Source organism: Pseudomonas sp. Sample_22 (assembly GCF_004307635.1).
Classification (GTDB): Bacteria; Pseudomonadota; Gammaproteobacteria; order Pseudomonadales; family Pseudomonadaceae; genus Aquipseudomonas.
Genome location: NZ_RCNY01000074.1, coordinates 56,315 through 102,602, shown reverse-complemented (window position 1 = coordinate 102,602; position 46,288 = coordinate 56,315). Strand labels below are relative to the sequence as shown.

Sequence of the window (46,288 nt, the reverse complement as noted above, 5' to 3'; positions counted from 1 at the left end):
CTCTCAATCGACCCCGGCGGCAGCGCATTTTCGGGGCCGGCACCTGCGTTCATTTCCGTAGACGGCGGCATTCCGCCCTTGTCGACGGGCGCGTCGTTGCCGGCATACACCGACACAGAATCCAGCGACAACAACCCGGCTACCGTCACCGCAGTCAATGTTGACCTGTTCATGACGAATCTCCTCAGAAAGTTGCTTACCTGATTTCTGGCAGCAGCCACTTTTCAAGGGTGCCGCTCAATCGACGAGCGGCTATGTGGCGTAGGAACATTAACTGGGTTCGCCCGAATTATCCTTGCCGGCAATGTCCGGGTCTTTGGGGATGGCCTCAACATCCGTGCGCTTCACATCTTCGTTGGGAACTTGCTCGATCCCGGCATCCTCGTCGGGTGGGCGCTGGTCACGGCTCAGGGGATCGGTCGGTGAAGGCAGCGGATACTCCGGGGTGTCGTCGATGTCGGAATCTTTCGGGTCAGGGATCATGGTGCACCTCGCAAAGAGCCTGAAATGCAGGCTCTGAACGTTTGAGATATCCACAAGGCCCCGGGTTCTATCTGCAAGACAACCGGTCACCGCCGCAGTGGCGCGCAATCAATCCTCTTCCCCGTCTTCATCCTCATCTTCAAACTCGAGGTTTCCGACGTCGCCGGCGTCATCGGAGTCGTTCAGCGGTACGGTCGCATCGTCCATCAGGGAACCAGGGTCTTCGTTGCCGGGGTCGTTGATAAAGGGCAAACCGCTCGGGCCTTTCTCTTCATTGCCTTCGGTTTCGGGAGTCATGGCGAACCTCAATTGTGCAGGGGTGTATGAAGTTCGAGGCGACTGACTGCCAAAACGTTCCTGAGGTATAGCCAGAAATGAAAAACCCGGCGCTTGGCCGGGTTCTTACATTGATAGCCGCTGTATCAATGATTTTTGTGTTTGTTCTTGTGCTTGTTCTTGTGTTTATGTCCGCCGCCAGAATGGGAGCTGTCGTTGCCATCCCCCAGATTGTTACCAACGGCGCCTCCAGCTGCACCGCCCAGGCCTGCGCCGATGGTAGAACCCGTCCTGCCGCCAAGGCTGTTGCCGATTACCGAGCCACTTGCCGAACCAAGACCACCACCAATCGCTGCTTCCGTCCGGCTACCTTTTTCCGCGCCAACCGCACTACCGGCCGCGCCGCCCACACCGGCACCAATCGCGGCCCCGGTGCTGCCACCCATCTGACCACCGACTACGTTGCCCAGTGCACCGCCAAGTCCACCACCTACCGCTGCCGTACCGTCACCGGCCGCCAACGCCGCTTGAGAGAGGAACAATCCAAAAACAATCGCGGGCAACTTCATACGTAGAGCACTCAGGCTTACAACTGCATCGCCTTTGGTTTTCGGGTTCATGGCACGCCTCATTCTTCGGGGGTATGCAAGATTGGAGGGATTACACCGAGAAACGTTCAATAACCAAAAAGCCCGGCATTAGGCCGGGCTCTTTCGAAGCATCATTTGTGATCAGTGACGCTTGTGACCCTTGGCCAGGTTGCTGCCTACGCCGCCGCCCAGAGCGCCACCCAGGCCTGCACCGATGGTCGAACCGGTCTTGCCGCCCAAGCTGTTGCCGATCACCGAACCACCGGCAGCACCCACGCCACCGCCGATGGCAGCGCTGGTACGGTGGCCTTTTTTAGCCGCAACCGCACTGCCTGCTGCGCCTGCAACACCAGCACCAATGGCTGCACCAGTGCTGCCGCCCATGCTCTGGCCTACGACGTTACCCAGCGCACCGCCCAAACCGCCACCGATGGCGGCAGTGCCGTCACCAGCCATTGCACCTTGAGCAACCAGAAGACCCAGAACCAGAGCAGGCAGTGTGAAACGCATGACAAAAACCTCAAAAATAGGGGTGTATACGAAAGGGGCGAGATTGAATGCTTTAGAGGAGAAAATGTCCAGACATGCGCGCGCTCAACCTCGTTATTAGCGACGGTTGGACAGCATTTTTCGGAAAGGTTTTATGACAGGCAAAAAAAAGCCCGCTGGGGAACGGGCAGGGTGTTGCTTCTAACGGATGAGTTGAGCCTACGTAGGTCCTTGTGAAAACTTTGTGAAAAAAAACCGGGTTAAAAAAACATTCACACAATGTCACCCGCATAAAAAACCCCGCTCGATGACGGGGTCTGCTCAATGTCCATTATTTCCTGGTCGGCGCCGAAACCCTGGGCAGGAATTTGCCCTTCAGCACCCGACAAGCCCGGGTCTTGATCTTGTCTACCTCGGTCTGGTCCTCACCAAAGCTGGCTACATACTGCGTCTGGCCGCACTGTACATAGTTGTTGATCGGATACTCTGCGCCGTCGTCTTCAATATACGGATCAGCCATCTCTTCACCCCTCTGCTCAAAAGCGGGATCGACACCGGCAAGCCCAATTGCCTGAAAAAATATCGATCACCAAGGATTTTGAGACTAGCCGGTCATTACTGGACTTGCCGTTCAGATCGTAGCGCGCCCGACGAGTGGCCAAATGCCAATCACCGAAGCTTGACCGCCGTACCCGTGACAAAAACCACCACCATCCCACCCTTCCCGGCCGGCATGCTGATTTCATAATCGAGCCCCACCACCGCATCCGCCTGCAGCGCCCGCGCCCGCTCCTTGATCTCTTCAGTGGCCTGGATGCGCGCTTCTTTCAATGCGCGCTCCAGCGTCTGCGAGCGCCCACCAAAGATATCCCGCATCCCGGCAAACATATCGCGAATCACGTTGACGCCCTGCACCGACTCGGCACTGACGATATCGAGGTAAGCAGTGATTTGCCGACCTTCGATGGAATGGGTGGTAGTGGTGATCATTGGGGTTCCTGTTTATTCAAATATTGAAGCGCATGCACGCTGCGCGACATGAATGCTGCGTCGCCAACTCTGATCGGGAGCGTATGACAGACGTGGAATCAGAGGAGCTTGACCAACACCACAGTTACCGTCGCCACTGTGCCAATCAGCCCTGTAGCGACCGCAACCGGGTACCAGAAAGTTTCTCGGGTCATCTTGCCAGCCTCAGCATTCAACTTGCGCTGCTGCGCCATCAGCTTGACGATCTCCACATGAATTTTTTCCAGCTCTGCCTGCTTCATGGTGAGTTCCGGCATAGCGTGCGCGTATCCGTCCTGATGAAGGGGCAAGCCAGGTTGCGCTGCCCTTTGATTCATCTTGTACCCTAACCAAGGCACAAAACGAATCCCCTGCGGGAATGCCTTTATCAACAGCTGAATCTATCCAGGCGTCTAAATACACGGATCTCCAACGCACCGTCCTACACGTCGATCCAACGTCCTACACCAAATTCAGAAGCACCTTCATTTCTACTTTGGAAAATCAACCACCAGAAACAACAAAACCCCTGGTTTCTTTCGAAACCAGGGGTTTTGCTTACATCGAATTTGGCGGTGAAGGAGAGATTCGAACTCTCGATACAGTTTCCTGTATACACACTTTCCAGGCGTGCTCCTTAAGCCACTCGGACACTTCACCGTATCTCTTCAAACATGTTCTGTCTGTCGAGGCGCGCTAATGTAGTCGAAAGCATTTCTGATGGCAAACATTTTTTTCAGAATTTTCATGCGGTTAACGCAGTTGCCCGATTGCGATCGCTCAAAGACATGGCAAACCGGCCAATCTCCGGCTTCGCGCCCACCTCTATATAGAGGGGAATGCGCGGCAGGTGCGGCGAGCTACGCTTGCCGGGCGGGTAAAGGGTGACTGGTGGGTCAGTCACGGTGCTTTACCTGGCCGGTGGCGGTGAGTAACGTCTGCCCTACTTTACTGAAAGGAATAGCGTCATGAGTGAGTTGATTTCCTACCATCTCGAAGACGGTATCGCGACCCTGACCTTGAGCAATGGCAAGGTCAATGCCATCTCCCCGGACGTGATTGCCGCCTTCAACGCTGCGCTGGATCAGGCGGTGACTGATCGCGCGGTGGTGATCATTACCGGGCAGCCAGGGATTTTGTCCGGTGGCTATGACTTGAAGGTGATGACGTCCGGCCCTAAAGAAGCCGTGGCATTGGTGACGTCCGGCTCGACGCTGGCCCGCCGCCTGTTGTCGCATCCGTTCCCGGTAATCGTGGCCTGCCCTGGGCATGCCGTGGCCAAAGGTGCGTTCCTGCTGTTGTCCGCCGACTACCGCATCGGTGTCGAAGGCCCGTTCAGCATCGGTCTGAACGAAGTGCAGATCGGCATGACCATGCACCATGCGGGCATCGAGATTGCTCGTGATCGCCTGGGCAAAGCGGCGCTGCAACGTTCGGTGGTCAACGGTGAAATGTTCAATCCGCAAACCGCTGTGGATGCCGGGTTCCTCGACGTGGTGGTAGCAGCCGAAGAGCTCCAAGGCGCTGCGCTGGCGGCGGCTCGTCAGTTGAAGAAGATCAACATGACGGCCCACAAGAACACCAAGTTGAAGGTTCGCAAATCGTTGCTGGAGGCTCTGGACAACGCCATCATCCAGGACCAGGAGCATTTGGGTTAAGCCCGGCTCCGCGTCAGCGAAAAGCCCGACCGTCGTGTCGGGCTTTTTCATTCAGGCATCTACGAAAAGCAGGTAACCGCTCTAGAACAAGTCTCACCCAAGATTCAGAAACATGTACTCAAACATCGGCCAACTTCCGACTCTATAGCCGCAATTGCCGAAAACAGTGCACATCCGTACACTGCGCCACCTTTTGTCCCGGTGGGCCTGAAAATGCTGTTTGTTTTACGTATGTCATTGATGGGCCTGCACTTTGTTGTAGCGGGTGTGCTGGGCGTCATTCTCGGCCTGTGTCGTCCGTTCAATCCGGACAACAGCCGCCTGTGCGCACGCCTTTATGCGTGGCCGGCGATGTGTATTTTGCGTTTGCGGGTGAAGGCCGAAGTCGGGCCGTTGATGGATAAACCCGACAGTTGCGTGATCATTGCCAACCACCAGTCCAACTACGACCTGTTCGTTTTCGGCAACGTAGTCCCCCGCCGCACCGTGTGCATCGGCAAGAAGAGTCTGAAGTGGGTCCCGTTGTTCGGTCAGTTGTTCTGGCTGGCCGGTAACGTTTTGATCGACCGTGGCAATGCGCAGAAGGCCCGCCAGTCGATGTTGACCACCACCCACACCCTGCAAAACGAAGACACCTCGATCTGGGTGTTCCCGGAAGGCACGCGCAATCTGGGCGAAGCGTTGCTGCCGTTCAAGAAAGGCGCGTTCCAGATGGCCATTGCCGCGGGAGTGCCGATCGTGCCGGTGTGTGTCAGTAGCTACGTCAAGCACATGCGATTGAACCGCTGGCGCAGTGGGAAAATTCTGATCCGTTCGTTGCCAGCGATTCCCACCGCGGGCTTAAGCCTTGATGACATGCCGATGCTGATGGCCCAGTGTCGTGAACAGATGCGCGAATGCATCGATTCGATGGACCGGCAACTGCAATCGGCCTGAAAAGAAACCCGCCCTGTGCGGGTTTTCTTTTGCCGGTGAACTGTGCAGATTTCACTGACTCTCAAGCAGCAGACAAGGCTAAGCTGAACATGCCTGCCACGGCCATTTGCCAATTGAAAGCTGCCAAGAAGAAGTGAACCAAGACCATGGGTAGAGTTGTTGCTGCTGCGGTTTATAGCGCGGGTAAAAAGGTCACCAATATTACCCTCGACGAAGGCGCGGCCTGGGCTGCAAAGCCTGGTCACTTTGTCTGGATCGGCCTTGAAGAGCCGAACGAAGAGGAACTGTACAACCTGCAACGCCAGTTCAACCTGCACGAACTGGCCATCGAAGACGCCCTGGAAAAACACAGTCGCCCGAAACTGGAAACGTTCGGCGATGCGCTCTTCATCGTCACGTACTCTCCGATTATGGAAGACGGCAAACTCAAGTTCATCGAGACCCACATTTTTGCCGGCAATGGTTACATCATCACTGCGCGTAACGGTCATTCGGCGTCCTACGCCTACGTCCGACAGCGTTGTGAAGCGCGCCCGCTGTTACTGGAGCACGGGGAAGATTTCGTCCTCTACGCCATCCTCGATTTCGTGATTGAAAACTACCAGCCGATGGGCGAAGCGATTCACGCCAGGATCGATGAGCTGGAACGCAACGTCATGTGTGGCTCGTTGAATGAACGTGACATCCAGAATCTTCACAGCCTGCGCCGCGATGTGCTGCGCCTGCGCCGTTATGCGGCGCCCATGGTGGAGATCGGCGAGGAACTGCAAAAACTGAACTTTCCCTTTATCGACAAGAACATGCGCCCGTATTTCCGCGATGTGCAGATTCATGTAACCCGGCAGTTGGAAGACCTGACGACCCTGGCGGATATCGCCAGCCAGACCATCGAAGTTGGGGTGCTGCTGGAGGCGTCGCGCCAAAGTGTGGTGCAGCGCAAATTCGCTGCATGGGCGGCGATCCTGGCGTTCCCGACCGCGGTGGCGGGGATCTACGGGATGAACTTTCAGAACATGCCCGAACTGACCTGGCATTACGGTTACTTCGGTGTGCTGGGGTTTATTGCGGTGGGTTGCGTGGGTTTATGGACGAGTTTCAAGAAGTCGGGTTGGCTTTGAATTCTCGGCGAATGCTTCGCACTCGGTCGCAAGCAAGCCTCGCTCGCACAGGTATTGCAATAGTCCTGCGCAAGCGAGGTATTAACTGATTAAACGGTTTCTGGCTTGTGCGCCACAAAACGCATCATCCACTCGGCTACCGTGGTGCCGTGGTGCTCGCTGTCCAGGCTCGCGATACCTTTCGAATACACCTGCTCGCCCAGCGCTTGCTGACGGATCTCCAGCAAGGCGCGGGAATAGTCGTGAATGAATTCTGGATGGCCCTGGAAGCACAGCACCTGATCGTTGATGTGGTACGCGGCAAACGGGCAGAAATCGCTGGATGCAATCACCGTGGCGTTTTCCGGCAATGAGGTGACCTGGTCCTGATGGCTGATCAACAGGGTCAACTCTTCACGCACCGGGTTCAGCCACGGCGCCTTGGCAGCAAGCTTGTATTTGTGCGTGCCGACGCCCCAGCCCTGGCTCGCGCGTTCGCTCTTGCCGCCGAGCAACAAGGCCAGCAACTGGTGGCCGAAACACACGCCCAACAGTTTGTCGCCGCGCTTGTAGCGGGTCAGCAGATAGTCCTTGAGGGTTTGAATCCATGGGTCGGTGCCGAAGGAATCGGCCTTGCTGCCGGTGACCAGGTAAGCGTCGAAGGTCAGGTCATCACTCGGGTATTCACCCTGCACCACGTTGTAGATCGTGAAATCGGCGGCAATCGGTTGCTGCGAAAACAGGCGCTTGAACATCTGCCCGTAGCCCTGATACTGGTCGACCAATTCTGGACGCAGGTTGTCGGTTTCCAGAATGCAGATGCGTAACGACATAAAAAATACCTGACACGTGATGGGAATAATGCACACCCCAGAGCCTGCCTTGAAACACGGTATCAAGGCAAGCCCTTCGGTGCGTCACCTGTCCCTTAGAACGCCTCCCCTTTGGCAGCCTTTTCCAGCAGTAGCGCCGGTGGTGCGAAGCGCTGGCCGTATTGCCCGGCCAGGTATTGGGCACGCGCGACGAAATCGTTGATCCCGTACTGGTTGATAAACTGCAGCGCACCACCGGTCCAGGGGGCAAAACCGATACCGAAGATCGATCCAACGTTGGCATCGGCCGTCGAGGTCAGCACACCTTCCTCCACGCAGCGTACGGTTTCGATGGCTTGAACGAACAGCAGGCGATCGCGTACGTCCTTCGGTGAAATCTGTCCCTCGGCCTTCTCGAAACGGGTTCTCAATTCCGGCCAAAGATGTTTTTGGCCACCGGCTGGATACTCGTAAAAACCGCCCCCGGCGGCCTTGCCCGGCCGCTTGTATTCGTTGAGCAACAAGTCAATCACGGCGAACGCCGGGTGCTCGATCAGCGGTTTCCCTTCTGCCTGAAGGTCTTTGGCGGTTTGCTGGCGGATATGGTTCATCAAGCTGAGTGAAACTTCGTCAGAGATCGCCAGAGGACCGACAGGCATGCCGGCCTTGCGCGCTTCGGTCTCGATCATCGGCGCGCTGACGCCTTCGCCGAGCATGGCGATGCCTTCGTTGGTAAAGGTGCCGAACACCCGCGAAGTGAAGAAACCACGACTGTCGTTGACCACAATCGGGGTCTTTTTGATTTGCAGGACGAAATCGAAGCCGCGCGCCAGTGTTTCGTCGCTGGTGTTGGCGCCCTTGATGATCTCCACCAAGGGCATTTTTTCCACGGGACTGAAGAAATGCAGACCGATGAACTTGCTCTGGTCCGGCACCGCGGTGGCGAGACCACTGATCGGCAGGGTCGAGGTATTGGAGGCGATCACCGCGTCCGTGCCGACGACTTTCTGCGCGGCCAACGAGACCTTGGCTTTCAACTCTCGATCTTCAAACACCGCTTCGATGATCAGGTCGCAGCCCGCCAGGTCGGCATCGTTTTCCGTGGGATGAATGCGCGCCAGCACAGTTTCACGTTGCTCGACGCTCATCTGCCCGCGCGCCACTTTTTTGTCCAGCAGCGCGGCCGAGTGCGCCTTGCCCTTCTCGGCAGCCGCAAGGTTGAGATCCTTGAGCACCACGTCGATACCCGCCGATGCACTGACGAACGCGATACCCGCGCCCATCATGCCCGCACCCAGCACGCCGACCTTGCGGGTGGCATAAGGCGCAAAACCTTGAGGCCGGGAACCGCCGGCATTGATTTCGTTAAGTTGGAACCAGAAAGTGCCGATCAGGTTTTTCGACACTTGGCCGGTGGTCAGTTCGGTGAAATAACGGGTTTCGATCAGGTGCGCGGTATCGAAATCCACCTGTGCACCCTCGACTGCCGCACAGAGGATTTTTTCGGGAGCGGGCATCGTGCCCTGGGTTTTGCTGCGCAGGATCGACGGAGCAATCGCCAGCATCTGCGCGACCTTGGGGTTGGACGGCGTGCCACCGGGAATCTGATAGCCCTTCACATCCCAACGTTGCACCGCGCCGGGATTGGCAAGAATCCACGCCCGCGCCTTGGCCAGCAGTTCGTTGTGGTCCGCTGCCAGTTCATCGATCAATCCCGCCAGCAACGCCTGCTGTGGCCGGACTTTTTTACCTTCGAGCAAGTACGGCAAGGCTTTTTCCAGGCCGAGCATGCGCACCATGCGCACCACCCCGCCACCGCCCGGCAACAGACCCAGGGTCACTTCCGGCAGGCCGAGCTGCACCGACGGATTGTCCAGCGCTACCCGGTGATGGCAGGCCAGGCAGATTTCCCAGCCACCGCCGAGTGCCGCGCCGTTGATGGCGGCGACCACCGGTTTACCGAGGGTCTCCAGGGTGCGCAGCTGGCCTTTGAGGGTCAGCACCATGTCGTAAAAGGCTTTGGCTTCGGGTTTGCCGACCTTGATCAGCTCATTGAGGTCACCGCCGGCGAAGAAGGTTTTTTTCGCCGACGTGATGATCACGCCAGCGATGTTGTTTTTGTCGCTGACCAGGCGGGCGACGCAGTCTGCCATGGCTTCGCGGTACACCGCGTTCATGGTGTTGGCGCTCTGGCCCGGCATGTCGATGGTCAGGACGACGATCTGGTCCTGGCCCTTTTCGTAACGAATGGCTTGGCTCATAAACAGGTTCCTTGAAGGCGAGGCTCAGAGGCGTTCGATGATGGTGGCAATGCCCATGCCGCCGCCGACACACAGGGTCGCGAGGCCATAACGCTGACGCCGCACCTCCAGTTCATCGAGCAAGGTGCCGAGGATCGCGCAACCGGTAGCGCCCAGCGGATGGCCCATGGCGATGGAGCCGCCGTTGACGTTGACCTTTTGCGGGTCGACGGCCATGTCCTTGATGAACTTCAACACCACGGAGGCAAAAGCCTCGTTGACCTCGAACAGGTCGATGTCTTCTACCCGCAACCCGGCCTTGGCCAACGCCTTGCGCGTCGCTGGCGCGGGGCCGGTGAGCATGATGGTCGGGTCAGTGCTGGTGACCGCCGTGGCGACGATCCGCGCCCGGGGTTGCAAGCCGAGCGCCCGGCCCTTGGCTTCGGAACCGATCAACATCAATGCCGCACCATCGACAATTCCCGAACTGTTGCCCGGGGTGTGGACATGGTTGATCCGCTCCACATGGCTGTAGACCCGCAGCGCCGTGGCGTCGAAGCCCATCTGCCCGATCATTTCGAAGCTCGGCTTGAGCTTGGCCAGCCCTTCCAGGGTCGATTCGGCACGGATGAATTCATCATGATCAAGCAGGATGATGCCGTTCTGATCCTGCACTGGCACCAGCGATTTGTTGAACGAGCCATCGGCCCGCGCTCGCGCGGCTTTCTGTTGCGAGTGCAGTGCGTAGTCATCGACGTCCTCACGACTGAACCCTTCCAGGGTGGCAATCAGGTCGGCGCCCACGCCTTGCGGCGTGAAATGGCTGTGCAGGTTGGTGGCAGGGTCCAATGCCCATGCCCCACCGTCGCTGCCCATCGGCACTCGCGACATCGACTCGACGCCGCCAACGACCACCAGGTCTTCAAACCCGGAGCGCACTTTCATCGCCCCCAGGTTCACCGCCTCCAGTCCGGACGCGCAGAATCGATTGATCTGCACACCGGCTACGCTGACGTCCCAATCCGCCACTTGCGCGGCGGTTTTGGCGATATCGGAGCCTTGATCGCCGATCGGCGTCACGCAGCCAAGGACCACGTCATCGACCTGACTGGTATCCAGGGCCGTTCGCTGTTGCAGCGCCGTGAGCAATCCTGCGACCAGGTTCACCGGTTTCACGCTGTGCAGGGCGCCGTCGGCCTTGCCTTTACCACGGGGCGTGCGTAATGCGTCGAAAATCAAAGCTTGGGTCATGACGTCCTCGAAGCGCGATGCAGATGGGGAAAACACAGCTGCCACTCTTGGCCCAGGGCGCGATGGTTTCAATGACCGCAACGCTCACAGAAGTTGACGGTCACGCTCAGACGGACGGTCATCCCTGGCTCGGTGAACCGGTGCAGGACGCGCAGGTGTCTAGCAAAAGGCCGCCCAAGAAGCTGGCAATAGGCCTCATGCCGTTTTGATAGCGATTTTCGAGAACACCATACTAAATGGATCTAAACCAAGTGTGACGCGGGCTCTAAGGTGAAGGTGTACGAAGTTGTCGTCGGGTTTTGCCGAGGCGCTCGTGCTACAGGAAGTGCATCGCGCTGCCGTCATGGAGATATGCAGGCAGGCATCAGGAAATAACAATAAAGGCGGTCAAGCCATGTTCAAACAATCGAAAGTTCGTCAAGCCGGGCTCATTCTTTTCGCCACCACGCTGTTGTTAATCGTGCCGAACCTGACGAAGGTGATCGGCTGAATCAAGCGCCAGAGTTAATTATCGCCACATAAAAATGTGACTGGCTCGCTACCCGGGCCAGCGTGGCTGTGCCAACCTTTGGGGCACTTCCACGACATGGACGGCGATCCTTTGAAAACGCTCATTCTGTTCGGGGCTTTGCTGCTCAGCACGCCCTCGTATGCCGCACAGCTCAACCTGGAGCTGGGCGCGGTTGGCCGCACCTGGCAAACCGAGGAGTTGCTCAAGCATCCTCAGATCCAGACCATTACCATCGCCAATGACGTTTCCTACAAGCGCGACATGAGCTATCGCGCCGTGCCCTTGGCCGCCTTGTTGACCGGTATCAAGCCTGACGATCACCTGCAAGCCGTGGCGCTTGACGGTTTTGCCGCTGAACTGGCGGCTGCGCCCCTGCTCAACAGCGAGGGAGCTCGCGCCTGGCTGGCAATTGAAGACCCCGCCAAACCCTGGCCGCCACTTTCCGAAGGCAAGCACAGCGCCGGGCCGTTTTATCTGGTCTGGACCGATCCGCGGGCGGGCAATATCAGCCCGGAACAATGGCCGTTCGAAGTCGCCAGCATCAAGCGCCTGGCCCCGGTGGCCGAGCGCTTCCCTGCCCTGCTGCCGGACCCTGCCTTAAAGGCCGACGATCCGGTCAACAAGGGTTTTGCGTTGTTCCAGAAAAACTGCCTGGCCTGCCATCGGTTGAACGGTGCCGGGGATGCGCAGTTCGGACCGGACCTGAACATTCCGTACAACCCCACCGAATATTTCGGCGCTGACTTCCTCAAGCGCTACATCCGCGATCCGCAGAGCTTGCGCCAGTGGCCGCAGGCAAAAATGCCGGGGTTTTCGGCCGAGGTTTTGCCGGATGAGGATCTGCAGATGTTGGTGGGGTATTTGAAGCATATGACAGGGCGTAAGGTTAAGCCCTGACATGCATTTCTGTGGAAGCCAGCCTGCAGGCGATCGCCGCGGGCAAGCCCCACAGTGATTTGTGGTGCCACAGATTTCGCGACCGACTTCACACCCTGTGGGAGCTGGCTTGCCAGCGATGGCGAACTGCCGGTTACTGAAATAGTGTCTGAACCACCGCAATCGCGGGCAAGCCCGCTCCCACAGGGTTCTGCGGTGTCCTGGCTTACTGTTGTTGCACGGAAATCACTGGCGCAGGCGTTGGGGTAACCAGGACCTTGGCATGCATCTGCTCACACCCGCCGCCCCGACGCATGCCGCGAACCGGGCAGGCATCCAGGTAATCAAGGCCCACCGCCAGTTTCAGGTGACGTTCGGGGCGCGCCAGTTGGTTGGTCACGTCGAAGCTGTACCAGGCGTCATCGAGCCAGGCTTCAGCCCAGGCGTGACTGGCCAGGTGCTCGCTGTTTTCGCTGTACAGATAACCCGACACATACCGCGCCGGAATGCCCAGGCTGCGGGCGCAGGCAAGGAATGCGTGAGTGTGGTCCTGGCACACGCCTGAACGCCCGGCGAAGGCTTGTGCGGCGCTGGTGTCCACTTCGGTAGCGCCCGGCGTGTAGGTCATGTGCTGGTTCAGGCCATGCATCAAGTCGATCAGTGCCGTACGGTCCCGACGTTGCTTGCACTCTTTTTCGGCAAACGCACGCATTGCCGCGTCAGCCTCGGTCAAGCGGGTAAAGCGCAGGAACGGCAGCGCCGACTGGCTCTCGTGCTCGGCTTCGCGCAGTTCGTCGATGTCGACCTGGCCCCGGGCGCCGATAATGATCGCCTCATGGGGTTCGTCCATGGTCAGTACGTGCAGGATGTTGCCGAACGGATCGAGTTGCGCACGCACCGGGCGCGGCAGGTCGAGCTGCCAACTGAGCACGTGCTGGCGCTCGCTGTCGTGGGGTGTCAGTCGCAGGTACTGGATGCTCGCCCGCACCTGATCTTCGTAGTGATAGGTGGTCTCGTGGCTTATGGAAAGTCTCATGCAGCCTCCAGGTAGGAACTGTGAATCGCGTTGCCCAACTGGCGCACCAGCGGGATGAACTCGGTCAGCCAGGCGTGCAGGCCTTCGTCGAGAATTTCGGTGATGCCGGTGTAACGAAGCCTCGCGTCGATTTCCGCCGCCAGACGTTGCGCGGGCCGGCCGTTAGCCCCTGGTAGCTGGGCGAGAATCTGGTCGATCTCCTCGGTGCAGGCACGCAGGGAGCGTGGGACATCCGCCCGCAATAACAGTAATTCGGCGACATGCCGCGCACCGGGAGCGTCACGGTAGATTTCGGTGTAGGCCTCGAAGGACGACAGTGCCCGCAGCAGCGCACTCCACTGGTAATAGGCGTGAGCCGTGCCGTCGCTGACCGCTTCGGCCTGATCGCCGGCCATTTCGTAACGGGCGTCGAGCAGGCGCAACGTGTTGTCGGCCCTTTCGATAAAGGTGCCCAGGCGAATGAAGCGAAAGGCGTCGTTACGCATGATGGTGCCGTAGGACGCACCTCGGAACAGGTGGGAACGCTCCTTGATCCACTCGCAGAAACGGCTCATGCCGTAGCGGCTGAGGCCTTGTTCGGCGATCCCGCGAATTTCCAGCCAGGTGGCGTTGATGTTTTCCCACATGTCGGCGGTGATTCGCCCACGCACCGCATGGGCACTGGCCCGTGCGGCGCCGAGACAACTGTAAATGCTGGCCGGGTTGGCTGCGTCCAGGGCGAAGAAATGCAGCAACCGCTCGGCGTGCAATTCGCCGTGGCGTTCGAGGTAATCGTCCAGCGTGCCGGTAATCAGCAGCGGCATGGCCAGTTCGTGCAAACCGTTGCCACGGCCATCCTGTGGCATCAGTGACAACGAGTAACTGATGTCGAGCATCCGCGCGAGGTTTTCCGCGCGCTCCAGGTAACGCGACATCCAATACAAATCCGAGGCAGTTCTACTTAACATGACAGGCTTCCTTCAATCCTCGACCACCCAGGTGTCCTTGGTTCCGCCACCCTGGGAGGAATTCACCACCAGGGAGCCTTCACGCAGGGCGACACGGGTCAAACCGCCGGGCACGACCCGGGTTTCACGGCCTGACAATACAAACGGCCGCAAATCGATATGGCGCGGTGCGATACCGTTTTCGACAAAGGTCGGACAGGTCGACAGCGACAGCGTCGGTTGCGCGATATACGCGTGGGGCTTGGCGATGATGCGCGCGCGGAAGGCTTCGATTTCCGCAGCCGTCGCCGCCGGCCCCACCAGCATTCCGTAACCGCCGGAGCCTTGGGTTTCCTTGACCACCAGTTCTGGAAGATTGGCCAGCACGTGGGAAAGTTCAGAAGGATTACGGCACTGCCACGTAGGAACGTTCTTGAGGATCGGCTCTTCATCCAGATAGAAACGGATCATGTCGGTGACAAACGGATACACCGATTTGTCGTCCGCCACCCCCGTGCCGATGGCGTTGGCCAACACGACGTTGCCGGAACGGTAAGACGACAGCAGCCCCGGCACACCGAGCATCGAATCCGGATTGAACGCCAGCGGATCGAGGAACGCATCGTCCAGGCGACGGTAGATCACGTCGACGGCTTTGGGGCCGTCGGTGGTGCGCATGTAGACCTTGTCGTCGCGCACGAACAAGTCCGCGCCCTCCACCAGCTCAACGCCCATTTCCCGTGCCAGGAACGCATGTTCAAAGAATGCGCTGTTGAAGCGCCCCGGCGTCAGGACGACCACGCTCGGGTTGTCGATCGGGCTGGAGCTTTTCAGGGTGTCGAGCAACAGGTTCGGGTAGTGGTCGATGGGGGCGATGCGTTGTGCCGCGAACAGTTCGGGGAACAGACGCATCATCATCTTGCGGTCTTCAAGCATGTAGCTGACGCCGCTCGGTGTCCGCAGGTTGTCCTCAAGCACGTAGTACGTGCCGTCACCGTCGCGCACCAGATCGACACCGGAAATGTGCGAATAGATATCGCGATGCAAATCCAGCCCCTGCATCGCCAACTGGTATTGCTCGTTGGCCAGCACCTGTTCGGCTGGAATGATCCCGGCCTTGATGATGCGTTGCTCGTGGTAGAGATCGGCGAGGAACATGTTCAACGCCTTGACCCGCTGAATGCAGCCGCGCTCGACAACGCGCCACTCACTGGCAGGGATGCTGCGGGGGATGGTGTCGAAGGGAATCAGGCGCTCTGTCCCCTGCTCATCACCGTAGAGCGTGAAAGTAATCCCGGCGCGATGAAATAACAGATCGGCCTCGCGTCGCCGTTGCGCCAAAAGCTCGTCAGGCGTTTCGGCCAGCCAACGGGCAAACTCCCGATAATGCGGACGGACCTGGCCGCCGGCATCGTACATCTCATCAAAATAGGTGCGGATCATGCCGTACTCCTTGTCACCCGGACATGCAGGCCTTCGCAAGGCCCGTGCCATCGGCATAAACGCTTTGATTTCAATCGGTTGGATTATCAACGCGGATTCGCCGCACCAATCCTGTGCGGCAAACGCCCCAACCTGATCGCCCCCGCTTCATTGCAAGGCGCTGTTGTCGCCTATCACCAGCATAGTCAGAGTTGATTTCACTGCCCGGTTAACGCTGGGGATAATCCGCTCATTCGCTGAAAAGCTGACTCAACTTCCCTTTAGCCGCCCTTTTTGGGCGGTTTTTTTTGCCTGTTCGAAATGTTGTGAATCAAATACGCGATCAAAAACGAAAACGGCCAACCCAAAGGTCAGCCGTTATTGATGCTTGTTACTGTTCATAAGGTTATGCGAGTCGCCCTCGTACCTCCTGCTTGACACCCCAGCCCTCAATGATGCCGCCCAAGGGCTCGACCACCGCTTCGAAACCCTGTTCGAAATCGCCGATGTCATCGTAGGTGGCGTACATCACTTTGCTCAGTTCGAGCGCCCATGCGCCATCGTCGCGCACACTGATCTGCGCATTCAGGCATTCACCATGATGGAACTGTCGTGCCGCCCTGCGTGCCCGCTCCTCGTCCGGGAAAATGGCGTAGAACTCGATGGGGTGGAACCGTGAAAAATCAAAACCGCCTTCTTTCATGCGGCGCAACACGCTGCTGCTGATGTCTTCTTGATAGGCTGTGCTCATGAAACGTCCTCCTGAAACTGATGGATAGACTTTCCGTACTCCCTGACGCGCGCAACCCGATGGTGCGAACGCTTCGGCAACCGATGTGCCGACGGGAAACAAGCATGGAGCTGACAAGACCAGACCTTAGCGATCCATTCGCTGATCTCGCTTGCAGATTAGCCCCAAGATAGAGCCGCTGCCAAGGCCTGGTTGCGAATGTGACAGGAAGTGTTCAGTTTGGCGTGATGCCGAGGATTTGAATGCTGTTCTGGGTTTTCAGGCTTTTGACGCCCGCATCGGCGGTTCGCCCTTCCAGATCGTTCAGATCCAGTTCAGCGGCGACGGGAAGGAGTCGTTCCTTGATGAGTTTGGCGGCCTGCTCATGGCTTGGGCATTCCTCGCACTCGAAGACTTCGTCGATTGTTTCACCATGATCATCCACGAAAGTGACTTTCCACTTGGACATCGGAGCCTCCTCGATCAAACCCGCAAATGGGCTTACACCTATCTCGACCTGGGTAGCTGGCTAATCGTTCCGCTGGATCAATTACAGTTCAAGACGCAGAAGCGCGCCTGCTCGCGAAAGTGGTTTTTCAGACAGCCATTGAGCGCTGATAGTCCGCTATCGCGAGCGGGTTCGTTCCGACAAGGTTGGCACGTCTGCCTGAGATCAGGTCAGATCCGTACATTCCCCCGCGGCCCGGCAATCGCCCAGATGATCAGGCCCAAAACCGGCAGCAACAGGATCAACAGCACCCAGAGGACTTTCGCCCCCGTTCCGGCGCCACTTTTCAGCACGTTGATGATTGCCCAGATATCCAGGGCAAGAATGATCAGGCCAACCAGACTGTTGAAGGTGGAACCCATAGTGACGCTCCCGAAGAGTGATCTGCCCCCTTAGGATAGCCGGCCATGGCCAGGGTTCCCTTTTATTGAAAGCCTTACCGCCTCAGACGTGGATGGCGACTTTCAACGCTTCGAGGGATGGCGCCGCCGCAATGCCGACTTCGGCGCACAGCTCCAGCACCCGCGGCAGGTCATTGCCGTAGACCAGCACGACCTGCAACTCGTCATCGAGCAATTGGCTGAAGTTCATCAGTGTGTAACCGCCGTTTTCCTTGTTCAGGCTGCTCATCTGCACCTGGATGCGATTGAGCGCAGTCAGCGCTTCGGTCTTGGCCAACTGCTTGGGCTTGAGGTTGAAATCGACCCCCGGACCGAACGAAGCGACTATCTGTGCGAACAGATCCATGTAGGTGTCGGCCTGGAACAGCACGGTTTCGGGCAGGCTGCCGACAACCACCCATTCACCCAACGGGATCGGGAAGGTGTCGTCGTAGTTGATGTCCGGGTTGGCCGTCAGAAAACCTTGAGGATCCGCGTAAGCCTGGGCCGCTTCGTCAGCGACTTTGTGGATTTCGTCATCACCCATGCACCCGGAGCTGATTTTGCTGATGAGTTCGACGAGTGCGGCTTTCATGGGGTAAATCCTGTAGCGAGGGAATTTTGAGGGCGCGAAGGATACCGCAGGTTAACCCCAAAAAACGAAAAGATCGCAGCCTACGGCAGCACCCTTCAAGGTACACGCATTCCCTGTCAGAGCCGCCGAAGGCTGCGATCTTTTTGAGGCAATCAGCCCAGCAGTTTTTCCAGCTGCGCGATGGTATCGGTAGCGCCCATTGTCCTGGCGGCATCCAACGCGGTAATGCCATTGGCATCCTTGGCTTTGGCGTCAGCACCTTTGCTGATCAGGTAATCGACGACTTCGACGCGGTTGAACATCGCAGCCATCATCAGCGCCGTCCGGCCGTCGAATGACGAACCTTCCACCTGCGCGCCGCCTTCAACCAACGCCTTGATCACCGCCAGGTCACCCTTGAACGCGGCGCCGGCAATCGGGCTCTGGCCGTTGTCATTGCGGATTTCCGGATCGGCCTTGTGTTCCAGCAACACTTTCACCGTGTCCACATGGCCGTGATACGCGGCCAGCATCAGTAATGTGTCGCCCTTGTGGTTGCGCAGGTTGGGCGGCAGGCCCTTGCTCAGCAGCGCAGCCATCATGGCCGCATCGCCCTCGCGCGCTTTGTTGAATACCTGTTCGGCAAACTCGGCAGCTTCTTCGGGGGTCATCTGGCGGCTTTTGTCGGACATCGGGCACTCCATTGTGTCATTCGTAAAAGCCGACAGTTTCCCGAGCAGCCCCGACACTGTCACTTCTTTTTTCTGATGCGCACCTATAGCCACATTCAATGGCGCCGTTTTCAATAACGGTGTTTGCCACCCTGAATGTCCGACAGCACTTGCCCGGTGACCTGCACGTAAGTGTCGGTACCAGGCAGCCAGGCGTAGATCGGGTCATCGCCGGTTTTGCCCGGATCGAAGGCTTCGTCCTTGAGCCGGGTCTTCTGGTACTTGAACGTCCCGGTGGTCTCCATTTTGACTTTCACCCGCAAGAACAACGGCACCGCATAGCTCGGCATCTGCTGACGGGCAAAGGCCAGCAGTTCGCTGAAATCCAGCGTCGCCAAAGATTCCGCTGGCGTAATGGCTGCCATGCCGGCGCGACCGTTGGTGTTGCGGATTTCCACGCCATAAGCCACCGCTTCGGAAATATGCGGGTACTGCAGGAGGATGTTCTCGACCTCGGTAGTGGAGACGTTCTCGCCCTTCCAGCGATAAGTGTCGCCCAACCGATCGACAAACTGGGCATGCCCAAAGCCAATGTTGCGCAGAAGGTCACCGGTGTTGAAGTATCGGTCGCCTTTCTCGAAGACATCGCAGAGGACGACTTTCTCGGTTTTCTGCGGATCGGTGTAACCGTCCAGCGGCGCCTTGTCGTCGATTTTGGCCAACAACAAGCCTTGCTCGCCTTTACCGACCTTGCGCATGAAACCATTGACGCCACGGATTGGCGCCCCGCTGTCGTGGTCATACGCCGCCAACTCCCACGCCATCAGGGAAAAACCCACGGTGTTGTCGAAATTCAGAATGTTGGTGAAACCGATATTACCGTCGCTGGCGGCATACAGCTCGCAAATGTGATCCACCGCAAAACGACTCTTGAAGTCGGCCCATGCACCGGGGCGCAGGCCATTGCCGATCATTTTCCTGACCCCGTGTTTGCCATCGTCGGCACTGGGCGGTTGATCGACCAGGTAACGGCACAATTCGCCCACGTAACCGATGGTCGTCGCCCGGTACTTGTGCACATCGCTCCAGAACTGGCTGGCACTGAACTTGCGGCGGATGGCGAATCCCGAGGCGCCGCTGACTGCAGAGCCCCAACACACACATAATCCGGTGGCGTGATACAGCGGCAAGGTGCAATAGACGACATCCTCGGGCCGCATATCCAGTGCAATCATCCCGAAGCTGGCGCAGCTGCGCATCCAGCGCCCGTGCTTGAACACACCGGCCTTGGGCAAACCCGTGGTTCCGGAGGTGTAGATGTAGAAACAAGGGTCATCGAAAAAAACCTGCTGGCTGCTTGCCGGATTTTCACTGTTGGCGTCGATGCTGGCGGTCATCAGATTGATGAATCCGAGCGGGGCAATTCCCGGATGGCTCCAGGTGTCCTGATCGGCGACAAACCAGGTGCGCGACGCATCGATCGACAGTTTCTCGCGCACTGCCAAAAACGCCGGGACCAACTCCTCGCCGACAACGATGGCAGCCGGCGTCACCAGGTTCACGCTGTGCACCAGGGTGTCGCGGGTTTGTGAGGTATTGAGCAGCGCCGAAATGGCACCAACCTTGGCCACTGCCAAAATTGTCACCAGCAGCTCCGGGCGGTTCTCGATGAACAGCGCCACCACGTCGCCCTTGCCGATGCCTTGGTCGATCAAATGATGGGCAATGCGATTGGCCCACTGATTGACCTGCGCATAAGTCAGCGAAACGTCGCCGTGCAGCAATGCCGGGCCATCAGGATTACGCAGGGTGGCTTGCTCGAAACTCCACCCCAGGCCACACGGTTGGGTCGGATCCTTGACGTTGGCTACCTTCATCCCCTTCACCACGCGTGGAATGGCTTTGGCGATGGCAGGCAGCTTGCGGAGCATCATGCTCCAGGTGATCGTGTCGCTTGATGTGCGGCTCATGGCTGCTCCCGTTCGATCTTTTTATTGTCGGGCGGCGTTGATTGAGCCCGAAAATACGTCAACGGTTCTTGAGCTGTACACGCGGTTTTTGAAATGTTTTGTATCTGCGATCTTGATCCGCGATCTTGATCTGCGATCCGCGATGTCGACCGCAACGGTTCCGGGAAATGCAGGAGCGCATGCCTGCCCAATGGTTCAATCCAATTGCCGAGAAACCCGCAAAATGCAGGATGCACGATGGCTATTCATGCAATTTGCAAGGAAGTGAAAATCCATGCTTTTGATAAGCTATTGATTTATATAAGATTTTTATAAAACAGGATACTGGCACAATCACTGCAACTCTCTCCCCACGCTTGCCATTCAAGAGCTAACGGAGCTGATAGACATGAGCCTGATCCAAGAAAAATTTTCGTCTTTGTTCTCCAACTTCGAAGTCACCACCCAAGCGCGACCTGACGGTGGAATCCTGCTGACCCTGCGTGGCGACGGCCGAGAATTCAAACGCTCGATTTCCTACCAGCAATTGCACAATGGCGATCAACTGTCGTGGGTCATCAGCGCGATTCGCCGCGACCTTGCCGAACAGGCCAGCGAACTGCCGCAAATCTCGATGTTGCAGAGCCAGCAGCGATTTGCACTGCCGACTTATCATTCGCTGTAAACGCTCAAAGCGCTGAAAAATTGTGGGAGCCAGCAGACTGGCTCCCACAGGTTTTTTGTCAGTCTTCCAAACGCGGAAACTGGCCGGCAATATCGTCGCCGGTGAAGTTGGCCTCACAGCCTTGCGGGTTATTGAACAGGCGGATCGCCACGAGATGCGGGTGCTCCCCCCTATCGAACCAGTGCCGGGTACCGGCCGGCACGCAAATCAGGTCGTTCTTCTCGCAGAACACGGCATAGACGTAATCGTCGATGTGCAGGTTAAACAAGCCACGACCGGCAACGAAAAATCGCACCAAATCTTCGCCAAGATGCTGCTCTTTGAGCATTTGGTCTTGTTGCGGGTGATCGCCGGTGACGCTGAGCACATCGACGTTGATGTAGCCGCGCTCGGTCATCAGCTTATCGATTTGCCCCTGATAGGCGGCGATTATTTCTTCCTTGCTCGCGCCGGGCTGGATTTTCGCAGCCGCTTGCCAGCGGTCGAAACGCACGCCGTGCTCGGCCAGGGTCGATTGAATGTCTTCGAGATGGGTCAGCACCTTGTTGGGAATCTCAGGGCTGGAGACGTGGTATACGGACAGGCTGCTCATCAGGGCAATTCCTTAACGGTTCATGGCAAGGACAGTGACCGGCGCTCACGGCCTGTCCTCTTGCATACGTATGGCAATGATAACCGCAGCCGCGACGGCGGCGAGGCTGGCAATACTAAAGGTCCATGCCGCGCCGAGAGCGTTCCAGCTGTAGCCGGAATACAACGCACCCATGGCGCCGCCCGTGCCGGCCAGCGCGGCGTACAATGCCTGGCCCTGACCTTGCTGGCGCGCACCGAAGCTGCGTTGCACGAAGGCAATGGCTGCGGCGTGAAAGCTGCCGAACGACGCCGCGTGCAAGACCTGGGCAAACAGCAACACCCACAGAAATTCCGCCAACGTGCCGAGCAACAACCACCGCAGTGCCGCCAGCAGAAAACTCGCCAGCAATACCTGGCGTAACGAGAAACGCGCAAGAATTCTGCTCATGGCCAGGAACATCAACACTTCGGCGACTACGCCGACCGCCCACAGCATGCCGATCACGCCGCGGCTGTAGCCCAGGCGTTCAAGGTGCAGGGTCAGAAAGGTGTAATACGGCCCGTGGCTCATCTGCATCAACGCAACGCAAACGTAAAACGCCAGCACGCCGGGGCTGCGCAGTTGCTTGACAAACCCCTCTCCCGCCACCCGATTACCCGGAGCCGGCTGTGCGTTCGGTACCCACAGGCTGCTCAGCACGATGCCAGCCATGATCAGCACCAGCGCCGCCGGGTAGATGTCCAGGCTCAGCCATTCGAACAGACGGCCCAGCGCAACCACGGTAATGATGAAACCGATGGAACCCCACAGGCGAATCTGGCTGTAGCGCGAAGTCTGCCCTTGCAGATGCGCCAGGGTGATGACTTCAAACTGCGGCAGCACCGCGTGCCAGAAGAACGCATGAAGGGCCATGACCATCGCCAACCAGGCGTAGGTCTTGCTGACGAAAATCAGCGAGAAGGTCAGTAATGTGCACACCGCGCCGAAACGCACGATCGCCAGCCGTCGACCGGTGTAATCGCCAAGCCAGCCCCAGATGTTCGGCGCCACGCAACGCATCAGCATCGGGATGGCCACCAGTTCGCCGATGCGTGCGGCGCTGAACCCCAGGTGATCGAAGTACAGCGCCAGAAACGGCGCTGTCGAACCGAGCAAAGCGAAATAAAACAGATAGAAACTGGAGAGCCGCCAGTACGGGAGCGCCGCCGCAACCATCAGATTGCAGCAGCTGCGAAGTCAGCCATTAGAGCTGCCCCAGCACCGGCGTGCTCACGCGCACGTCGGCGTTCTGCCCACGGTGACGCAGCAGATGGTCCATCAGTACGATGGCCATCATCGCTTCAGCGATAGGCGTGGCGCGAATGCCGACGCAAGGGTCGTGACGGCCCTTGGTGATCACGTCCACCGGATTGCCATGAATATCGATGGAACGGCCCGGTGTGGTGATGCTGGATGTCGGCTTCAGCGCCAGATGCGCGACAATCGGCTGACCGGAAGAAATACCGCCGAGAATGCCGCCCGCATTGTTGCTGAGGAAGCCTTCCGGGGTCATTTCATCGCGATGTTCAGTGCCGCGCTGGGCGACGCTGGCGAAACCGGCGCCGATTTCCACGCCCTTGACCGCGTTGATGCTCATCAGCGCATGGGCCAGTTCGGCGTCGAGGCGGTCGAAGATCGGCTCGCCCAGGCCCGGCATCACGCCTTCAGCGACCACGGTGATTTTCGCCCCGACCGAATCCTGGTCGCGACGCAACTGATCCATATAGGCTTCCAGTTCCGGCACCTTGTCCGGGTCCGGACTGAAGAAGGCGTTTTCCTCGACCGAATCCCAGGTCTTGAACGGAATTTCGATCGGGCCGAGCTGGCTCATGTAGCCACGAATCACGATGCCCTGGCTGGCCAGGTACTTTTTCGCGATCGCTCCGGCCGCCACACGCATCGCGGTTTCCCGCGCCGAACTGCGACCGCCGCCGCGATAATCGCGCTCGCCGTATTTGTGGTGGTAGGTGTAGTCGGCGTGGGCCGGGCGGAACAGGTCCTTGATCGCCGAGTAGTCCTTGGACTTCTGGTCGGTGTTGCGGATCAACAGGCCGATGGCGCAACCGGTGGTGCGACCTTCGAACACGCCGGAGAGGATTTCGACTTCGTCGGCTTCCTGACGCTGGGTGGTGTGGCGGCTGGTGCCGGGCTTGCGGCGGTCCAGGTCGCGCTGCAGATCTTCAAGGGAGATCTCCAGGCCCGGCGGGCAGCCATCGACAATGGCGACCAACGCCGGACCATGGCTTTCGCCCGCGGTGGTGACAGTGAACAGCTTGCCGTAGGTATTGCCGGACATGCAGGACGCTCCGTGAAATCGAACCCAAATACATAATGCGCGCCAGTATACGCAGGCTACCCAAGTAGTTCATCCTCGAACCTTATGGGTGTCAGCGAGTCCAACCGGCATCTTGATAATGATGGCGTGATGATGCTGCGAGTTTTGCTCTTGACCCTGACCTTGTTTACAGGCTTCGCCCAGGCCACCGTTCTGCAACGGCCGATCTCGTTGGACACCGGCAGTGGAACGCTTTTCGGCTCGTTGTTGTTGCCGAAATCCGACACGCCGGTGCCCGTTGTCCTGATCATTTCCGGCTCCGGTCCTACGGATCGTGACGGAAACAACCCCGATGGCGGGCGCAACGACAGCCTCAAGCGGTTGGCGTGGGTGCTGGCCAAACACAATATCGCCAGTGTGCGCTACGACAAACGTGGTGTGGCGGCGAGCCTGGCGGCCACGCCGGACGAGCGCAACCTGACGTTGGAAGCCTATGTTTCCGACGCCGAGGCCTGGAGTCGCAAGCTCAAGACCGATCCGCGTTTCGCCAAACTGATTCTACTGGGGCACAGCGAAGGCGCGTTGATCGCCAGCCTCGCCGCGCCCAACGTCGATGCGGCGGCGGTCATTTCCATGTCCGGCAGCGCCCGGCCAATCGATCAGGTATTGCGCCAGCAACTGAGCAATCGCCTGCCGCCGCCGTTGATGCTGCGTAGTAATGAACTGCTCGACAGCCTCAAGGCCGGGAAAACCGACGACAACGTGCCACCGCAACTTCAAGTGATTTTCCGTCCGAGCGTGCAGCCCTATCTGATTTCCCTGTTTCGTCAGGATCCGGCCGCTGCGTTTGCCAGGCTGAAAATGCCCGCGCTGATCATCCAGGGCAGCAATGACATTCAGGTCGGAGTCAACGATGCCCGGCTGCTCAAGGCGGCCAAGCCGGACGCCGAACTGGTGTTGATCGAAGGCATGAACCACGTCATGCGCATCGTGCCCAACGACGTCAAACGCCAGCTGGCGTCCTACAAGGATCCGAATTTGCCCCTGGCAGCGGAACTGGGCGCGAAAATCCTCGAATTTATTGACGGACTTCGCTCCACTTAAGCGCTGTTTAACCGGTGTTGCCCTCCAGTCCTGAAAAAAACGGCCGATAAGCCTTTGTCGCCAGCGCAATGGCTGGTGACAAGTTGAGCTTGGACAGGATCTCGCCGTTATGACTGATACCCAGACTTCACCCGACACCACCGCTGAACAAGACACACCGCCAGCGGTCGAGCTGCCATGGGCGGACGTCCACGTCGAGCACCATAAAATGCTCCGTCTGGCGCCGCTGCAGACCGATCGCAACACCGGTGGCCGCCCATTGCGCTTTGTCGAATTCGGCTATGCCGAACGCAACGACAAGCAGCACAGCCTGATGCGCATGAGCATTACCCTGCCCGGCCAGCGTGTGCGCAAGGAACAGAATCATCTGGACGTGTGGGTCGACCACGCCGAAAAACGCGTGCGTTTCGGCCCGGACAGCGGTTTGCAGATTGAACCGGTGAATCGGGGTATCGGTCGCTTCATGGCGGCTCAGGGCATCGTCTGGGCGAAAAAGCGCTGGCCTGGCTACACCGTCGATGGCGTTGACTTGAACAACAAGGACGCGCTGAACGAAGACACTCGCCTGCGTCGCGACCATTTTTTGCGGGTGCACGGCTTTGATGTGGTTTACGCCGATGCCCAGCATTTGAAGGGCAGCGTTAAAGAGGTGCGGGTCGGCGACCTGTTGAGCGACTGGAACACGGAAAAACTGCAGGTCGTGGAAATTCTTGAAGCGGCGCAAATGCTCCAGCAGGCCGAACAGAACCTGGCCGAGCAGGAAGTGAAACTCAAGAAACACGAAGAAAAGGTCAGCAAGTACAAACGCGAAGACGCCGGACTGCGCTTCACCATTACCTGTCTGGTGGCGTTTGCAGTGTTCCAGGCGGGGTTGTTGATCTGGATTGCCACGCACCGTTGATAGGTAGGCAGGGACTCATCTGTGGCGAGGCAGCTTGCTCCCGCTGGGTGCGATGCAGCCTCTTTCGGCGACCGCTTCGCGCTCGAGCGGGAGCAAGCTCCCTCGCCACAATATTTGTTGAGGTGGCTGATCGTTCCCACGCTCCGCGTGGGAACGCCTCAACGGACGCTCCGCGTTCGGCTCTTGGGACGCAGAGCGTCCCGGGCTGCATCCCCACGCAGAGCGGGGGAATGATCAGGGCAGGTCAGACGCGCGAGGCGAACAGCGCCTGATGATCGCGGCACTGTTGGGCTGACAACATGAAGACGCCATGCCCGCCTCGCTCGAATTCCAGCCAGGCGAAGTCCACTTCCGGGTACAACGCTTCGACGTGAACCTGACTGTTGCCCACTTCGACAATCAGCAAGCCCTTTTCGGTCAAATGATCAGCGGCCTGCGCGAGCATGCGCCGCACCAGGTTCAACCCGTCGTCACCGCACGCCAGGCCCAATTCCGGTTCGTGCTGGTATTCATCCGGCATGTCGGCAAAATCTTCGGCATCTACATACGGCGGGTTCGACACGATCAGGTCGAAACGCTGACCCGGCAAACCATCAAAACCATCGCCCTGCACGGTATAGACCCGCTCATCGACGCCGTGACGCTCGATGTTCTGGTTGGCCACTTCCAGCGCTTCGAACGACAGATCGGCCAGCACCACCTCGGCGTTCTGAAACTCGTAGGCGCAGGCGATACCGATGCAGCCGGAACCGGTGCACAGGTCGAGAATCCTTGCTGGCTCGGTGCCCAACCAAGGCGTGAAACGGTTTTCGATCAACTCACCGATCGGTGAACGCGGGATCAATACGCGCTCGTCGACAATGAACGACATGCCACAGAACCAGGCTTCGCCCAGCAGGTAAGCGGTTGGAATGCGTTCTTCGATGCGGCGCTTGAGCAACCGCTGCAAGCGAACCACTTCATCTTCTTCCAGGTTGCAATCGAGGTAACTGTCGGCAATTTCCCACGGCAAATGCAACGCACCCAACACCAGTTGACGGGCTTCGTCCCATGCGTTGTCGGTCCCATGGCCGAAAAACAGATCCTCCCCATGGAAGCGGCTGACGGCCCAACGGATATGGTCACGCAGGGTGCGAAGGCGGGAAGTGATCACGACGGCTAACTCCAGAAAAATCGACTGGCGATTCTACCAGTCAAACGACGCCACGACGACGCGAGAACAACGCGGGGGCAAATGTAGGACTAATCTCTTTTTTCAGTTCGGTATTGAACAAAACGGAGCACTTGACAACGCTACACGCCAGTAACGACGGTGCCTACAATAGTAGCGATTCACAGAAGCGCTCAGCCGGAGGACAATGTCGCAAAAGCCCCACTCGAAGGAGCCCCAGAATGTCCGTTCCACAAACGATGTTTCAACTCAGCGGCCGCGGTTATGCCGCCGCCAAACTGAGTCATGCGACCCTGATCATCATCGATGCCCAGAAAGAATACCTCAGCGGTCCTTTGGCCCTGAGCGGCATGGATGCGGCTGTCGCGAACATCAAAAAACTGGTGACTGCCGCCCGTGCGGCCGGTCGTCCGATCGTGCATGTCAGCCATCTCGGCACCGTTGGAGGGTTGTTTGATCCACGCGGCGAGCGCGGCCAGTTCATTCCTGGGCTTGAGCCACTTGACGGTGAAATCAAGATCGAAAAAATCCTGCCGAGTGCTTTTCATGGCACGGATCTGAAAAAACGCCTGGAAGACCTGGGTTCGGTAGACCTGGTGGTTTGCGGCTTCATGAGCCATTCCAGCGTCAGCACTACGGTGCGCGCAGCAAAAAACCTGGGGTTCCGTTGCACACTGGTGGAAGATGCTTGCGCCACCCGCGATCTGCCCTACAAAGGCGGCGTCCTGAGCGCCGAGCATGTTCAGCAGACCGAAATGGCGATCATGGCGGACAACTTTGCCGCCGTCGCCCAGACCAACGACCTGGTCTGAGCAGTGTTTACATGAGCGGCCTGCACCGCCGCTCATCCGCAAAAGCCTCTCATTAGCCGTAATTGTCTTAGCCTCAGGAACATCCCGGTCAACTCCCGGTCGAAGGGCCGATACCCATTGAGGAAGGTCGGAATGAAGTTATCCGATGGTTTTGACGCTCGCCGCTTACGGCCCAAAGGCCAAAGTAACTGGCGTTTTCGAATCGGCGCGGCGTTCGCTGCGCTGCTGGCGACGAGTGGTGTGTTGCTCGCCATGGCCGGCATCGCCAGCCTGTTGGGCCACGCCCCGGCCCTGGGTGAGATGAATACCAACCGGGTCGGTGCGGCAGTGATTCTGCTGATTGGCCTGTTCGTGCTGTACCTCGGCGTGTGGCTGTGGCGCCGCTGCCGTCGCCGCTCGCGACAGTCGCGGGAGCTGAACATGTCGCCGCACCTGATGAAAAAACACGACTGAGACCAAGGTCGCGGACCAAGGTCGCGAACCAAGGTCGCGAACCAAGGTCGCCACCGAATGCCGCGCACTTTGATGCGCGCTCATTCGCCTGGAGTTGGGTAAACTGGCCGCCCTTCGCGGAGGCTGACATGCAAGACGACGATTTTTCCCTGTTCAAAAGCGCTATCCAAGGCGTCAAGCCGATCAAGCATGATCGCGCTGAAACCGGCAAACCCAAAGCTGACCGAGCACAGATTGCCAAGCTGCGTCAGGCCGCCACCGTGCGCACGGATGCCACCACCGTCGACGGCCTGTCCGATCAGTTCGTCATCGACGTCGGCCCGGAAGACGAGCTGATGTGGGCGCGTGACGGTGTTCAGGAAAGCCAGATGCGCAAGCTCAAGACCGGACAGATTCCGTTCGAAGGCAGCCTCGACCTCCACGGCATGAACGTGGAAAAAGCCCGGGAAACCCTCTGGGCTTTCCTGGCAGAAGCGACCAAATTCGAAATCCGCTGCGTGCGCGTCACTCACGGCAAGGCCGTGCGCCTGGACGGCAAGCGGCCGATGATCAAAAGTCACGTCAACACCTGGCTGCGCCAGCATCCGCAGGTACTTGGCTTCACCTCTTGCCAGGCGAAACACGGCGGTGCCGGAGCGGTTTATGTGATGCTCAAACGCACGATGATGGAAGGTCGCGACGAGTAAACCTGATGCGTCACGCTTGCAGCGTCGTGTCCGCCACCGTACCCTTGCCCTTTGCGTAAAATCCCACAGGTAGTTTCATGTCCCTGGAACAGAATTACACCGCTATTTTGGGTGGGTTCATCAAGGTTGTCAGGGGCAATAAAGCCAGGGTTTTCGTACGCTAGCAACCTCGATTTAACCCCCCTTAACCGTAGGCATTGGTACGAAAATTGGTACGAGCCTGGCCCGGTGAAGCCCCCATACCGAACAAGTTGCGTCTCAGTTTTCCCGTCAAATCCGCCGCCCATTCGCGTCACTTTGAGTTCATTCGCGGCAACTTCTGCAGGCGCTATGTGGTTCGCGACCGGCCTATGGTGAACTAGGCCGGCTCTTTTTGAAGGCTTTTTTCATAGGGGTTCCATGAAGGACAGCCACTTTCGGTACCAGTTTTGTACCAACTGCCTCTCCCTGCCCCCGATGCCCCAGCAATCCAGACTCCGCAAGCTCATACCCGGCACGACATATGGTGGCCTTTTGCATCGTTACGAGTATTATTCTTTCGGAAAGCATACAACGAGCGGACTGGGACGCCTCTCCGACCCCCAACACCCGATGATGGACACACAATGGAATTGAAATGCGCATGGTGGAATTGCAAGTTAAGCCCTCCAAAGAATGGCGCAATACGATATCCCATCACTGATAACTTTTTCAGCGTAATTCATGCCATCCTCCAACGAGAAGTAGACATTCTTGGCCTATGCGAGGTTGATCGCAGTAACATCCAGCACCTACAACAAGCCTTAAACAATGGTAATTACAGCAAATATATAGTCTTAGATTTATACTCCCACGGAAAATCCATTGATGACTTTTGCCTTATCTTTAACTCTGAAAAATTGTCACTATCCAGCGAACCTGTCGATGCAAACATCAGAGACTCTCACACCGATCAATGGTTAAAAGCTGGAATATTTATCGGGCTCACCCCTACCCAAGGTAATGAGATATTTTTTGGATTATCTCATTGGCAAAGTCGAGGCACGTATTCATATGGAAGCACCGAGAGACTTCGCCTAGGTGACGCTTTACGCACTAAAGCAATGGCAATTTTAGACGTGCACCCAAGTAGCCCAATTGTGCTTTTGGGTGATTATAATGACGAGCCGTTTGATACCTCCATTGTCAGAGGCATAGGTGCCAGCAGAGATATCAATTACGTAAAAAAATCCAGCAAGTATTTCTATAACCCTTTCTGGTCCCGCCTATCGCCGCACCCCGAAGGCCCAGCGGGAACCTTTGTACATCCTAAATGTGTTGGAAGTGATGGCGCCGTTTTCGACCAAATACTATTCTCATCTCATTTTGTAAGAGAGTGGGAATTCAAAGAACACGCCGCCATCATTTCAGATATAAATTTTATTGAACCAAATACTCAGTGGAAAGATATCTCCGACCACTACCCCATACTGAGCCATGTCACAAGGATATAATCATGAGTTTCTTAGAGTCCATAAAGACTGGCATAGAAAAGGCTAGCCAGGCAGACATCAATATTAAGCAAGTGAACGACCTTCTCAGCAGCATAAGCAGCGAGCTACATTCGTTCACAGGAAAAAATATAAAATTAGGCAAAACTATTTCCACAGGGGCTAATATAAGAAAAATAGCCACTGCTTTTGAGGACACTGGTACCCCCAGAGAATTCATGGACGCCGACCAACTTTCATTGATCAAGGAGAAGCAATCTCTCCCTGTAGCCAAATGGAGACAAAACACAGGGGGGTTCCCTTGTATTGTAACCATTGATGGTTCGGAATTTATTTGCGATGAAATTGACGAACTTTCTGCGGCAATGAAAATGCTTCTCTCCACTACAAACTTCGGAAAAACTTTAACTAAGCTGATGGACGAATGAGCAACACTATCCAGCTTCGCTATACCGGCCATAACTTTGGCTGTGCCGCCAAGCTTACATTTTAAATATAAAAATTAGCGCATCTTTTGAAGACTATTGAGGGTTTCATAAATCGTGGCCATAATTAACGAAATATCACTTGAGTTTGCGCGCGAGCACATTAGTAAGTACTACGACTCCGATTTTTTCCCTAAACCTATTGAGTATGAAGCTTTATGGTATCAATGGAATGACGTCAAAACAGAACTGACGTCCAAAAACGTCGGAAAAATTTGGGTTACACAACCGCGCGCCATGACCATCGCAAAGCCTAAAGGGGGATTTCGAATTGTCCATCAACTTGAGCCCATCGATTCAGTGATCTACACAGCCTTAGCTTGCGAAATTACTGGTGCTATTGAGGCTGCACGCATGCCAAGCGAGGAGCACATAGCTTGCTCCTATCGACTCGCAATTTCTGATGGGAATTTTTTTGGTGCAGGCTCTGGTTGGGTAGATTTCACAAAAAAGACAGAAGACTTGGCTTGTAAATACTCAAGCGTACTAATTACAGATATTACAGACTTTTACAATCAGATTTACTTGCATCGATTAAATAATGCGATTGAAATTGCCGACAAAGAACTAAAGCCTCTTGCCGATGATATTGAGAATTTTCTTTCCACACTAAACAGCAAGTCATCTCAAGGAGTGCCTGTCGGTCCGGCCGCGAGCATTATTATGGCAGAGGCAGTATTTATTGATATTGATCAATTTATAAAAGATCAAGGAGTGCAGCACACAAGGTATGTCGATGATATTCGAATTTTTTCAAACTCACCCAGAGAACTATCTGGCGTCCTAGAGAAACTGACATTATACCTGTACGAAAATCACCGCCTAACACTGTCCAGCGATAAGACGTTCACGATGGACTCAAGCGAATTCATCGAGGAGCATATTCACAACCATTATGCAGAAGAAAAAATATTACTGCTCGAAACATTGGAAATCTTCAACCCCTACACCGATGAAATGGAGGAAATACAGATTGAAATAGATGATGAAGATGCAATTCGTGAAGCGCGCTTGAAAGCGGCAATAGAGAAAGTTATCAGTTACGAGTATCTGGATCTGGGTTTGGCAAGAAGTGTTATCAGAACGGCTCGTCGTCATGCTTGTCCGAATATCGCCGAAAACATTTTTTCACATTTCGATTTCTTTGCGCCTGTCGTAAATGATGTTGCGTTGTATCTTCATGAAGTTACGAGCGACGATTTTGCAAAAAATAATGTTTCTATAATTGAGGAGATTATTACAACTCCGGCATTTGATAGCCAGATATGCCGTTTCTGGATGGAATGGTATATTTCACAAAGCCCCATACTCTTGAAGTCTCATAAACTTCATTCATTTGTTTTCAATGGCCCCAACATTGAAAACCAAGCACTGGCGGCGATTACCACAAAAAACGTAGCCTGGGTGCGAAGCCACAAAGCTACCGTTTACAACCTTGGTGGTAGAGCGCGTCGAGCAGTGTTGAACGCATCCAGGGTATTACCTAGCGACGAACGTACACATTGGCTTAAGTTATTTATTGGCAACTCCCCGGTTTTACTAGATAGATTAGTGGCCCAATGGGTTCAAAAAACAGCGTAGTTCTAACTTGGCATCATCTCGGCTTTTTATTAATTAATTAGTCGCTAATGCACTTGGCTTAATTAGCTACTATTGGCTTGAGCAGAGTGACTCAAGTCACCCCGTTTAACAAAGTATATCTAAGGGAGCGCTCCGTGCCAGCACATCATGAATACAGAAGCGAGTGGGTTGCGGCGGGATACAAATCGGATATGGGAAGCGCAATTGCATCCCGCCCTCCGAAAGAACGAAATCTGCGCCGAGTCTATCATCTGACTTCTGCTGAATACGCAATCAGTAATATCGCACTCGGTCGTCTGAAGGTTTCACGATTTTCAGATCTCAATGATCCGTTCGAACTTCTAGGCCTAAATTTTCGAGAAAAAGTGGCTCGAAATATTGTTCGTGACTTCAAGGACGCCTACGACGCACATACAGGTCTGTTATGCTTTAGCGGTGACTGGGCAGAGCCTGTTTTGTGGAGTCACTATGCTACGAAGCACAGGGGGATTTGCTTGGGATTCGATGTCCCATTTGAGTACCTTCAAAAAATCCAATATGAGGATGAGCGAATCCTTGCGGAACTAGGAAACAATCCAGAGCTCGCAAACATTGATCCCGCTCTCCAAGAGTCATTACTACGAACGAAATCCAGCGGATGGAAATATGAGGATGAATACCGTCGATTCGTCAATTTGACTGATGCTTTCAAGGAAGAGAAACTATACTTTTTACCGTTTGGACCGGGCTTGGAGTTGACAGAGGTCGTGATGGGCCCGCTATGTACCCACTCGCTTAAGTCGGTCAAAGAACTAGTAGCTTCAAGATATCCTTCTGCCATTACGTATAAAAGTCGACTTGCATTCAAAACATATAAAGTCGTACCAGATGAACTCACAATTCCGTAAACAAGGATTCATGAGCTCTTAACGACAAGTGAAAACAGCTTTGCAGTAGGTCCGCTTCTGGCTGCTAACAGTCACTTGCGAATGGCTGCTAAAGTCTGTGCATTCAACCGATCGATCTGGTGTCGACAAAGCCAGTAAACAGGTGGACGGATCTGTTACAGAAAAAAGATCCCTCCCCTTTGATTCGATGAGGCTATCCGACATCTGTAATGTCATAATCTCACTTTTTCGGCATTGTCCGAGTCCGATGGATTTCATTGTGTTTGACTGGGAGGTTAGAGGAATATGGACATCACATACAAATTGCCACATCCGGTGAGAATCACCTGTTCTAAATATACTGAGATGTGCACACAGGCGAGGGACCAAGTGTACGACGAAGTCTTCGCCGGGTTGGATATTGAGACTTGCTCAATAGACTACTTGACACAGACGATGATGAGGCTGCGGCCTGATATATTTTCTTTGCATCGCTCTGACAACTTAACCGATCATATGGCGGGAATCGCGCTTAGTACAACTATCTACTCTTACAAGTTCAGGCGCCAGGATGGAAATATCTTGACGACATCAAATCTTCTTGATGAGATTTTGGAACAAACAGAGATTGGTGATGATATTCCAGTAGATTACCTCCGCCCACCTTTTAAAACTTGCTATATCGAATTCACAGAAAGCCGTAGCTCTTCACTCAAAGTTTATAACGAACTTACACACGAGCACATACTAGAAGGCGTATATATAAGTGAGACCCAGATTAATCCGGGCTCAATAGAGATGAGTCGTTATAACGATAGCCCAATGGTGGATGTGAATAAGCCGTTGAGGATACTGGATCTGATGTTTACCGGATCGCCATTGGGTAAGGCACATGTGGAAGATGACGCACTGCGAGTGCAAGGATTTTACATACAGGATGGGATGCAAACAATAAAACAGGAGCTCAGTCGTGTCGAGGAAAAGTACGGCCAGGATGATGACTTTACAGGCGATATGGGTTATCTATCTGAAACATTAAATCACATGGCCAAAGTTCTGTTATTCATTAACTGCAAGCAATACCGCGACACAGCCTTCAATGAACGTAAAGATCTTAGAAAAAAAATAACCTCGTTGAAAGGCATAGGCAAAATTCGTAAATTTGAAGATAAGCTTCGGAAGACTTATGACAGAGTTGTGATTAGTCCAGTGGATAATGTGATCCATGAAGCTGATGCAGGATTTGATCACGCGAGAAATGTAAAGGAAAAGCGTACACATTGGAGGAAGGGGCATTTTCGAATGCAGCCCTACGGCCCTGGAGCTAGCAAGAGAAAGATTTTATTTATAGAGCCGACAGTCGTTGGTGGCGTCTTTGCGAAGAAAAAAAACTATGATGTGAAGGAAAAAACTGCGTCGTCTTGAGGTTCGAAGAAGCTTCTATAACCTAACCGTGAGCAGTCGGGAAATGCTTTCCCCACTACTTGATAGGCACCATTGAACAGCGGTTTTTTTGCCAATTTCTGCCGTTGCTCAATGGCTGCAAAGGGTCTAAACACTCCACTCCCGAGCGGCTGATTTTTGGCCAGTAGTCACCTGTCGCCATTGCTAGCACCGCCTCCAAAAGCTCGGGAAAAAATTAACTGATAAATTATGAGCACGACACGCGCCAAAGCTGATCGAGCCGCGTGGTGTAGCTTTGGCTCATCATTTCTCGCCGCATTCCCCAATCGGGATTGGTTGGAACACTGGCCGAGCGAAGCGTCCCCTTCCCCCAACGTTGGTTGATTTCGTCCAATACGCCCATCAGTTTTGTCGATGCGCCAGGCTGTGAGGCTGAAAACAGGTCTTCGGTGTACTCACCGGGCTGGCAGAGGTTCAACAACAAGACCTCGGCCTTGCTGTACTTGAATCCCGGCCGGAAAATATGATCGAGCGCGCCCACCGCCATTGTCGTTAACAGGCGCACGTCGTCGGTTGGGTATGGCAGGTCGACCACCACACCATTGGCGTACTTGGCTTCCTCCGGGTTGAACATACCGGTGCTTATGCTGACCCGTATTTTCTTGCACAGTGAACCCTGTGCCCTGAGCTTTTCCGAGGCACGCATCATGTAGGTTGCCACTGCGTCCTTTATAGGCGGTAGCTCCTGCAGGCGCTTACCGAACATCCGGCTGCAGCATATCTCCTGTTTGGGCGGGTCGGGTTCGTCCAACTCCAGGCAAGGAGTACCGGCCAGCTCGCGCGCCGTCTTCTCAATCACCACGCTGAAGTTTTTACGCAGCGTCCATGGATCACTCTTGGCCAAGTCCATGGCGGTCTTGATGCCCATGGCATCCAGGTGCAATTTCATCCGCCGCCCGACACCCCACACCTCTGCCACGTCGGTATTACGCAACACCCAATCTCTTTTGACCGGGTCGGTGATGTTCACCACGCCGCCGGTCTGGGCTTGCAGGCGTTTCGCGGTGTGGTTTGCCAACTTGGCCAGGGTCTTGGTATTGGCGATTCCGACGCCAACAGGTATGCCGGTGCAGCGCAGCACCTGGGCGCGGATCCGGCGGCCGAGTGAATCAAGATGTTCAATACCGCTCAGATCGACAAAGGCTTCGTCAATTTAAAGGAAAGATTTCAAGCTATGGACATGGTTCCGCACCTTGCGACCCGGTGGTTCAAGCACGGCCTACAGCTGTCCATGGCAACAAGACATTTTCTGTCAATCTTGCCCAGTTATGTCCATAGCTGCTAGCCCCAATGCAACAGGACGGTCGGACATATAAGACGCTCAGGTTACTCAATTAGCGCGTTTGGTATTGAGTTCTGCCCTGTATCGCATTGCTTTGGCTTCGATGCCTTCAACCGTCCAACCGAACTTTAACCATAGGGGTTCAAGGATGGCTGTTAATGCAACATCAGTTTCGTGGAATAGATTGATGTCTTCATTCAGACTGGTCACGATTTCGTTGAAGCCACCAGAGTAAAGTGAATTGACACCAGATTCGTAGACATCTTCGAGCGGTTGATCGTGGCCGATTTCTGCCGTTCGTGATGGGCAGCAATCGGCCAATAGTAGTTCACAAGCGGCAGCTCCCCGCCCCAAGCTTTGGAATAACAGGCAGGGTTTGAAGTCTGCTCTGCTACATAAAGCAATCAGCTTTGTAGGCCCTTCGCAGTACTTGGTGACCGGAGTAAGCCACAACCCGCCAGTCGGAAATTTTGACTAAACCATAGGCAAATGTCCGATTTTCCGTCCATTTGGCCAAAAAAACGCACTTTCTACTATGCTCAATTGGTTGAAGTAAACGTCGCTTACGACACAGCCAGGGCCGACTGCATCGCGAGCACAATGCGGAGGCAGAAATGGCATCGATATCCAGAAGACTCTTCCTGAAAGTAGGAGGTGGGGTTGCGGCAAGCGTGGCGATAGGTTTGCCCGAACTCACGCAAGCCGCGACACCAAAGCCAACGGCGGAGGGTCGAGTCAATCTTCCCTACCAAATGCAGGCGCTCTCCAAAGCTCAGAAATTGCAGGTCAACACACCAGTCCTATTTTCCTATCCCGACGCGGCCTCACCTTGCGCATTGATCAAGATGGGCACGCCCGTTCCAGGCGGTGTCGGCCCAGATCGAGACATTGTGGCCTACAGCACGCTATGCACGCATATGGGCTGTCCGGTTGCCTATGACCCTGGGCAAAAGGTGTTCAAATGTCCCTGCCATTTCAGCATTTTCGACCCTGAGAATATTGGCCAAATGGTTTCCGGCCAAGCCACTGAGAATCTGCCGATCATAGTTCTTGAGTACAACCCCAATGACGATTCGGTCAGTGCTGTAGCCGTCGAAGGGTTGATCTACGGACGTCAGTCCAACCTCCTTTGATAAGGAGATTCAAATTGGCAACGAACAAAGATCGTGTGGCACTGCCTCCGACAGATGCCCAAAAGACCAACCTGACATGCCACTTCTGCATCGTGGGTTGTGGCTATCACGTGTACAAGTGGCCGGAAAATCGAGAGGGGGGACGGGCACCCGAAGAGAACGCACTGGGGCTCGACTTCCGCAAACAGTTGCCTCCGTTGGCTATCATCATGACGCCGGCAATGCAGAACACGATCACCGACAAGGACGGCAAGCGCTACAACATCATGATCGTGCCGGACAAACAGTGCGAAGTTAATAAAGGGCTTTCGTCCACACGAGGCGGACAACTGGCCAAGGTCATGTACAGCCCCGATGGGGTAGGCAGGGAGCGTTTACGCAGCCCACGTGTTTATGTAGCTGACCAGTGGGTGGACACCAGCTGGGATGATGCGCTGGCGCTTTACGCCGGGGTGACCAAGAAGATTCTGGACAATGACGGGCCTGCCTCGCTCGCCTTTGACTGCTTCGATCACGGAGGCGCCGGAGGCGGATTCGAGAATACCTGGGGCACCGGCAAACTGATGTTCACCGCCCTGCAAACCCCATTGGTGCGAATCCACAACCGCCCTGCCTATAACTCCGAGTGCCACGCCACACGCGAGATGGGCATTAGCGAACTCAACAACAGCTACGAAGACGCCGAATTGGCCGACGTCATTGTTGCTATCGGCTGCAATTCATACGAAACCCAGACCAACTACTTCTTGGCGCATTGGCTTCCCAACTTGCAGGGGCAGACAGTCGACAAGCGTAAACAGCGTTTTCCTGGGGAAACCGTTGCTCCAGCCAAGGTGATTTTTGTAGACCCTCGCAGGACGCCGACCATCGCTATAGCGGAGCAAGCAGCAGGTAAAGACAACGTGCTGCACTTGGATATCGAACCGGGAACGGATATCGCTCTGTTCAATGGTCTGCTGACTTACGTGGTCGACCAAAAATGGCATGACCAGGAATTTATCGCGGCCCATACCAAAGCGTTTGAGCAGGCACTTCAAGCCAATCGAATGTCGCTTGAGGAAACCAGTCGCGTTACCGGGGTATCGGTGGACAAGCTCAAGCAAGCAGCCGAATGGGCTTACAAACCCAAAACCTCTGGCCACCGTCCCCACACCATGCACGCCTACGAAAAAGGAATCATCTGGGGCAATGACAACTACCTCATCCAGTCTGCATTGGTCGACTTGGTGCTGGCCACTCACAACGTCGGACGACGAGGTACGGGGGTGGTGCGGATGGGTGGGCACCAAGAGGGGTACACACGCCCCCCTTATCCAGGCAATACCAAGATCTATGTGGATCAGGAGATCATCAACGGCAAAGGCATGATGTACACGGCATGGGGGGCCAATCCCTTCCAGACCACACTCAATGCTGAGCAACATCGTGCGGTCATTCTAAAACGCGCGAACATTGTCAGGGAGGCCATGGCCAATGTTCGCGGCGGTACAACTGCGCAGATGGTGGACGCAATCTACGACGCGGTGAAAAACAAAGGCGGTCTCTTTTTCACCAACATCAACCTCTACCCTACCAAACTGGCAGAAGCCGCCCATGTGATGCTGCCGGCGACCCATCCAGGCGAAATGAATCTCACCTCAATGAATGGCGAGCGCCGGATGCGCCTTTCACAAAAATTCATGGATCCCCCTGGTTCGGCGAAAGCCGATTGCCTCATCGCAGCGGCTATCGCTAACACCCTTCGGCAGATGTATACGGACGAAGGGAAACAGGACATGGCGGCGCGTTTTGCAGGGTTCGACTGGAAAAGCGAGGAGGACGCCTTCAACGACGGCTTCCGTATGGCTGGCCAACCCGGTGCTGGCCCAATCGACAGTCAGGGAGGCACCACGGGCAATCTCGTCACTTACGAGCGGCTGAAAGCCATGGGCAACAATGGCGTCCAGTTACCCACTAAAGAATACCGAGAAGGCAAGCTGATCGGCACCGAGATGCTCTACACCGATTACAAATTTGACACTCCGGACGGCAAGGCTGAGTTCAAGCCAGCGACATGGCCCGGATTGCCAAAACCGGTGGCAGAACAGAAGGAGAAACACCAGTTCTGGGTCAACAACGGGCGCATCAACGAAGTGTGGCAAACGCTCTACCACGATCAATACAACGACTTCGTGCAACGGCGTGTGCCGATGGCCTATCTGGAAATTAACCCCGACGATGCCCAAGTCTTGGCTATTACATCTGGGGACGTGGTCGAGGTGTTTAACGACTACGGTTCATCCTACGCGCTGGCCTACCTGGAGCCGGATATCAAGCGTAACCAGACGTTTATGCAGTTCGGCCATTTCAACGGTGTGATGGGCGATCTGACCACGCCATGGACAGATCGAAACGTAATCCCATATTACAAAGGGACGTGGGCGAGCATTCGCCGCATTGGGAAAGTGGAGGAATTCAAAGAGAAGATCAGCTTCAAGACGCGCAGGTTTACTACGTAAGAAAGTCGTCTAGTACTAGCGTGACGCTTTTCACGAGTGCGTTAATCCAAGCCCCCCGCCTATGTAAGCCATATCGCGGGGGGCTTCGTTGTGAATGCCAGATTTCCAAGCTCTACCCAGGGATTGCACACCCCGTAGGAGACTCCCCTCTCGATATGAGCTGGATCAGTTGGAGTCAAAATTGAATCGCTATACTGGACCGTCTTGCATCGATCTAAGGTTCGTCCAATGACTGATTCGCTCAGCGCTCAACTAGACGTAGTCATTATCGGCGGGGGTCAATCAGCCTTGGCTGTAGCGTATTTCCTGCGCCGCACACCTCTTTCGTTCGTAATCCTCGACTCAGAGGAAGAACCCGGTGGTGCCTGGCGACATGGCTGGAACTCGCTGCGTCTATTCTCGCCCGCCACCTGGAGTTCGATACCTGGCTGGATGATGCCCCCTACGCAAGATGGCTATCCTTCTCGAAATCATGTGATCGAATACCTCAACCAATACGAACAGCGCTACCATTTCCCGGTCGAGCGCCCAGTTCGGGTCACTTCTGTTGAGCGAACGGAATCTGGCCTGCGTGTACGTTCTGAAGACAAGCATTGGGATGCCAAGGTTGTTGTCAGCGCTACAGGCACCTGGAGCAATCCCTACGTCCCTCACTACCCCAATGCCGAGCTATTCGCCGGTCGGCAGTTGCATTCCGCTAACTATGTCGAAGCGCAAGCATTCGCGGGCAAAAAGGTGTTGGTGGTAGGTGGCGGTAATTCAGGGGCACAGATTCTGGCCGAAGTATCAAAGGTCGCTGAGACCACGTGGGTAACCCCCGTTGAACCGATGTTCTTGCCTGACGATGTGGATGGGCGGGTACTGTTCGAGCGTGCAACTGAGCGCTGGAAAGCCCAACTGGAGGGGCGCGTCATCGAGCAGCCAGTTGGTGGGCTGGGCGATATCGTCATGGTTCCACCCGTTGCCGAAGCCCGAGAGCGCAATGTTCTCAAGTCTCTACGATCTTTCGAAAGTTTTACTCCTAATGGGGTTGTTTGGGTCGATGGTTCCGAGTCTGCGGTGGACTCGGTGATTTGGTGCACCGGATTTCGGCCAGCCCTTCAGCATCTGGATTCACTGGGGGTGGTCAACACCGAGGGCCGCGTTGAGGTCGAAGGCACCCACTCGATCAAAGAGCCAGGGCTGTGGCTGGTCGGTTACGGCGAGTGGACAGGTTCAGCTTCCGCCACACTGATCGGTGTAACACGGACAGCACGGAGCACAGTCAATGAGATCGTAACTTTTCTTGCCGATCAGTCCACCTGAATTGGCCGGCAGCCGACCTTGAAATACACCGCTGATTGTTGAGGAGAACCTTGCCTGACATCTTCCGCAGAAGCGTAAAGCTCGACACTGGCCATGCACTCGTTTATGCGCTGAAGGAGGATGTCCTTCAGCCGTCCTTGGCTGCTGGCTGGACAGTCGCTACCCTCTTTTACCACCAGGGATGCTCGCTTTTCGTCGCGGCTAATCAGGCTGCCAAACTCCGCCGTACAATCACCCCATTGCAGACTGTCGGCGGAAAGCCGAAACGACGGTAGCGCCAAAGCATCCCTCTGGTTATTGCGCCACTCACCTATAAACCATGTCCCCTCAATCGTCTTGTCCATACCGGACGGATGCTTGGCAGGTGTCTCACCTTGATCACAAGCGGTCAATGCCAACGCTGTAATCACCACAAAGGACAGTGTGGGGATGCTGATTGATTTACTCATAGCGTGCCTCCGACATGTGCTGATTCAGGCTCTGCCAATTCCTCCACACGCACGTAGCGCGAAGAGGTTCACTCCGTCCTGTCTGACGGATTCATATCGCCTCGGCATGCCTAGGTAAGGCGATAGAAATCAGTGCTGCGAGCAGCACAAAGGCGCTCGATATCCACAAGCATGCTTCCAGCCCATACACCTGATAAACCCAGCCGGACAGCACCGTGCCGATCAGCCGTCCCATGGCGTTGGACATGTAATAAAAACCCACATCCAGCGACACGCCATCTTCCTTGGCGTAGGACACGATCAGGTAGCTGTGCAGCGACGAATTCACCGCGAACAACGCGCCAAAGACCATTAATCCACCCAACAGCACCGCCTGTTGCGACAGCCCGGTGTTCAGCCCGAGAGCGATTGCCGCAGGCAGCCCCGCCAGTGCAATGGCCCACAGAAATGCCGCCCTACCATCCGGTACATGGCCGCGTTTCTTGCCAGTGATGTTGGGCGCAAACGACTGCACGATGCCGTAGCCAATCACCCACGCCGCAAGGAAGCCACCCACCTTCCAGAAGTCCCAGCCGAAGACACTGCTCAGGTACACCGGCAAGGCCACCACAAACCAGACATCGCGGGCACCGAACAGAAACATCCGCGCCGCCGAGAGGATATTGATCGCCTTGCTCTTGGACAGAATGTCGCGAAACTTGGGCTTGGCTTTCGCTTTGCCCAGGTCCTTCTTCAGCAGTATCAAGCTGCTGATCCAGATCAGCGCCAGAACACCCGCCATGGCCAGCAATGCACCTTTGAAGCCGATCAATGCCAGCAAGGCTCCGCCGAGAAAGAAGCCGACTCCCTTGAGTGCGTTCTTCGAGCCGGTGAGGATCGCCACCCACTGGTAGAGCTTGCCCTGCTGCCCATCAGGAACCAGAAGCTTGATGGAGCTTTTGGCACTCATCTTGTTCAGGTCTTTGGCAATCCCCGACAACGCCTGTGCGCCCATCACCCATGGAATGGTTAGCCAAGCCACAGGAACGGTCAGCATCAGCAGCGCCGCGACCTGGATGCCCAGCCCGATGTTCATGGTTCGGTTCAGCCCCAGTCGGGCGCCGAGATAGCCACCCACCAGGTTGGTGATCACGCCAAAAAGCTCATAGAACAGAAACAACGCGGCGATTTGAAGTGGGCTGTAGCCCAACGCGTGAAAGTGCAACACCACCAACATGCGCAAGGCGCCGTCGGTGAGGGTGAAGGCCCAGTAGTTGCCCGTCACGAGCAGGTACTGCCGCACTTCTGGAGCGAGGGCTGACAACGCTTTCATGACCGCTCCTCAGACTGCCAGACCGACCATTTTGGCCAGCTCGACGGTGCGGTTGGCATAACCCCATTCATTGTCGTACCAGGCATAGAGTTTGACTTGAGTGCCGTTGATGACCATGGTCGACAGTGCATCGATAATCGATGAGCGCGGGTCAGTACGGTAGTCGATGGACACCAATGGACGCGTCTCGAAACCGAGGATGTCTTTCAGCTCGTTCTCGGAAGCGTCCTTGAGGAACTGGTTCACTTCCTCGACGGTCGTGGCGCGCTCGACTTCAAAGACACAGTCAGTCAGCGAAGCGTTGGCCAGCGGCACGCGTACGGCGTGACCATTCAGGCGTCCACGCAGCTCCGGGAAGATTTCGGCAATGGCGGTGGCCGAGCCGGTACTGGTTGGAATCAGGCTCATGCCCGAAGCACGTGCCCGACGCAGATCCTTGTGCGGCTGATCGAGGATGCTTTGGGTGTTGGTCAGGTCGTGGATGGTGGTGATCGAGCCGTGACGAATGCCCAGTTTCTCGTGGATGACTTTCACCACTGGCGCTAGACAGTTGGTGGTGCACGAAGCGGCGGTAACGATGCGATGTTCAGCCGGATTGAACAGCTGATGGTTGACGCCCATGACGACGTTCAACGCGCCTTTTTCCTTCACCGGAGCGCAAACCACCACACGCTTAACGCCCTGATCCAGGTAGGCCTGCAACACCGCCACGGTTTTCATCTTGCCGCTGGCTTCGATCACCAGATCGCAACCCGACCAGTCGGTGTCGGCAATCGCTTTGTTCGCGGTCACCTTGATGTGCTTGCCGCCAATCACCACCTGATCGCCTTCAGCGCTGGCTTCGTTGTGCCAACGACCATGCACGGAGTCGAAGTTGATCAGGTGCGCATGGGTTACTGCGTCGCCTGCCGGATCGTTGATCTGCACGAACTCAAATTCTGGCCAGCTCCAGGCTGCTCGTAGCGCGAGGCGACCGATCCGACCAAAACCATTGATACCAACTTTGATAGTCATATTGTTGTGCTCTGTATCTGCTGTCAGTGGGCATTCGACTGGGTGTCGAACTGGCCGATGTATTCGATATGGGCGGGATGCTGAATGGCGCGTGGACGCAACGACTGAACATCGCGGATGGCATCGCTGAAGGGCACACCGCTCTCGATCAACAGTTGAGCCGCGATCAAACCGGTACGGCCCGAGCCGCCTTTGCAATGGATGGCGATGGTTTTACCTTCGGTCAGCAATTGCTTGAGACGCGGATGGTGCTGCTCCCAGGCGGCTTTGAAAGCGTCGCCAGGCGCTTGATCGTCTTCAACTGGCAGGTGAAACCACTCGATGCCGAGCATTTGGCACTCTTCGGGCAGCAGATCGACCTCGTTCTGAAGCAGCTCCTCGGTCGGCATTAGCGTCAGCAACGCCGATGCCCCCGCATCCTTGAGGGTTTGCAGCGCCTCGAACGGTCGGGTGCCCTTCGTGCCTGGGCACGGGGTGAAGATCAATTGGCCATTGAACTGTGCCAAGGGAAGTACGGAGTATGGGTGTTGTTGCACGGTGAAAAATCCTCAGATGGAGCGCTGATTGACACGTTTCATGAGTTCTTCCGCCGACTCCTTGCGCTCGGAATAACGATCGACCAGATAGTCCTGACGGTCGCGAAGCAGCAGCGTGAATTTCACCAACTCTTCCATTACATCAACGACACGGTCGTAGAACGGAGAAGGTTTCATCCGGCCGCTATCGTCGAATTCCATATAGGCCTTCGGCACGGAGGATTGGTTGGGGATGGTGAACATGCGCATCCAACGTCCCAACACTCGCAGCTGATTGACCACGTTGAACGACTGCGAGCCACCGCACACCTGCATGACGGCAAGGGTTTTGCCCTGGGTCGGGCGTACCGCGCCCATGGCCAGTGGCACCCAGTCGATCTGAGCTTTGAAGACCGCGCTCATGGAACCGTGACGTTCTGGAGAACACCAGACCTGCCCCTCGGACCACAGCATCAGCTCGCGCAATTCCTTCACTCGAGGATGATCGTCGGGGGCGTCATCTGGCAGCGGCAAACCGGACGGATTGAAAATCCGCGCCTCGGCGCCGAAGTGCTCCAGCAGCCGAGCGGCTTCTTCTACCAACAGGCGGCTGAAGGAACGCTCACGGGTTGATCCGTACAGCAGCAAAATGCGCGGCTTATGGATAGAGGTCTTTTCAATACCGAGTTTGTCTGCCGATGGGAGGTCAACCAGTCCGGTATCGAGCTGGGGGATAGGGTCATCAAACATAGTCTTTGTCCTGCGCAACGGCGCTCTTGGATTCATCGAACCAGCGGCGTTTCAACCAGAGGGCAGCACCGACCAGAGAAATCAGTACCGGCACTTCCACCAGCGGACCAATCACCGTGGCGAAAGCGACCGGGGAAGCCAGGCCGAAGGTGGCAATGGCCACGGCAATCGCCAGTTCGAAGTTGTTGCTCGCGGCGGTAAAGGCCAGCGCCGTGGTGCGTGGATAGTCAGCTTTGAGCAATTTGCCCATCCAGAAACTGATGAAGAACATCACCACGAAATAAATGGTCAGGGGGATCGCGATACGCAACACATCCAGCGGCAATTGCAGCACCACGTCACCCTTGAGGCTGAACATGGCCACGATGGTCAACAGCAGCGCCACCAGCGTCAGCGGGCTGATCTTTGGAATGAAGCGCTCCTGGAACCAGACTTCACCTTTACGGGCGATAAGGATTTTGCGAGTCAGGAAGCCCGCTAGGAACGGCACACCCAGGTAGATCAGGACCGACTCGGCAATGCTGACAAAGCTGGTCTCGATCACACTGCTTTCCAGCCCGAACAGCGGCGGCAACAGCCCAAGGAAGACCCAGGCATACAGACTGAAAAACAGGATCTGGAAGATGCTGTTGAACGCCACCAGCCCGGCGACGTACTGATTGTTGCCACCCGCAATCTGATTCCAGACCAGCACCATCGCGATGCAGCGAGCCAAGCCGATCAAGATCAGACCCGTCATGTATTCCGGCTGGTCCCGCAAGAAGATGATCGCCAGTGCGAACATCAACACCGGGCCGATGACCCAGTTCTGGACCAAAGACAAAACGAGGATGCGTTTGTCCTTGAAGACCTCCGGTAGTTCCTCATAGCGAACCTTGGCCAGAGGCGGATACATCATCACGATTAAACCGATAGCGATAGGGATGTTGGTTGTGCCCACAGAAAGACTGTTGAGCCACTGTGGCCAGCCTTCGAACAGGCTTCCCAAACCGATGCCCAAGGCCATGGCGAGAAAAATCCACAGCGTCAGGTAACGGTCCAG

General features: G+C 56.0%; 49 protein-coding genes, 1 tRNA gene and 1 pseudogene (1 of these 51 only partly in view). 19 read left to right on the top strand and 32 right to left on the bottom strand.

The features are described 5' to 3' along the window. Positions 1-270: 270 nt before the first annotated feature. From D8U73_RS19210 to D8U73_RS19175, 8 genes are all read right to left on the bottom strand, one after another. Positions 271-483, bottom strand: coding sequence for a hypothetical protein (locus D8U73_RS19210; protein ID WP_056853802.1), 213 nt, complete (start codon positions 481-483; stop codon positions 271-273). 108 nt (positions 484-591) lie between these two features. After that, positions 592-780, bottom strand: coding sequence for a hypothetical protein (locus D8U73_RS19205; RefSeq protein WP_056853803.1), 189 nt, complete (start codon positions 778-780; stop codon positions 592-594). Positions 781-905: 125 nt separating this feature from the next. Continuing rightward, the gene (locus tag D8U73_RS19200) at positions 906-1,379 is read right to left on the bottom strand and encodes a glycine zipper domain-containing protein (protein WP_130905438.1); all 474 of its coding nucleotides are present in this window, start codon (positions 1,377-1,379) and stop codon (positions 906-908) included. Positions 1,380-1,490: 111 nt separating this feature from the next. After that, on the bottom strand, positions 1,491-1,859 hold the full coding sequence (locus tag D8U73_RS19195; RefSeq protein ID WP_034150136.1) for a hypothetical protein: 369 nt from the start codon (positions 1,857-1,859) through the stop codon (positions 1,491-1,493). A 310-nt stretch (positions 1,860-2,169) separates the two neighbouring features. Further along, positions 2,170-2,358 carry a hypothetical protein gene (locus D8U73_RS19190; protein WP_056853805.1) on the bottom strand — a complete coding sequence of 63 codons (189 nt, stop codon included), beginning with the start codon at positions 2,356-2,358 and terminating at the stop codon, positions 2,170-2,172. A gap of 149 nt (positions 2,359-2,507) precedes the next feature. After that, a complete protein-coding gene (locus D8U73_RS19185; protein WP_056853806.1) occupies positions 2,508-2,828 on the bottom strand; it encodes a YbjQ family protein in 321 nt (106 codons plus the stop codon). Positions 2,829-2,926: 98 nt separating this feature from the next. Next, positions 2,927-3,109, bottom strand: coding sequence for a hypothetical protein (locus tag D8U73_RS19180; RefSeq protein ID WP_130905437.1), 183 nt, complete (start codon positions 3,107-3,109; stop codon positions 2,927-2,929). A gap of 307 nt (positions 3,110-3,416) precedes the next feature. Continuing rightward, positions 3,417-3,506: transfer RNA gene (locus D8U73_RS19175), tRNA-Ser, on the bottom strand. 308 nt (positions 3,507-3,814) lie between these two features. Here D8U73_RS19175 and D8U73_RS19170 point away from each other — a divergent pair. From D8U73_RS19170 to D8U73_RS19160, 3 genes are all read left to right on the top strand, one after another. Then, positions 3,815-4,504, top strand: coding sequence for a crotonase/enoyl-CoA hydratase family protein (locus tag D8U73_RS19170; RefSeq protein WP_130905436.1), 690 nt, complete (start codon positions 3,815-3,817; stop codon positions 4,502-4,504). A gap of 213 nt (positions 4,505-4,717) precedes the next feature. Then, a complete protein-coding gene (locus tag D8U73_RS19165) occupies positions 4,718-5,440 on the top strand; it encodes a 1-acylglycerol-3-phosphate O-acyltransferase (RefSeq protein WP_056853808.1) in 723 nt (240 codons plus the stop codon). A gap of 146 nt (positions 5,441-5,586) precedes the next feature. Further along, entirely contained in the window at positions 5,587-6,558 is a 972-nt protein-coding gene (locus D8U73_RS19160; RefSeq protein ID WP_130905435.1) for a magnesium and cobalt transport protein CorA, read from the top strand. 89 nt (positions 6,559-6,647) lie between these two features. Here the strand turns inward: D8U73_RS19160 and D8U73_RS19155 are convergent, their stop codons facing one another. The 3 genes from D8U73_RS19155 to D8U73_RS19145 form a co-directional block, all read right to left on the bottom strand. After that, positions 6,648-7,370, bottom strand: coding sequence for an amidotransferase (locus D8U73_RS19155; RefSeq protein WP_056853810.1), 723 nt, complete (start codon positions 7,368-7,370; stop codon positions 6,648-6,650). Between the two features lie 95 nt (positions 7,371-7,465). Further along, positions 7,466-9,610: a 3-hydroxyacyl-CoA dehydrogenase NAD-binding domain-containing protein gene (locus D8U73_RS19150; RefSeq protein ID WP_130905434.1), complete on the bottom strand. Its 2,145-nt coding sequence runs from the start codon at positions 9,608-9,610 to the stop codon at positions 7,466-7,468. Positions 9,611-9,634: 24 nt separating this feature from the next. Then, positions 9,635-10,840 carry an acetyl-CoA C-acetyltransferase gene (locus D8U73_RS19145; protein WP_130905433.1) on the bottom strand — a complete coding sequence of 402 codons (1,206 nt, stop codon included), beginning with the start codon at positions 10,838-10,840 and terminating at the stop codon, positions 9,635-9,637. Between the two features lie 286 nt (positions 10,841-11,126). Between D8U73_RS19145 and D8U73_RS19140 the strand changes: the two genes are divergently transcribed. Together D8U73_RS19140 and D8U73_RS19135 are read left to right on the top strand one after the other, a co-directional pair. Continuing rightward, a complete protein-coding gene (locus D8U73_RS19140) occupies positions 11,127-11,330 on the top strand; it encodes a hypothetical protein (protein ID WP_130905432.1) in 204 nt (67 codons plus the stop codon). 96 nt (positions 11,331-11,426) lie between these two features. Continuing rightward, positions 11,427-12,248, top strand: a complete 822-nt coding sequence (locus D8U73_RS19135) for a cytochrome c (RefSeq protein ID WP_130905431.1) — start codon at positions 11,427-11,429, stop codon at positions 12,246-12,248. 205 nt (positions 12,249-12,453) lie between these two features. On the opposite strand, the gene D8U73_RS19130 is transcribed toward D8U73_RS19135, so the two are convergent. The 9 genes from D8U73_RS19130 to D8U73_RS19090 all read right to left on the bottom strand — a co-directional run bounded on the left by D8U73_RS19130 (position 12,454) and on the right by D8U73_RS19090 (position 20,444). After that, positions 12,454-13,263, bottom strand: coding sequence for a transglutaminase family protein (locus D8U73_RS19130; RefSeq protein WP_130905430.1), 810 nt, complete (start codon positions 13,261-13,263; stop codon positions 12,454-12,456). Then, the gene (locus D8U73_RS19125) at positions 13,260-14,210 is read right to left on the bottom strand and encodes an alpha-E domain-containing protein (protein ID WP_056853816.1); all 951 of its coding nucleotides are present in this window, start codon (positions 14,208-14,210) and stop codon (positions 13,260-13,262) included. Before D8U73_RS19125 ends, D8U73_RS19130 begins: the two co-directional genes overlap by 4 nt. 12 nt (positions 14,211-14,222) lie before the next feature. Beyond that, entirely contained in the window at positions 14,223-15,632 is a 1,410-nt protein-coding gene (locus D8U73_RS19120; RefSeq protein WP_056853817.1) for a circularly permuted type 2 ATP-grasp protein, read from the bottom strand. Between the two features lie 385 nt (positions 15,633-16,017). Further along, complete coding sequence (locus D8U73_RS19115; RefSeq protein ID WP_056853818.1) at positions 16,018-16,362, bottom strand: ribonuclease E inhibitor RraB; 345 nt, start codon at positions 16,360-16,362, stop codon at positions 16,018-16,020. 214 nt (positions 16,363-16,576) lie between these two features. Next, the gene (locus tag D8U73_RS19110) at positions 16,577-16,810 is read right to left on the bottom strand and encodes a hypothetical protein (RefSeq protein WP_056853819.1); all 234 of its coding nucleotides are present in this window, start codon (positions 16,808-16,810) and stop codon (positions 16,577-16,579) included. A gap of 209 nt (positions 16,811-17,019) precedes the next feature. Further along, positions 17,020-17,211, bottom strand: a complete 192-nt coding sequence (locus D8U73_RS19105) for a PLDc N-terminal domain-containing protein (RefSeq protein ID WP_056853820.1) — start codon at positions 17,209-17,211, stop codon at positions 17,020-17,022. An 82-nt stretch (positions 17,212-17,293) separates the two neighbouring features. Then, complete coding sequence (locus D8U73_RS19100) at positions 17,294-17,824, bottom strand: hypothetical protein (protein ID WP_056853821.1); 531 nt, start codon at positions 17,822-17,824, stop codon at positions 17,294-17,296. Positions 17,825-17,976: 152 nt separating this feature from the next. Beyond that, positions 17,977-18,495, bottom strand: a complete 519-nt coding sequence (locus tag D8U73_RS19095) for an ankyrin repeat domain-containing protein (protein WP_056853822.1) — start codon at positions 18,493-18,495, stop codon at positions 17,977-17,979. Between the two features lie 110 nt (positions 18,496-18,605). Next, a complete protein-coding gene (locus D8U73_RS19090; RefSeq protein ID WP_130905429.1) occupies positions 18,606-20,444 on the bottom strand; it encodes a long-chain-acyl-CoA synthetase in 1,839 nt (612 codons plus the stop codon). A gap of 388 nt (positions 20,445-20,832) precedes the next feature. Here D8U73_RS19090 and D8U73_RS19085 point away from each other — a divergent pair, with 388 nt between their 5' ends. Continuing rightward, positions 20,833-21,108, top strand: coding sequence for a DUF3509 domain-containing protein (locus D8U73_RS19085; RefSeq protein ID WP_056853824.1), 276 nt, complete (start codon positions 20,833-20,835; stop codon positions 21,106-21,108). A 58-nt stretch (positions 21,109-21,166) separates the two neighbouring features. Here the strand turns inward: D8U73_RS19085 and D8U73_RS19080 are convergent, their stop codons facing one another. From D8U73_RS19080 to aroC, 3 genes are read right to left on the bottom strand one after another with little or no spacing between them, the layout of a single operon-like run. Then, positions 21,167-21,700: an acireductone dioxygenase gene (locus D8U73_RS19080; protein ID WP_130905428.1), complete on the bottom strand. Its 534-nt coding sequence runs from the start codon at positions 21,698-21,700 to the stop codon at positions 21,167-21,169. 45 nt (positions 21,701-21,745) lie between these two features. Next, positions 21,746-22,897: an MFS transporter gene (locus D8U73_RS19075; protein ID WP_130905427.1), complete on the bottom strand. Its 1,152-nt coding sequence runs from the start codon at positions 22,895-22,897 to the stop codon at positions 21,746-21,748. Positions 22,898-22,925: 28 nt separating this feature from the next. Next, positions 22,926-24,017, bottom strand: a complete 1,092-nt coding sequence (gene aroC / locus D8U73_RS19070) for a chorismate synthase (RefSeq protein ID WP_054048587.1) — start codon at positions 24,015-24,017, stop codon at positions 22,926-22,928. Between the two features lie 84 nt (positions 24,018-24,101). Here aroC and D8U73_RS19065 point away from each other — a divergent pair, with 84 nt between their 5' ends. Together D8U73_RS19065 and D8U73_RS19060 are read left to right on the top strand one after the other, a co-directional pair. Further along, positions 24,102-25,100, top strand: coding sequence for an alpha/beta fold hydrolase (locus tag D8U73_RS19065; protein WP_056853828.1), 999 nt, complete (start codon positions 24,102-24,104; stop codon positions 25,098-25,100). Positions 25,101-25,209: 109 nt separating this feature from the next. Continuing rightward, complete coding sequence (locus D8U73_RS19060) at positions 25,210-26,001, top strand: hypothetical protein (protein ID WP_130905426.1); 792 nt, start codon at positions 25,210-25,212, stop codon at positions 25,999-26,001. 244 nt (positions 26,002-26,245) lie between these two features. Here D8U73_RS19060 and prmB read toward each other — a convergent pair whose 3' ends face one another. Next, the gene (gene prmB, locus D8U73_RS19050; protein WP_056853830.1) at positions 26,246-27,154 is read right to left on the bottom strand and encodes a 50S ribosomal protein L3 N(5)-glutamine methyltransferase; all 909 of its coding nucleotides are present in this window, start codon (positions 27,152-27,154) and stop codon (positions 26,246-26,248) included. A 239-nt stretch (positions 27,155-27,393) separates the two neighbouring features. On the opposite strand from prmB, the gene D8U73_RS19045 reads away from it, so the two are divergent. The 8 genes from D8U73_RS19045 (at position 27,394) to D8U73_RS19010 (ending at position 34,949) form a co-directional block, all read left to right on the top strand. Next, positions 27,394-27,984, top strand: a complete 591-nt coding sequence (locus tag D8U73_RS19045; protein WP_056853831.1) for a cysteine hydrolase family protein — start codon at positions 27,394-27,396, stop codon at positions 27,982-27,984. A gap of 132 nt (positions 27,985-28,116) precedes the next feature. Then, positions 28,117-28,437: a hypothetical protein gene (locus D8U73_RS19040; protein WP_056853832.1), complete on the top strand. Its 321-nt coding sequence runs from the start codon at positions 28,117-28,119 to the stop codon at positions 28,435-28,437. A gap of 128 nt (positions 28,438-28,565) precedes the next feature. Continuing rightward, positions 28,566-29,123, top strand: coding sequence for a Smr/MutS family protein (locus D8U73_RS19035; RefSeq protein WP_056853833.1), 558 nt, complete (start codon positions 28,566-28,568; stop codon positions 29,121-29,123). Positions 29,124-29,728: 605 nt separating this feature from the next. Continuing rightward, positions 29,729-30,595 (top strand): endonuclease/exonuclease/phosphatase family protein, encoded by an 867-nt coding sequence (locus tag D8U73_RS19030; RefSeq protein ID WP_130905425.1) that lies wholly within the window; start codon positions 29,729-29,731, stop codon positions 30,593-30,595. A 2-nt stretch (positions 30,596-30,597) separates the two neighbouring features. Next, positions 30,598-31,020 carry a hypothetical protein gene (locus D8U73_RS19025; protein ID WP_130905424.1) on the top strand — a complete coding sequence of 141 codons (423 nt, stop codon included), beginning with the start codon at positions 30,598-30,600 and terminating at the stop codon, positions 31,018-31,020. A 114-nt stretch (positions 31,021-31,134) separates the two neighbouring features. Further along, positions 31,135-32,658 carry an RNA-directed DNA polymerase gene (locus D8U73_RS19020; RefSeq protein ID WP_130905423.1) on the top strand — a complete coding sequence of 508 codons (1,524 nt, stop codon included), beginning with the start codon at positions 31,135-31,137 and terminating at the stop codon, positions 32,656-32,658. Positions 32,659-32,792: 134 nt separating this feature from the next. Continuing rightward, the gene (locus D8U73_RS19015; RefSeq protein WP_130905422.1) at positions 32,793-33,545 is read left to right on the top strand and encodes a DUF2971 domain-containing protein; all 753 of its coding nucleotides are present in this window, start codon (positions 32,793-32,795) and stop codon (positions 33,543-33,545) included. 369 nt (positions 33,546-33,914) lie between these two features. Beyond that, on the top strand, positions 33,915-34,949 hold the full coding sequence (locus D8U73_RS19010; protein ID WP_130905421.1) for a hypothetical protein: 1,035 nt from the start codon (positions 33,915-33,917) through the stop codon (positions 34,947-34,949). Positions 34,950-35,175: 226 nt separating this feature from the next. Here the strand turns inward: D8U73_RS19010 and D8U73_RS19005 are convergent. Beyond that, positions 35,176-36,141, bottom strand: a pseudogene (locus D8U73_RS19005) (DUF4113 domain-containing protein); the annotation flags it as partial. A gap of 177 nt (positions 36,142-36,318) precedes the next feature. Beyond that, positions 36,319-36,723: a hypothetical protein gene (locus tag D8U73_RS19000; protein WP_130905420.1), complete on the bottom strand. Its 405-nt coding sequence runs from the start codon at positions 36,721-36,723 to the stop codon at positions 36,319-36,321. Positions 36,724-36,884: 161 nt separating this feature from the next. Between D8U73_RS19000 and D8U73_RS18995 the strand changes: the two genes are divergently transcribed. From D8U73_RS18995 to D8U73_RS18985, 3 genes are all read left to right on the top strand, one after another. Continuing rightward, positions 36,885-37,403: an arsenate reductase (azurin) small subunit gene (locus D8U73_RS18995; protein WP_130905419.1), complete on the top strand. Its 519-nt coding sequence runs from the start codon at positions 36,885-36,887 to the stop codon at positions 37,401-37,403. 14 nt (positions 37,404-37,417) lie between these two features. Continuing rightward, positions 37,418-39,901: an arsenate reductase (azurin) large subunit gene (locus D8U73_RS18990; protein ID WP_130905418.1), complete on the top strand. Its 2,484-nt coding sequence runs from the start codon at positions 37,418-37,420 to the stop codon at positions 39,899-39,901. A gap of 228 nt (positions 39,902-40,129) precedes the next feature. Beyond that, on the top strand, positions 40,130-41,206 hold the full coding sequence (locus tag D8U73_RS18985; protein ID WP_130905417.1) for an ArsO family NAD(P)H-dependent flavin-containing monooxygenase: 1,077 nt from the start codon (positions 40,130-40,132) through the stop codon (positions 41,204-41,206). Here D8U73_RS18985 and D8U73_RS18980 read toward each other — a convergent pair. The 6 genes from D8U73_RS18980 to arsB all read right to left on the bottom strand — a co-directional run. Continuing rightward, positions 41,194-41,655: a hypothetical protein gene (locus D8U73_RS18980; RefSeq protein WP_130905416.1), complete on the bottom strand. Its 462-nt coding sequence runs from the start codon at positions 41,653-41,655 to the stop codon at positions 41,194-41,196. The genes D8U73_RS18985 and D8U73_RS18980 overlap by 13 nt on opposite strands. A gap of 91 nt (positions 41,656-41,746) precedes the next feature. After that, positions 41,747-42,967, bottom strand: a complete 1,221-nt coding sequence (arsJ, locus tag D8U73_RS18975) for an organoarsenical effux MFS transporter ArsJ (RefSeq protein WP_130905415.1) — start codon at positions 42,965-42,967, stop codon at positions 41,747-41,749. Between the two features lie 9 nt (positions 42,968-42,976). Further along, a complete protein-coding gene (locus D8U73_RS18970) occupies positions 42,977-43,981 on the bottom strand; it encodes an ArsJ-associated glyceraldehyde-3-phosphate dehydrogenase (protein WP_130905414.1) in 1,005 nt (334 codons plus the stop codon). A 23-nt stretch (positions 43,982-44,004) separates the two neighbouring features. Further along, a complete protein-coding gene (locus tag D8U73_RS18965) occupies positions 44,005-44,517 on the bottom strand; it encodes a cyclin-dependent kinase inhibitor 3 family protein (RefSeq protein ID WP_102599778.1) in 513 nt (170 codons plus the stop codon). A 12-nt stretch (positions 44,518-44,529) separates the two neighbouring features. Next, positions 44,530-45,246 (bottom strand): arsenical resistance protein ArsH, encoded by a 717-nt coding sequence (arsH, locus tag D8U73_RS18960; protein WP_102599777.1) that lies wholly within the window; start codon positions 45,244-45,246, stop codon positions 44,530-44,532. Further along, on the bottom strand, positions 45,239-46,288 hold the 3' portion of the coding sequence (arsB, locus tag D8U73_RS18955; RefSeq protein ID WP_130905413.1) for an ACR3 family arsenite efflux transporter. Its footprint extends 24 nt past the window's final position; the window shows 1,050 of its 1,074 coding nt (coding positions 25-1,074); its start codon lies off the right edge, out of view; its stop codon occupies positions 45,239-45,241. Before arsB ends, arsH begins: the two co-directional genes overlap by 8 nt.

Bases quoted from the DNA above. Each gene is read 5' to 3' on its own strand.
- D8U73_RS19130 (WP_130905430.1), bottom strand. From the start codon at position 13,263: ATGAGACTTTCCATAAGCCACGAGACCACCTATCACTACGAAGATCAG.
- D8U73_RS19110 (WP_056853819.1), bottom strand. From the start codon at position 16,810: ATGTCCAAGTGGAAAGTCACTTTCGTGGATGATCATGGTGAAACAATC.
- D8U73_RS19120 (WP_056853817.1), bottom strand. From the start codon at position 15,632: ATGATCCGCACCTATTTTGATGAGATGTACGATGCCGGCGGCCAGGTC.
- D8U73_RS19095 (WP_056853822.1), bottom strand. From the start codon at position 18,495: ATGTCCGACAAAAGCCGCCAGATGACCCCCGAAGAAGCTGCCGAGTTT.
- D8U73_RS19115 (WP_056853818.1), bottom strand. From the start codon at position 16,362: ATGAGCACAGCCTATCAAGAAGACATCAGCAGCAGCGTGTTGCGCCGC.
- D8U73_RS19065 (WP_056853828.1), top strand. From the start codon at position 24,102: ATGGGTGTCAGCGAGTCCAACCGGCATCTTGATAATGATGGCGTGATG.
- D8U73_RS19080 (WP_130905428.1), bottom strand. From the start codon at position 21,700: ATGAGCAGCCTGTCCGTATACCACGTCTCCAGCCCTGAGATTCCCAAC.
- D8U73_RS19145 (WP_130905433.1), bottom strand. From the start codon at position 10,840: ATGACCCAAGCTTTGATTTTCGACGCATTACGCACGCCCCGTGGTAAA.
- D8U73_RS19190 (WP_056853805.1), bottom strand. From the start codon at position 2,358: ATGGCTGATCCGTATATTGAAGACGACGGCGCAGAGTATCCGATCAAC.
- D8U73_RS19185 (WP_056853806.1), bottom strand. From the start codon at position 2,828: ATGATCACCACTACCACCCATTCCATCGAAGGTCGGCAAATCACTGCT.
- D8U73_RS19195 (WP_034150136.1), bottom strand. From the start codon at position 1,859: ATGCGTTTCACACTGCCTGCTCTGGTTCTGGGTCTTCTGGTTGCTCAA.
- D8U73_RS19030 (WP_130905425.1), top strand. From the start codon at position 29,729: ATGGAATTGAAATGCGCATGGTGGAATTGCAAGTTAAGCCCTCCAAAG.
- D8U73_RS19105 (WP_056853820.1), bottom strand. From the start codon at position 17,211: ATGGGTTCCACCTTCAACAGTCTGGTTGGCCTGATCATTCTTGCCCTG.
- D8U73_RS19150 (WP_130905434.1), bottom strand. From the start codon at position 9,610: ATGAGCCAAGCCATTCGTTACGAAAAGGGCCAGGACCAGATCGTCGTC.
- D8U73_RS19025 (WP_130905424.1), top strand. From the start codon at position 30,598: ATGAGTTTCTTAGAGTCCATAAAGACTGGCATAGAAAAGGCTAGCCAG.
- D8U73_RS19040 (WP_056853832.1), top strand. From the start codon at position 28,117: ATGAAGTTATCCGATGGTTTTGACGCTCGCCGCTTACGGCCCAAAGGC.
- D8U73_RS19035 (WP_056853833.1), top strand. From the start codon at position 28,566: ATGCAAGACGACGATTTTTCCCTGTTCAAAAGCGCTATCCAAGGCGTC.
- D8U73_RS19100 (WP_056853821.1), bottom strand. From the start codon at position 17,824: ATGAAAGCCGCACTCGTCGAACTCATCAGCAAAATCAGCTCCGGGTGC.
- D8U73_RS19155 (WP_056853810.1), bottom strand. From the start codon at position 7,370: ATGTCGTTACGCATCTGCATTCTGGAAACCGACAACCTGCGTCCAGAA.
- D8U73_RS19075 (WP_130905427.1), bottom strand. From the start codon at position 22,897: ATGGTTGCGGCGGCGCTCCCGTACTGGCGGCTCTCCAGTTTCTATCTG.
- D8U73_RS19170 (WP_130905436.1), top strand. From the start codon at position 3,815: ATGAGTGAGTTGATTTCCTACCATCTCGAAGACGGTATCGCGACCCTG.
- D8U73_RS19045 (WP_056853831.1), top strand. From the start codon at position 27,394: ATGTCCGTTCCACAAACGATGTTTCAACTCAGCGGCCGCGGTTATGCC.
- aroC (WP_054048587.1), bottom strand. From the start codon at position 24,017: ATGTCCGGCAATACCTACGGCAAGCTGTTCACTGTCACCACCGCGGGC.
- D8U73_RS18980 (WP_130905416.1), bottom strand. From the start codon at position 41,655: ATGAGTAAATCAATCAGCATCCCCACACTGTCCTTTGTGGTGATTACA.
- D8U73_RS19165 (WP_056853808.1), top strand. From the start codon at position 4,718: ATGCTGTTTGTTTTACGTATGTCATTGATGGGCCTGCACTTTGTTGTA.
- D8U73_RS19060 (WP_130905426.1), top strand. From the start codon at position 25,210: ATGACTGATACCCAGACTTCACCCGACACCACCGCTGAACAAGACACA.
- D8U73_RS19180 (WP_130905437.1), bottom strand. From the start codon at position 3,109: ATGAAGCAGGCAGAGCTGGAAAAAATTCATGTGGAGATCGTCAAGCTG.
- D8U73_RS19090 (WP_130905429.1), bottom strand. From the start codon at position 20,444: ATGAGCCGCACATCAAGCGACACGATCACCTGGAGCATGATGCTCCGC.
- arsJ (WP_130905415.1), bottom strand. From the start codon at position 42,967: ATGAAAGCGTTGTCAGCCCTCGCTCCAGAAGTGCGGCAGTACCTGCTC.
- D8U73_RS18970 (WP_130905414.1), bottom strand. From the start codon at position 43,981: ATGACTATCAAAGTTGGTATCAATGGTTTTGGTCGGATCGGTCGCCTC.
- arsH (WP_102599777.1), bottom strand. From the start codon at position 45,246: ATGTTTGATGACCCTATCCCCCAGCTCGATACCGGACTGGTTGACCTC.
- D8U73_RS19210 (WP_056853802.1), bottom strand. From the start codon at position 483: ATGATCCCTGACCCGAAAGATTCCGACATCGACGACACCCCGGAGTAT.
- D8U73_RS19160 (WP_130905435.1), top strand. From the start codon at position 5,587: ATGGGTAGAGTTGTTGCTGCTGCGGTTTATAGCGCGGGTAAAAAGGTC.
- D8U73_RS19085 (WP_056853824.1), top strand. From the start codon at position 20,833: ATGAGCCTGATCCAAGAAAAATTTTCGTCTTTGTTCTCCAACTTCGAA.
- D8U73_RS18995 (WP_130905419.1), top strand. From the start codon at position 36,885: ATGGCATCGATATCCAGAAGACTCTTCCTGAAAGTAGGAGGTGGGGTT.
- D8U73_RS19200 (WP_130905438.1), bottom strand. From the start codon at position 1,379: ATGAACCCGAAAACCAAAGGCGATGCAGTTGTAAGCCTGAGTGCTCTA.
- D8U73_RS18985 (WP_130905417.1), top strand. From the start codon at position 40,130: ATGACTGATTCGCTCAGCGCTCAACTAGACGTAGTCATTATCGGCGGG.
- D8U73_RS19135 (WP_130905431.1), top strand. From the start codon at position 11,427: ATGGACGGCGATCCTTTGAAAACGCTCATTCTGTTCGGGGCTTTGCTG.
- D8U73_RS19125 (WP_056853816.1), bottom strand. From the start codon at position 14,210: ATGTTAAGTAGAACTGCCTCGGATTTGTATTGGATGTCGCGTTACCTG.
- D8U73_RS19205 (WP_056853803.1), bottom strand. From the start codon at position 780: ATGACTCCCGAAACCGAAGGCAATGAAGAGAAAGGCCCGAGCGGTTTG.